The sequence below is a fragment of the Cellulomonas sp. RIT-PI-Y genome (genome assembly GCF_025642745.1).
In the GTDB taxonomy this organism is placed as follows: Bacteria; Actinomycetota; Actinomycetes; order Actinomycetales; family Cellulomonadaceae; genus Cellulomonas.
The window spans coordinates 1-54,634 of sequence record NZ_JANZKP010000022.1 but is presented as its reverse complement, the minus strand read 5'-3'; the positions used below and the strand labels follow the sequence as shown (position 1 = coordinate 54,634).

General features: G+C 72.7%; 44 protein-coding genes, 1 tRNA gene and 1 riboswitch. Of the genes, 13 read left to right on the top strand and 32 right to left on the bottom strand.

Features of this window, described 5'->3' with window-relative positions:
* Positions 1-464: 464 nt before the first annotated feature.
* The 5 genes from OGL89_RS09035 to OGL89_RS09015 all read right to left on the bottom strand — a co-directional run bounded on the left by OGL89_RS09035 (position 465) and on the right by OGL89_RS09015 (position 5,969).
* Positions 465-1,046 (bottom strand): TetR family transcriptional regulator, encoded by a 582-nt coding sequence (locus OGL89_RS09035; protein WP_263119660.1) that lies wholly within the window; start codon positions 1,044-1,046, stop codon positions 465-467.
* Between the two features lies 1 nt (position 1,047).
* Complete coding sequence (locus tag OGL89_RS09030) at positions 1,048-1,626, bottom strand: sugar O-acetyltransferase (RefSeq protein ID WP_263119659.1); 579 nt, start codon at positions 1,624-1,626, stop codon at positions 1,048-1,050.
* A gap of 28 nt (positions 1,627-1,654) precedes the next feature.
* The gene (locus OGL89_RS09025) at positions 1,655-3,928 is read right to left on the bottom strand and encodes an excinuclease ABC subunit UvrA (protein ID WP_263119658.1); all 2,274 of its coding nucleotides are present in this window, start codon (positions 3,926-3,928) and stop codon (positions 1,655-1,657) included.
* 88 nt (positions 3,929-4,016) lie between these two features.
* Positions 4,017-4,700: a TetR/AcrR family transcriptional regulator gene (locus OGL89_RS09020; RefSeq protein ID WP_263119656.1), complete on the bottom strand. Its 684-nt coding sequence runs from the start codon at positions 4,698-4,700 to the stop codon at positions 4,017-4,019.
* 255 nt (positions 4,701-4,955) lie between these two features.
* Positions 4,956-5,969, bottom strand: coding sequence for an iron-siderophore ABC transporter substrate-binding protein (locus OGL89_RS09015; protein WP_263119654.1), 1,014 nt, complete (start codon positions 5,967-5,969; stop codon positions 4,956-4,958).
* A gap of 105 nt (positions 5,970-6,074) precedes the next feature.
* Here OGL89_RS09015 and OGL89_RS09010 point away from each other — a divergent pair, with 105 nt between their 5' ends.
* From OGL89_RS09010 to OGL89_RS09000, 3 genes are read left to right on the top strand one after another with little or no spacing between them, the layout of a single operon-like run.
* Complete coding sequence (locus OGL89_RS09010) at positions 6,075-7,112, top strand: iron chelate uptake ABC transporter family permease subunit (RefSeq protein ID WP_263119651.1); 1,038 nt, start codon at positions 6,075-6,077, stop codon at positions 7,110-7,112.
* Positions 7,109-8,083 (top strand): iron chelate uptake ABC transporter family permease subunit, encoded by a 975-nt coding sequence (locus OGL89_RS09005; RefSeq protein WP_263119649.1) that lies wholly within the window; start codon positions 7,109-7,111, stop codon positions 8,081-8,083. The genes OGL89_RS09010 and OGL89_RS09005 overlap by 4 nt, the downstream gene beginning before the upstream one ends.
* On the top strand, positions 8,077-8,880 hold the full coding sequence (locus tag OGL89_RS09000) for an ABC transporter ATP-binding protein (RefSeq protein WP_263119648.1): 804 nt from the start codon (positions 8,077-8,079) through the stop codon (positions 8,878-8,880). The genes OGL89_RS09005 and OGL89_RS09000 overlap by 7 nt, the downstream gene beginning before the upstream one ends.
* On the opposite strand, the gene OGL89_RS08995 is transcribed toward OGL89_RS09000, so the two are convergent.
* The 6 genes from OGL89_RS08995 to OGL89_RS08970 all read right to left on the bottom strand — a co-directional run bounded on the left by OGL89_RS08995 (position 8,877) and on the right by OGL89_RS08970 (position 15,568).
* Positions 8,877-9,644, bottom strand: coding sequence for an SseB family protein (locus OGL89_RS08995; protein WP_263119646.1), 768 nt, complete (start codon positions 9,642-9,644; stop codon positions 8,877-8,879). The two genes, OGL89_RS09000 and OGL89_RS08995, sit on opposite strands and share 4 nt — an antisense overlap.
* A 15-nt stretch (positions 9,645-9,659) precedes the next feature.
* A complete protein-coding gene (locus OGL89_RS08990) occupies positions 9,660-10,934 on the bottom strand; it encodes an Nramp family divalent metal transporter (protein ID WP_263119644.1) in 1,275 nt (424 codons plus the stop codon).
* 101 nt (positions 10,935-11,035) lie between these two features.
* Positions 11,036-11,659 (bottom strand): YgjV family protein, encoded by a 624-nt coding sequence (locus OGL89_RS08985; protein WP_263119642.1) that lies wholly within the window; start codon positions 11,657-11,659, stop codon positions 11,036-11,038.
* Between the two features lie 57 nt (positions 11,660-11,716).
* Complete coding sequence (locus OGL89_RS08980; RefSeq protein WP_263119640.1) at positions 11,717-12,733, bottom strand: ABC transporter ATP-binding protein; 1,017 nt, start codon at positions 12,731-12,733, stop codon at positions 11,717-11,719.
* Positions 12,730-14,376, bottom strand: coding sequence for an iron ABC transporter permease (locus OGL89_RS08975; RefSeq protein WP_263119665.1), 1,647 nt, complete (start codon positions 14,374-14,376; stop codon positions 12,730-12,732). Before OGL89_RS08975 ends, OGL89_RS08980 begins: the two co-directional genes overlap by 4 nt.
* Positions 14,377-14,518: 142 nt before the next feature.
* Positions 14,519-15,568 carry a thiamine ABC transporter substrate-binding protein gene (locus OGL89_RS08970; protein ID WP_263119638.1) on the bottom strand — a complete coding sequence of 350 codons (1,050 nt, stop codon included), beginning with the start codon at positions 15,566-15,568 and terminating at the stop codon, positions 14,519-14,521.
* A 55-nt stretch (positions 15,569-15,623) separates the two neighbouring features.
* A riboswitch (TPP riboswitch) is annotated at positions 15,624-15,752 on the bottom strand.
* 91 nt (positions 15,753-15,843) lie between these two features.
* On the opposite strand from OGL89_RS08970, the gene OGL89_RS08965 reads away from it, so the two are divergent.
* Entirely contained in the window at positions 15,844-16,152 is a 309-nt protein-coding gene (locus OGL89_RS08965; protein WP_263119637.1) for a DUF4235 domain-containing protein, read from the top strand.
* A 158-nt stretch (positions 16,153-16,310) separates the two neighbouring features.
* Here OGL89_RS08965 and mnhG read toward each other — a convergent pair whose 3' ends face one another.
* The 6 genes from mnhG to OGL89_RS08935 are packed head-to-tail and all read right to left on the bottom strand — an operon-like array spanning position 16,311 to position 22,986.
* Positions 16,311-16,733 carry a monovalent cation/H(+) antiporter subunit G gene (gene mnhG / locus OGL89_RS08960; RefSeq protein ID WP_263119635.1) on the bottom strand — a complete coding sequence of 141 codons (423 nt, stop codon included), beginning with the start codon at positions 16,731-16,733 and terminating at the stop codon, positions 16,311-16,313.
* Complete coding sequence (locus OGL89_RS08955; RefSeq protein ID WP_263119633.1) at positions 16,733-17,137, bottom strand: monovalent cation/H+ antiporter complex subunit F; 405 nt, start codon at positions 17,135-17,137, stop codon at positions 16,733-16,735. The genes mnhG and OGL89_RS08955 overlap by 1 nt, the downstream gene beginning before the upstream one ends.
* On the bottom strand, positions 17,134-17,706 hold the full coding sequence (locus OGL89_RS08950; RefSeq protein ID WP_263119632.1) for a Na+/H+ antiporter subunit E: 573 nt from the start codon (positions 17,704-17,706) through the stop codon (positions 17,134-17,136). The genes OGL89_RS08955 and OGL89_RS08950 overlap by 4 nt, the downstream gene beginning before the upstream one ends.
* Complete coding sequence (locus tag OGL89_RS08945) at positions 17,703-19,352, bottom strand: Na+/H+ antiporter subunit D (RefSeq protein WP_263119629.1); 1,650 nt, start codon at positions 19,350-19,352, stop codon at positions 17,703-17,705. The genes OGL89_RS08950 and OGL89_RS08945 overlap by 4 nt, the downstream gene beginning before the upstream one ends.
* Positions 19,349-19,873 (bottom strand): Na(+)/H(+) antiporter subunit C, encoded by a 525-nt coding sequence (locus tag OGL89_RS08940; RefSeq protein ID WP_263119627.1) that lies wholly within the window; start codon positions 19,871-19,873, stop codon positions 19,349-19,351. The genes OGL89_RS08945 and OGL89_RS08940 overlap by 4 nt, the downstream gene beginning before the upstream one ends.
* Positions 19,870-22,986, bottom strand: coding sequence for a Na+/H+ antiporter subunit A (locus OGL89_RS08935; protein ID WP_263119624.1), 3,117 nt, complete (start codon positions 22,984-22,986; stop codon positions 19,870-19,872). The genes OGL89_RS08940 and OGL89_RS08935 overlap by 4 nt, the downstream gene beginning before the upstream one ends.
* A gap of 271 nt (positions 22,987-23,257) precedes the next feature.
* Here OGL89_RS08935 and OGL89_RS08930 point away from each other — a divergent pair, with 271 nt between their 5' ends.
* Together OGL89_RS08930 and OGL89_RS08925 are read left to right on the top strand one after the other, a co-directional pair.
* Positions 23,258-25,345, top strand: coding sequence for a (Fe-S)-binding protein (locus OGL89_RS08930; RefSeq protein WP_263119623.1), 2,088 nt, complete (start codon positions 23,258-23,260; stop codon positions 25,343-25,345).
* Positions 25,346-25,465: 120 nt separating this feature from the next.
* A complete protein-coding gene (locus OGL89_RS08925; RefSeq protein WP_263119622.1) occupies positions 25,466-26,179 on the top strand; it encodes a hypothetical protein in 714 nt (237 codons plus the stop codon).
* 95 nt (positions 26,180-26,274) lie between these two features.
* Here OGL89_RS08925 and OGL89_RS08920 read toward each other — a convergent pair whose 3' ends face one another.
* From OGL89_RS08920 to OGL89_RS08890, 7 genes are all read right to left on the bottom strand, one after another.
* Positions 26,275-27,750, bottom strand: coding sequence for a leucine-rich repeat domain-containing protein (locus OGL89_RS08920; protein ID WP_263119621.1), 1,476 nt, complete (start codon positions 27,748-27,750; stop codon positions 26,275-26,277).
* 164 nt (positions 27,751-27,914) lie between these two features.
* Positions 27,915-28,772: a MurR/RpiR family transcriptional regulator gene (locus tag OGL89_RS08915; RefSeq protein WP_263119620.1), complete on the bottom strand. Its 858-nt coding sequence runs from the start codon at positions 28,770-28,772 to the stop codon at positions 27,915-27,917.
* Positions 28,756-29,559: a phosphonate ABC transporter, permease protein PhnE gene (gene phnE / locus OGL89_RS08910; protein WP_263119663.1), complete on the bottom strand. Its 804-nt coding sequence runs from the start codon at positions 29,557-29,559 to the stop codon at positions 28,756-28,758. Before phnE (OGL89_RS08910) ends, OGL89_RS08915 begins: the two co-directional genes overlap by 17 nt.
* A 38-nt stretch (positions 29,560-29,597) precedes the next feature.
* Positions 29,598-30,392: a phosphonate ABC transporter, permease protein PhnE gene (gene phnE, locus OGL89_RS08905; RefSeq protein WP_263119619.1), complete on the bottom strand. Its 795-nt coding sequence runs from the start codon at positions 30,390-30,392 to the stop codon at positions 29,598-29,600.
* Positions 30,389-31,213 (bottom strand): phosphonate ABC transporter ATP-binding protein, encoded by an 825-nt coding sequence (phnC, locus tag OGL89_RS08900; protein ID WP_263119618.1) that lies wholly within the window; start codon positions 31,211-31,213, stop codon positions 30,389-30,391. Before phnC ends, phnE (OGL89_RS08905) begins: the two co-directional genes overlap by 4 nt.
* Positions 31,210-32,187 (bottom strand): phosphate/phosphite/phosphonate ABC transporter substrate-binding protein, encoded by a 978-nt coding sequence (gene phnD, locus OGL89_RS08895; protein ID WP_263119617.1) that lies wholly within the window; start codon positions 32,185-32,187, stop codon positions 31,210-31,212. Before phnD ends, phnC begins: the two co-directional genes overlap by 4 nt.
* An 8-nt stretch (positions 32,188-32,195) precedes the next feature.
* Complete coding sequence (locus OGL89_RS08890; protein WP_263119616.1) at positions 32,196-32,900, bottom strand: hydrolase; 705 nt, start codon at positions 32,898-32,900, stop codon at positions 32,196-32,198.
* Positions 32,901-33,028: 128 nt separating this feature from the next.
* Between OGL89_RS08890 and OGL89_RS08885 the strand changes: the two genes are divergently transcribed.
* A complete protein-coding gene (locus OGL89_RS08885; protein ID WP_263119615.1) occupies positions 33,029-33,652 on the top strand; it encodes an amino acid deaminase in 624 nt (207 codons plus the stop codon).
* Here OGL89_RS08885 and OGL89_RS08880 read toward each other — a convergent pair.
* The gene (locus tag OGL89_RS08880; RefSeq protein ID WP_263119662.1) at positions 33,649-35,100 is read right to left on the bottom strand and encodes an MFS transporter; all 1,452 of its coding nucleotides are present in this window, start codon (positions 35,098-35,100) and stop codon (positions 33,649-33,651) included. The two genes, OGL89_RS08885 and OGL89_RS08880, sit on opposite strands and share 4 nt — an antisense overlap.
* Before the next feature lie 185 nt (positions 35,101-35,285).
* On the opposite strand from OGL89_RS08880, the gene OGL89_RS08875 reads away from it, so the two are divergent.
* The gene (locus OGL89_RS08875; RefSeq protein WP_263119614.1) at positions 35,286-35,804 is read left to right on the top strand and encodes a TetR family transcriptional regulator; all 519 of its coding nucleotides are present in this window, start codon (positions 35,286-35,288) and stop codon (positions 35,802-35,804) included.
* 21 nt (positions 35,805-35,825) lie between these two features.
* Here the strand turns inward: OGL89_RS08875 and OGL89_RS08870 are convergent, their stop codons facing one another.
* Positions 35,826-38,381, bottom strand: a complete 2,556-nt coding sequence (locus tag OGL89_RS08870; protein WP_263119613.1) for a helix-turn-helix transcriptional regulator — start codon at positions 38,379-38,381, stop codon at positions 35,826-35,828.
* 337 nt (positions 38,382-38,718) lie between these two features.
* On the opposite strand from OGL89_RS08870, the gene OGL89_RS08865 reads away from it, so the two are divergent.
* Positions 38,719-41,415, top strand: a complete 2,697-nt coding sequence (locus OGL89_RS08865) for an HAD-IC family P-type ATPase (RefSeq protein ID WP_263119612.1) — start codon at positions 38,719-38,721, stop codon at positions 41,413-41,415.
* Here the strand turns inward: OGL89_RS08865 and OGL89_RS08860 are convergent.
* From OGL89_RS08860 to dcd, 5 genes are all read right to left on the bottom strand, one after another.
* A complete protein-coding gene (locus OGL89_RS08860; protein WP_263119611.1) occupies positions 41,409-41,930 on the bottom strand; it encodes a hypothetical protein in 522 nt (173 codons plus the stop codon). The two genes, OGL89_RS08865 and OGL89_RS08860, sit on opposite strands and share 7 nt — an antisense overlap.
* A 232-nt stretch (positions 41,931-42,162) precedes the next feature.
* Positions 42,163-42,963, bottom strand: coding sequence for an SDR family NAD(P)-dependent oxidoreductase (locus tag OGL89_RS08855; protein WP_263119610.1), 801 nt, complete (start codon positions 42,961-42,963; stop codon positions 42,163-42,165).
* 13 nt (positions 42,964-42,976) lie between these two features.
* Positions 42,977-44,821 (bottom strand): glycoside hydrolase family 15 protein, encoded by a 1,845-nt coding sequence (locus OGL89_RS08850; protein WP_263119609.1) that lies wholly within the window; start codon positions 44,819-44,821, stop codon positions 42,977-42,979.
* 75 nt (positions 44,822-44,896) lie between these two features.
* On the bottom strand, positions 44,897-45,976 hold the full coding sequence (locus tag OGL89_RS08845; protein WP_263119608.1) for a hypothetical protein: 1,080 nt from the start codon (positions 45,974-45,976) through the stop codon (positions 44,897-44,899).
* 3 nt (positions 45,977-45,979) lie between these two features.
* Positions 45,980-46,555, bottom strand: coding sequence for a dCTP deaminase (gene dcd, locus OGL89_RS08840; protein WP_263119607.1), 576 nt, complete (start codon positions 46,553-46,555; stop codon positions 45,980-45,982).
* A gap of 221 nt (positions 46,556-46,776) precedes the next feature.
* Between dcd and OGL89_RS08835 the strand changes: the two genes are divergently transcribed.
* From OGL89_RS08835 to OGL89_RS08820, 4 genes are all read left to right on the top strand, one after another.
* Complete coding sequence (locus OGL89_RS08835; RefSeq protein ID WP_263119606.1) at positions 46,777-49,302, top strand: glycosyl transferase; 2,526 nt, start codon at positions 46,777-46,779, stop codon at positions 49,300-49,302.
* 185 nt (positions 49,303-49,487) lie between these two features.
* Positions 49,488-49,558, top strand: a tRNA-Gly gene (locus OGL89_RS08830).
* Between the two features lie 191 nt (positions 49,559-49,749).
* Complete coding sequence (locus tag OGL89_RS08825; RefSeq protein ID WP_263119605.1) at positions 49,750-51,681, top strand: FAD-dependent oxidoreductase; 1,932 nt, start codon at positions 49,750-49,752, stop codon at positions 51,679-51,681.
* A gap of 68 nt (positions 51,682-51,749) precedes the next feature.
* Positions 51,750-52,655 carry a DUF4031 domain-containing protein gene (locus tag OGL89_RS08820; RefSeq protein WP_346770694.1) on the top strand — a complete coding sequence of 302 codons (906 nt, stop codon included), beginning with the start codon at positions 51,750-51,752 and terminating at the stop codon, positions 52,653-52,655.
* Positions 52,656-52,730: 75 nt separating this feature from the next.
* On the opposite strand, the gene OGL89_RS08815 is transcribed toward OGL89_RS08820, so the two are convergent.
* On the bottom strand, positions 52,731-54,634 hold a 1,904-nt coding region (locus OGL89_RS08815; RefSeq protein ID WP_263119604.1), incomplete at its 5' end, for a threonine/serine exporter family protein.

Sequence of the window (54,634 nt, the reverse complement as noted above, 5' to 3'; positions counted from 1 at the left end):
ATCGATCCAACGGGGTCGGACCGCCTGGCAACCAAAAGCTTCAACCCCCTTCACCGACCCCATCACGAGGCCAGATCCAAGAAGCCGAGCCATTTGGCATCAACTACTTAGGCACACTGTTGAGTTCTCAAAGAACAGACGCGCATCCCTCACCGCTCTTGCGAGCACCTGACCGGAGGCAACCGTTCAAACTTAGCGGACCCGCCCCAGCCGGTCAAGTCCGTACGGACCCTCCCCACCAGCGAATCCACCCCGGCAGCGCCATCCCCAGGAACCGAAGCTCCCGAGAGGTCTCATACCGAGGGGGTGACCACCCGCGGGGACCAGCCACCGATCGATTCTCGGTGTCCGTTCCTCCCTGGCGGGCGACTCGGAGAAAGTTACGCGACCGGCCGACCGTGGTCAAATCGCCCGCCGGTCACGCGTGGTGGCGCCTGTCGGTGCAGGTCAACGCGCTGCCGGCGTCACGCCCGCGGCGCAGGCCCCGCAGCCGGCGCCGGCGGCACCGGGTCCGCGACGAGGATCCGCCGGACGGCCTCCTCGACCACTCCGGGGTCCGGTTCCTCGGTGTCGAGGGCACGGTGCAGGGTGACGCCTTCGATCACCGCGTCCAGCATCCGTGCGGTCGACGGGTCGAGGTGCCGTTCGAGGGTCGCCCGGCTGCGGGCCATCCAGGCGTTGGTCAGCACCCGGAACGACGGTTCGCGGGCGGCCAGCGTGTAGAGCTCCTGGGTGAGGATCAGGTCCCGTTGGTCGGTGAGGTTGTCCCGGATCAGGGCGACCACGGCGTCCTGCACCGGGGTCCCGGCCGTCAGGTGCGCGTCGAAGCGGGCGCTCTGCTGCTCGGCGAACCGGGCGAAGGCGACCAGCAACAGGTCGTCGAGGCCGTCGAAGTGATAGGTCATCGAGCCGAGCGGGACGTCGGCGGCGGCCGCGACCCTGCGGTGGCTGGTGCCGGCCACACCGTGCGCGGCGATCACGTCGAGGCAGGCGTCGACGATCCGGGAGCGACGGTGCGGGTCGTGGCGCCGGACGGCGGGCGCCATGTCAGATCTCCCGGACCACGCGGGCCGGGTTCCCGACCGCCACGACGTTCGGCGGGATGTCCCGTGTGACGACCGCACCGGCGCCGATCACCGCGTTCTCCCCGATCGTCACCCCCGGGCAGACGATCACTCCGCCGCCGAGCCAGACGTTGTCCCCGATGGTGATCGGCCGGGCGGCCTCCAGCTTGTCCCGGCGGGGCTCCGGATCGATCGGATGGGTCGGGGTGAGCAACTGGACGTTCGGGCCGATCTGGCAGTCCTCACCGATGCGGATCGGGGCCACGTCGAGCGCGGTCAGGTTGACGTTCACGAAGGTGCGGGCGCCGACGTGCAGGTGCTTGCCGTAGTCGACCGACAGCGGGGGCTTGATGTGGGCGTCCTCGCCGAGGGTGCCGAGCACCGAGCGCAGGGTGTCCCGCGCGGCCGGGTCGTCGGCGATCACCTGGAGCCGGTACTCCTCCAGCAGTCGCACGGCGCGCTGTGCGACGGCGGCGCTCTGCGGGTCGTCGGCGATGTACAGCTCGCCCGCCAGCATGCGTTCCCGGTTCGACCGCGGGTCGTCCGCGAAGTGGTCGGTCATGTGTACGAGCGTACACACGCCCGGCGTCTCAGATCCGATGCCGTTCGGCCAGAGCCGCACCGGTGAGCGACTCGGTCGAGCGGACCAGGGCGGCGGGCGGTCCCGCGAACACGATCCGCCCGCCGTCGACGCCCGCGCCGGGGCCGAGGTCGATCACGTGGTCGGCGCGGGAGATCACGTCGAGGTTGTGCTCGATGACGAGGACGGTCGAGCCCGCGTCCACGAAGCGGTCGAGCAGGGCGATCAGGCGATCGACGTCCGCCATGTGCAGTCCGGAGGTCGGCTCGTCCAGGACGTAGAGGTCGGCGGGCGCACCCAGCTCGATGGCGAGCTTGAGGCGCTGACGTTCGCCACCGGACAGGGTGGAGAGCGGCTGGCCGAGGGTGAGGTAGCCGATCCCGACGTCGTCGAGCGAGGTCAGCATGGTGGCGACCGGTTTCTCGGTGAAGAAGGCCCGGGCCTCGACCACCGGCATCTCCAGCACGTCGGCGATGGAACGGCCACGCAGGGTCAGGTCGAGCACTTCCTGGGTGAAGCGCCGGCCCCCGCAGGTCTCGCACGGGGTCTTGACCGACTCGAAGGTGCCGAGCTCGGTGTAGATGACGCCGAGACCGCCGCAGGCGGGACAGGCCCCCTCCGAGTTCGCGCTGAACAGGGCGGGCTTGACCCCGTTGGCCTTGGCGAAGGCCTTGCGGATGTGGTCGAGCATGCCGGTGTACGTCGCGGCGTTCGACCGTCGGGACCCGCGGGTGGTGGCCTGGTCGACGATCACCGCCTCCGGGTGCTGCTGCGGCAGCACTCCCCGGATCAGGGAGCTCTTGCCCGAGCCGGCGACCCCGGTGACCGCGACCAGGACCCCGGTCGGGATGTCGACGTCGACATCGCGCAGGTTGTGCCGGGTCGCACCGGTGATCGAGAGGCTGCCGGTAGGGGTGCGCGGATCGGTCTTGAGCGGCTGATGCCGGTTCAGGTGCTCGCCCGTGAGCGTGCCCGAGGCACGCAGCCCCGCGACATCGCCCTGGTAGACGATCCGGCCGCCCGCACCGCCCGCACCGGGGCCGACGTCGACCACCTCGTCGGCGATGGCGATCACCTCGGGCTTGTGCTCGACGACCAGCACGGTGTTGCCCTTGGCGCACAGGGCGCGGAGCAGCTCGTTCATCCGATGCACGTCGTGCGGGTGCAGACCGGTGCTGGGCTCGTCGAAGACATAGGTGATGTCGGTGAGGGCGGAACCGAGGTGCCGGACCATCCGGACCCGCTGGGACTCGCCGCCGGACAGGCTGGTGCTCTCCCGCGCGAGGCTGAGGTAGCCGAGTCCGATCCGCACCAGGTCGTCCAGCCGGTCGGCGAGCCCGTCGAGCAGAGGACGCACCGAGGGCGCGTCGACCCCGCGGATCCAGCCGGCCAGTTCGCTGACCTGCAGGGCCGCGCAGTCGGCGATGGACTTCCCCGCCAGCCGGGCGCTCCGCGCGGCGGCGTTGACCCGGGCTCCCCGGCACTCCGCGCAGGTGCCCCGGGTGGAGATCCGCTCGACGGCCGCGCGCACGTGCGGCTGGAGCTGGTCGAGGTTCTTGCTCAGGGCGGACCGGCGGAGTTTGGGGACCAGGCCCTCGTAGGACATCTGCACGCCGCCGATGTCGACCTTGACCGGCTTCGACCGCGCACCCCCGGCGTGCTCGGGGCCGTACAGCAGGAGGGTGCGCTGCTCGGGGGTGAATTCCCGGGTCGGGACGTCGACCGGGAACCAGCCGGTGTCGGCGAACGCCCGCCAGTACCAGCCGCCGACCTGGTAGTTCGGGAAGTCGATCGCGCCGTCGTTCAGGCTGAGGTGCGGCCGCACCAGGGCGTCCTCGTCGATGGCGGCCACACTGCCTGCGCCCTCGCAGGCCGGGCACCAGCCGCGCGGGTCGTTGAACGAGAACGCGGTGGGGGTGCCGAGGGCGGGGTCGGCGGCACGGGCCCAGATCCGGCGCAGCATGGTGTAGGCGTCGGTGGCGGTGCCGACGGTGGACCGGATGTTGCCGCCCATCGGCTCCTGGTCCACCACGATCGACGCGGTCAGACCGGTGATCGAGTCGGCCTCCGGCTGAGCGGACGCGGGCAGGAAGTTCTGCACGAAGGCGCTGTGGGTCTCGTTCAGCAGACGCTGGGACTCCGCGGCGATCGTGTCGAAGGCGAGGGAGGACTTGCCGGAGCCGGAGACCCCGGTGAAGACGGTCAGTCTGCGCTTGGGGACGTCGAGGTCGACGTCCTGCAGATTGTTCTCTCGGGCACCGCGGATGACGATCGACTCGGACACGCGACTGCTCCTCGGCGGGATGGGTGGGGCTCGGCACGGAAGCGGCTGGGACCGAGGGTCGCACAGTGCGCCCACACAAGCGCGCGGGTCACGCCCCGAGCAGCTCCCCGATCAGGGTGCGGTGTGCCCACCGGGCCCAGGCCAGTCGGCTCCAGTCGGACCGGGCGACGAGGGACTGCCACGACTCCGGGCCGAGGACGAACTGGAGGACGTCGGTCGCCTGGTCGGCGGTCGTCAGGTGGGACAGGTCGCGACCGAGCGAGTCGACCAGGGCCCGGTGCAGCGCGCGGTGCCGGGCGTCCTCGCGGTCGACGACCTCGGTGAGCGCCGGATCGCCGGCCGCGTGCGCGCGCAGCAGCTGGGTGAGGTCCGCACCGGCGGCGAGCAGCTCGGCGCACCCCCGGACGTGCAGGAACAGCCGGCGCTGCAGGTCGGTCTCCGCCCGGGCGCCGCGCGCCCAGCTGCGATCGACCAGCGGCGTGTGGCGGGTGCGGCGGTCGACGCCGTCCACGGCATGGTCCAAGGCCCCCACCAGCAGCGCCGCCTTGGTCGGGTAGTGGTAGTAGACGGTCTGGACGCCGACCTCGGCGGAGGCGGCGACCGCCGTGATCGCGGTGCCCTCGACGCCGAGCCGGCGGAACAGCGGTGCGGCGGCACGACCGATCGCCCGCCGGGTGTAGGCCGTGCGGCGGGTACGGCCGTCGGGGAGGTTCTCGATCACGAGATCCCCGGGGCCGTCGGCACCCAGTCCCAGGTCAGCGGGTGAACTCACAGGATCATCGTAGTCCGACTACATGATCATCGACGACCAGTCGACCCGGAGACAGAATCCGCTCGACGCGAGGATCGAGATTGAGGGAGTCCCGCTACAGAAGCCCCAGGTGAGCGCAGGTGGCGAGACCGCTTGCCTTCTTGGAGTCAGACTCTCGATACCGTGAGAGAGCGCGCGACGACACCTGACCTCACGCCCGCGTGGGAACGTCGCAGCCCCCGGCCACACGGTGGCCGGGGGCTGCGAGGAGCCTCCTCAGCTGCCGAGGGCAGCCTCGATCAGCGGGACCAGATTGTCCAGGGCGTAGAGCTGGGCACCGATGGTGCCCAGCGAGTACGCGGAGGAGATGTCACCGTCGATCACCACCGAGCGACCGTCGGCCACGGCCGGGATGGCCTGCCACTGCGGGTCACCGGTGATCTCGGCGGTGTCGATGTAGATCGGGAACGCGACGATCAGGTCCGCGTCCAGCACGTCGAGCTGCTCCGACGAGATGTCCACGCTGAAGCCGGAGGACGACACCGGCAGCTCGGCGATGGCCGGGGACTGCACGAAGCCCAGGTTCTCCAGGAAGTCGACGCGGTCGCCGCCCTCGATGTACGCCCCCCAGCCCTCGGAGGTGCGAGTGGCGGCGGCGATGGTCTTGCCGTCCCAGTCCGGGTGCTCCTCGCGCACGGTCGCGAAGGCATCGTCGAGCTGAGCCTCCAGCTCGGCGCCCTTCTCCGGGACGCCCAGCGCGGCGGAGATCAGCTCCAACTGCTGCTGGCCGGTCGTCAGGTAGGAGTCGCCGCCCTCGGGGACGCCCACGGTCGGGGCGATCTCGGACAGCCGGTCGTACCGGTCCTGGTCACCCGAGGACTTCACGTCCAGGATCAGATCCGGCTCCAGCGCGGCGATCGCCTCGTAGGAGGGCTCGAGGGTGTCGATGATCTCCGGGGACTCGGTGTACTCGCCCTCGGCCCAGGGCCCGACGCCGTCACCGCCGAAGCCGAGCCAGTCGGAGGCGCCGACCGGCTGGTAGCCCAGGGACAGCGCGGTCTCCGCGTCGCCCCAGCCGAGCGCCACGATCCGCTCCGGGCGGGACTCGACCGTGATCTCACCGAACTTGGTGTCGACGGTGGCCGGGAAGGTCCCCTCGCCGGAGTCGCTGCTCGTGGTGCCGGTGGCGGTACCCTCCCCCGAGCCGGAGGAGTCGTCGGTGCTGGAGCAGGCGCTCAGCGCCAGGACGGCGACCGCGGCCAGACCGGCGGCGACACGCATGGACTTCATGAGAGGCCTTTCGTGGAGGGCGCCCGGAGTCGTCAGCGAACAGCGTCATCATCGGGCGAGTGCCTGGGAAGGTTAGCCTAGCCTCATGACGAGCGGGAACCCCGGGTGACGGCGGCCGATGCGCAGGAGCGTGCCACCACGTCCTCGCCCGGCCGGCGCGTCGCCGCGTTGATCCTGCTGGCCGCCCTGGCGGTCGTCGCGGTGGGCGCGAGCCTCGCCGTCGGCTCCCGGCCGGTGGACCCCGGAACGGTGTGGCACGCCCTGACCGGCGGGGACGTCCCCGCGGCCGACCACGCCGCGGTGGTCGGACTCCGGCTGCCGCGGACGGTGCTCGGCGTCCTGGTCGGGGCCGGGCTGGCCGTCGCGGGCGGGCTGATGCAGGCGCTGACCCGCAACCCGCTCGCCGACCCCGGCCTGCTCGGTGTGACCAGCGGTGCGGCGTTCGCGGTGGCGATGGGCGTCGTGGTGTTCGGCATCACCCGGCCGAACGGCTACGTCTGGTTCGCGTTCGCGGGAGCACTGGTGGCCACCCTGGCGGTGTACCTGATCGGGTCCGCCGGGCGGTCGAACGCCAGCCCGGTGCAGCTGACCCTGGCGGGGGTGGCGATCAGCGCGGTGCTGACCGGCATCGTCGGCGCCCTGCGACTGGCGGACCAGGAGCGGTTCGCGGTGCTGCTGACCTGGGAGTCCGGGTCTTTCCAGTCGCGCGGCTGGTCGGTGGTCGTGCCGGTGCTGCCGTTCCTGGCGCTCGGACTGGTGCTGGCCGCGGTGGTCGCGGGGGCGCTGAACACCCTCGGCCTCGGGGAGGATCTGGCGACGGCGCTGGGCGCCTCGGTGGCCCGGACCCGGGTGCTGTCGATCGTCGCGATCACCCTGCTGGCCGGCGGCGCGACCGCGATGGCCGGGCCGATCACGCTGGTCGGGCTGATGGTGCCGCACATCGTGCGCTGGCTGGTCGGACCGGACCAACGCTGGATCCTCGGCCTGTCCGCCCTGGCCGGACCGGTGCTGGTGCTGCTGGCCGACGTGGCAGCGCGGGTGCTGCTGTGGCCGGGCGAGCTGCCGGTCGGCGTCGTGACCGCGTTCGTCGGGGCGCCGGTCCTGATCGCGCTGGTCCGCCGGCGGAAGGCGAGCGGGCTGTGAGGGCGCGCGTCGCCACCCTCGCGCTCCTGGTGGCGGCCCTGCTGCTCGCCGTCGTCGCGCTCGGTCTGGGCGACTACCCGCTGAGCGTGCCGGAGGTGGTCCGGGCGCTGGTCGGCGATCAGGGGTTCGCGAGCACGATCGTGACCGAGTGGCGGCTGCCCCGGGTGCTGGTGGCGCTGGTGTTCGGCGCGGCGCTCGGCGTGTCGGGGGCGCTGTTCCAGTCGCTGACCCGGAATCCGCTCGGGTCGCCGGACGTGATCGGGTTCTCGACCGGGTCGTACACCGGGGTGCTGCTGGTGACCACGGTGTTCGGCACCGGGACGCTCGGGGTGTCGGCCGGTGCGCTGATCGCCGGGCTGGGAACCGCGCTGGTGGTCTACCTGCTGGCCTACCGGAACGGGGTGCAGGGCTTCCGGCTGATCGTGGTCGGCATCGGGGTGACCGGGATGCTGCACGGGGTCAACGTGTGGCTGCTCCTGCGCGCGAAGACCGAGGTCGCGATGGCCGCCTCCATCTGGGGGGCGGGCTCGATCTCGCTGACCGGCTGGTCGCAGGCGGTGCCGGCCTTCGTGGTGCTGGCCGTGCTGACGCCCCTGGTCTGGGCGAGCAGTGGTCCGCTGCGGCAGCTGGAGCTCGGCGACGACGCGGCGGGGGCGCACGGGCTCCGGGTGGAATCGACCCGGCTGCTGGTGGTGGTGCTGGGGGTCGCCCTGATCGCCACCGTGACGGCGACCGCCGGTCCGATCGCCTTCGTGGCGCTCTCCGCGCCGCAGATCGCGCGCCGACTGACCGGATCGCCGGGGCTCCCGCTGGGCGCCTCGGCGCTGACCGGTGGACTCGTGCTGCTGGGCGCGGACGTGATCGCGCAACATGTGCTGCCCACCGCGGTGCCGGTGGGTGTGGTGACCGTGGTGCTCGGCGGGGTGTACCTGCTGGCCCTGATCGTGCAGGAGGCGCGGCGTCGATGGTGAACGAGGACCGGCTGCGGGCCGACGGTGTGACCCTGGGCTACGAGCGGCGCACCGTGTCGACCGACCTGAGCCTGACCATCCCGGACGACTCCTTCACGGTGATCGTCGGGCCGAACGCGTGCGGGAAGTCGACCCTGCTGCGGTCGCTGGCCCGGCTGCTGCGACCGTCCGCCGGAGAGGTGGTGCTGGACGGGCAGTCGATCCACCGGATGGCCACCAAGGAGGTCGCCAGGCGGGTCGGACTCCTCCCGCAGACCGCGCTGGCGCCGGAGGGCATCACGGTGTCCGATCTGGTCGCCCGCGGCCGCTACCCGCACCAGAACCTGTTCCGCCAGCAGACCGACGCCGACCGGCGCGCGGTCGCGGACGCGATGGCGGCCACCCACGTCGCGGAGCTCGCCGCGGTGCCCGTGGACGAGCTGTCCGGCGGGCAGCGACAGCGGGTCTGGGTGGCGATGGCACTGGCCCAGGAGACCGGCATCCTGTTGCTGGACGAGCCGACGACCTTCCTGGACATCGCGCACCAGATCGAGCTGATGGATCTGTTCGCCCGGTTGCACCACGACGGCGGGACGCTGGTGGCCGTGCTGCACGACCTGAACCACGCGGCCCGTTACGCCACGCACCTGGTGGTGATGAAGGACGGGGCGGTGGTCGCTCAGGGGCGGCCGTCCGAGGTGGTGACCGCGGAACTGGTCGAGCGGGTGTTCGGACTGCCCTGCCTGGTGGTGCCGGACCCGCTGGCCGGGACGCCGATGGTCATCCCCCGCGGAGCGGCGCACACGCTCGAGGACTAGCGCACCGCGCCCCGGAGCACCTCGGCACGCACGACGGCCGCCGGCTGGGCCGGATTCACCACGATCCCGGCGTACCCCGCACGCAGCACGGCGTCGGCGATCTCGGCCAGGCTGGCGCCGCGCACGCCGCCGCCCGGTCGCCAGGCCCAGATCTCGGCCGGGGAGGTGCCCACCACCACGTGCGGTCGGCCCTCGGGATCGGTGGAGGTGGCGTCGGTCTCCGGGACGAACAGCGGGCCCTCCGCGAGCGCCTCGACGTACGCCGGGAAGGGCAGCGAACGGGTGGCGGTCGCGGTGCCGAGCGGGGCGACCGCCTCCGGGTCCGGGGTGAGGTGCTGGCGGATCTCCTCGGCATAGGCGATGACCATCCCGTCGGAGCGGCCGTCGATCGCGATGCCCTCGTGATCGCGGAGCGCCTGGGCCAGGACGGCGGCGGCGGGCTGGACCAGTGAGATGCCGGGGACACCACGCATCCGGTCGAGCTCGTCCTGGACGGTGAAGGCGGTGAGCAGCGACCGGCCGGCGTTGTCGACGATGGACGAGATCGCCAGGGTGTCGCCGGGCTGGAGTCCGCGGCCCGGGTCGGCGAGGTTCGAATCGGTGATGTCGAGCAGGAGCTCTCCGGTCACGGCCCGGCGCAGCACGTCGGCGAAGGTCCGCCCGTCCTTGTGTCCCGCCCAGGTGGCGAGCGCGTCGCGGAGCCGGTCGTTGCGGACCCCGGGCCGGGGCCCGGCGGGCGTCGGTCGACGGTTCAGCCAGGACATGCCGTCAGGGTAGGGCTAGGCGCCGGAGCCGAGCAGCACGAGGAGTACGAGGTTCAGGACCACGACCAGCGCGACGACCAGGATCAGGACGGCCTGCAGGCCACGGCCGTTGACGTGCTCGCCCATCAGTCGCCGGTCGGCGTTGAGCCGCACCAGGGGAATGGCCGCGAACGGGATGCCGAAGCTCAGCACCACCTGGCTGATCACCAGGGTCCAGGTCGGGTCGGCGCCCAGGCCGAGCAGCAGCAGGGCGGGTGCCAGCGTGATCGCGCGACGGGCGAGCAACGGGATCCGGCGGTGGATCAGCCCCTCCATCACGGCGGCGCCGGCGTAGCAGCCGACCGAGGTGGACGCCAGACCGGAGGCCAGCAGGCCGATAGCGAACACCAGCCCGACCCCGCCGCCGAGCGCCCCGGTGATCGCGGCGTGCGCGCCCTCGATGCTGTCGGTGCCGGCGACGCCCCGCAGATTGGCCGCGGCGACCAGCAGCAGGCCGATGTTCACCGCACCCGCGACCACCAGGGCCGTGACCACATCCCACCGGCTGGCGCGCAGCAGGCGGTGCCGGGTCGCGGCGTCACCGGTACGGCCGAACCGGTCCCGGGTCAGCGCGGAGTGCACGTAGATCGCGTGCGGCATGACGGTGGCGCCCAGCATGGAGGCGGCCAGCACCACCGAGTCCGTGCCGGCGAACCGCGGGACCAGCCCGGACAGCATCTCGTCCGGGTCCGGCGGGCCGACCACCAGGCCACAGAGGAAGCCGATCACGATCACCAGCAGCAGGGCGGTGACCACGGCCTCGAACCGGCGCTGGCCGTAGCGGTCCTGGGTGGCGAGCAGCAGCATCGACACCACGCCGACGATCGCGCCGCCCCAGACCAGCGGCAGGCCGAACAGCAGGTGCAGCGCGATCGCACCGCCCACCACCTCCGCCAGATCGGTGGCGGCGGCGACCACCTCGGCCTGGGCCCAGAACGCCAGGCGCGGACCACGGCGCATCCGGCTGCCGAGGACGCCGGGCAGGGAGTCGCCGGTGACGACGCCGAGTTTGGCGGACTGGTACTGGATCAGGACGGCCATCGCGTTGGCGGCGACCAGGACCCACAGCAGCAGGTAGCCGTACCGGGCACCCGCGGTGAGGTTGGCGGCGACGTTGCCCGGGTCCACGTAGGCGATCGCCGCGACGAAGGCGGGCCCGAACAGCGCGAGCAGCCGCGGCCGGGACGTGGGGGCGGCAGGGGCCGTGACGGGGTTCCCGGCCCGGACGGCCGGGGGCGTGTTGCGGGCCACCGCACCTCCTGTGTTCGGATCTCCGAACTTACAGTAACGGCTCGGCGATCGCTCGCATTCCGTGCGGGCCGACACCGAGCCGGCCACCGGGCGCAGCGGGATCAGCGCGCGACCGGGCGGCGCCAGGTGCCGTCCGGGTCACGACGGAAGCCCACCCGGCTCAGATAGGGGTCGACATCGCTGTGCCGCGGGACCACTGTCAGCTCGCGCAGGCCGGTCGCGGACAGCGCACCGCTGCGGCGGTAGACGAACTCGCCGGGCGCGAAGTCACGGAACCGGGGCGTCACGTAGTCGAGCAGCACCTCGCCCACCCCGTCCCCGGCGTCCCGGAGCACCACGACGCCGACCGTCTCGTCCCCGCGCAGCACCAGGTAGGCCCAGGTGCCGTCCGCCTCACCGGCGAAGTTCGGGTAGAACCGGGCGATGTCCTCGGCGTGCACGCCGGTCACGTGCCGCAGGTACGCCTCGGAGGGCCCGACCTCGATCACCTGGTAGGCGTCCGCGTCGTGGCGTTCGCGCAGCAGTCGCCAGATCCAGTAGAGGTCGATGATCGCGATCACGCCGTTCATGGCGGCGAAAGGCCAGATGTCGGCCCACAGGTTGTACCCGGTGGCGATCAGCGACCCGACCAGGTTGAGCACCCGGAACCGGAGCACCCGGGCCTGCATCAGCGACACGACGACGAGGACGGATCCGGTCCACCCGATGATCTCCAGCAACGGCATGGCGCCAGACGCTAGCGGTCCCGCGGCCGGCGCGACGGCCGCGGGCACTCGATCGGGCTAGGCGGCCAGCACCGCCGACGCGTGCGGGTCGATCCGCAGCCACACCCGCTCCCCCGGCCGGGGCATCCGGTCGGGCCCGGGTCGCGCCGCCACCGGGGCGAGCGGGTCACCGCCCAGGCCGGTCGCCCCGGAGCGCGGGTCCAGGTCGGCGACCACCTCGGGCCGGCCGCGACGGGTACGGCGGCCGGTGACGGTGGCGGCCACCCGGTCGCCGGAACGTGACTGGTCGGAACGCGGCGCGGGGCCGTCGTCCACCGCCCAGCCGCCCTCCGCCACCACTCGTGCACCGTCCGGACCGGGCAGTGCGGTGCGGTAGCCCAGGAACCGGGCCACCGTGGTGTCGACCGGCGCGGCCCACAGCTCCTCCGGCCTGCCGGTCTGCACCAGTCGGCCCGCGGACATCACGGCCACCCGGTCGGCGACGGTCGCGGCCTCGTCCTGGTCGTGGGTCACGAACAGCGCGGTGGTGCCGGTGGCGACCAGCGCGGACCGCAGGTCGTCGGCGAGTCGCTCGCGGAGGGCGCGGTCCAGGGCGGACAGCGGCTCGTCCAGCAGCAGGAGACGCGGACGCGGGGCCAGCGAGCGCGCCAGGGCGACCCGCTGGCGTTCGCCGCCGGACAGCGTGCCCACCGGGCGGTCCTGATAGCCGGGCAGGCCGACCAGATCGAGCAGCTCCGCCACCCGGGCCGTGCGGTCGGAGTCGCCCCGCAGGCCGTAGGCCACATTCCCCGCGACCGTGCGGTGGCCGAACAGCTGGCCGTCCTGGAACACCAGACCGAACCCGCGCCGGTGGGTCGGCACCCCGGAGAGGTCCCGGCCACGCCAGGCGATCGATCCGGCCGCGACCGGCTCCAGGCCGGCGACCGCGCGCAGCAGGGAGGACTTGCCGCAGCCCGAGGGCCCGAGCAGCGCGAGCACCCGGCCGACCTCGATCCCCAGGTCGACCCCGTCGACGGCGGTCACCCCCGGGTAGCGAACCACCAGGCCGGTGACCTGCAGACCCTCGTGCGTCACAGTTCCCCTCCGAATCCGCGCAGCCGTTCCGCCAGCGCCATCACCCCCGCGGTGAGCACCGCGAGCACCACACTGGCCGCGAGGGCCATCCCGTACCGGTCCGCGCCGGGGAGCCCGATCAACCGGAAGATCACCACCGGCAGGGTCGGACGGTCCGGCCGTGCCAGGAAGCTGGTCGCGCCGAACTCCCCCAACGACACCGCGAACGCGAAGCCCACCGCCAGCCCGAGCGACCGGGCCACCACCGGCAGGTCGATCGTCGCCAGCACCCGGCCGGAGCCGGCACCGAGGGTCGCCGCCGCCTCGCGCAGCCGGGGGTCGATGGCCCGCAGCACCGGCAGCACGGTGCGGACGACCAGGGGCACCGCGACCACGGCCTGCGCGATCGGCACCAGGATCCCGCTGGTCCGCAGGTCGGTCGCGATCCCGAACGGGTGGCCCATCACGAGCAGGAAGCCGAAGCCGACCGTCACCGCGGACACGCCGAGCGGGAGCATGAACACCCCGTCCAGCCCCGCGACCGTCCGCCGCAGCACCGGCTGCCGGGGTCGACGCGAGACCACCAGCGCGACCAGCCCGCCGACGAGCACCGCGAGCAGGGTGGCGTCCACCGCCACCCGCAGGGAGTTGGACAACGCCTGCCAGACGGTCACGGTCAGCGCCGAGTCGCCGCCGGTGGTGGCCAACGCCCGGTAGTGGTCGAGGCCCCAGCCGTCACCGACCCGGAGCGAGCCGGCGACCAGGGCGATCAACGGCAGGGCGAGCAGCACCAGGGTGATCGCGGTGATCGCGGTGGGCAGCGGGTGCGGCCGGCCGGGCGGGGTCGGGGCGTCGATCAGCGCCAGCGCGCGTTCCCGCCGGCTCCGGGCCCGGGCGGCGACCGTCAGCGCCCCGACCACGACGACCACCTGCACCACGGACAGCACCGCGGCGGCACGCAGGTCCAGGAACTGGGTGGTCTGGATCCAGATCTCGGTCTCGACGGTGCCGAACCGCAGCCCGCCCAGCACCAGCACGGTGCCGAAGGCGGTGGCGCAGAACAGGAACACCAGTGACGCCGCCGACACGATCGCCGGGGTCAGGGCGGGCAGGGTGACGGTCCGGAAGGCGCGCGCCGGGGACGCCCCGAGCGACCGGGCCGCCTGCTCGGGCCGGGGGTCGAGCCGGGACCACAGACCACCGACGGTCCGGACCACCACGGCGTAGTTGAAGAACACCAGCGCGGCGACGATCGCGGTGAAGGTGCCGTCCAGCCCGAGGAAACCGAGCGGGCCGTTCTCCCGCAGCAGGGCCCGGAACGCCACCCCCACCACCACGGTCGGCAGCACGAACGGGACCGTGACGAAGGCGCGCAGCACACCCTGGCCACGGAACCGGCACCGGTAGAGCAGGTACGCGCCCGGGACCCCGAGCAGCACCGAGACCACGGTCCCCGCAGCCCCCTGCGCCAGGGTCAGGCCGATGATCCGCCAGGTGCGCGGACGACCGAAGACCTCCGCGAACCCGGACAGGTCCGGGCCGTCGTCCCAGAAGCCGCGCCCGACCAGGGACAGGACCGGCCAGGCGAAGAACACGGCCAGGAACAGCACGGGGACCGCCGCCGCCAGGGTCCACCACAGCCACGCCCACCCCGAACCCGCCAGCGCCGAATGCCGAGTGCGAGGAACGTGTCGCTGAACGGGCGATTCGGGCGACAGGTTCTCCGCACTCGGCGACGCGGGCGCGGGGCGGTCGGAGAGCGCGGGCGCGGGGCGGTCGGAGGGTGACGGCGCGGAGGTCACGGGGTCATCCGACGACGAGATCCGTCCAGTCGCGGACCCACTCGTCGCGGTGCTCGGAGATCTCGGCCGGGTCGACCGTCCACGGGTCGTCGGAGAGCGGGGCCCACTGCGCCCAGGCGTCGGGCAGCGCCGCGGTGGAGGAGACCGGGTACATGTACATCGACCCCGGGATGTCCTCCTGGACCGCGTCGGACAACAGGAAGTCGATCAGCTGCTGGGCGCCCTCCGGGTTCGCGGCGCCCTCGATCACCCCGGCGTACTCGACCTGGCGGAAGCAGGTGCCGAGCATCGCGGCCGTGGTCGGGCCTGCGGCCTCGTCGGTCACGGTCTCCGGCGGGGAGGACGCGTAGGACAGCGCGATCGGCCGGGAGCCCCCACCGCCACCACCGGAGAAGTCGGAGTAGTACGCGTCCGACCAGCCCTCGGCGACCTTGAGGCCGTTGTCCTTCAGCGCGGTCCAGTACGCCTGCCAGCCGTCCTCGCCCTTGGCGCCGATCGTCGCGAGCAGGAAGGACAGTCCGGGCGAGCTGGTCGCGGCGTTCGTCACCACGGTCAGGTCCCGGTACTCCGGCCGGGTCAGGTCGTCCAGGGTGGTCGGCTCCGCGACGCCGTGGTCCGCGAACCAGGTGGTGTCCACGTTGAGGCACACATCGCCGAAGTCCACCGCGGTCAGCGATCCGGAGTCGTCCGGGGCGTACTGCGCGGCGTCCTCGGCTGCCGGGACCTGCGAGGTGTAGGGCGCGAGCACCCCGGCGTCGATCGCGCGGGTCGCGAAGCTGTTGTCGATCCCGAAGACCACGTCGCCGAGCGGGCTGTCCTTGGTCAGGATCAGCTGGTTCACCAGGACGCCGCCGTCGCCGGGGGCCACCTGCTTCACGGTCAGCCCGGTCTGCTGCTCGAAGTCGGCCAGCAGTCCGTCGCTCAGGTGGAACGAGTCGTGGGTGACCAGGGTGACGGTGCCGGCCGACTCGCTCGCCGACGGGGTCGAGCCGCCGGTGACCGAGCACCCGGTCAGCACCAGGGCGGCCAGGCCGAGCCCCAGGGTCTTGCGCATGCTTCCTCCTCGATGAGTACCGAGGGGGCCGTCCGGACACGGGTGTGCCAGGACGGGGAGAGAATTCTCGACTCCCTACGCCGGTGCTAACCGGATCAGGTGTGAGGGTCTGCGGTCCGTCCGCACTCTCAGCGCCGGTCGGGTCGGTCGGAACCGGTCCCGGGGCGCTCCCCTGTCGTTCGCCGCCGAGAGTACACCGTGGGCGACCTGCGCCAGGACGTCGGTCCGACTAGCGTGGGCACCCGCACATCCCAGCAACCGTGGAGGTCCGCACCGTGTCCGATGAGACAGAGTCCGCCAACGACGCGACCAGCGAGTCCACCCTGGCCAAGGTCACCGGTCTGATCGTGGCCGGAGCGGTCGCCTGGGCGGCGCAGAAGGCGCTCGGCGCGATCTGGCAGAAGGCCGCCGGGCACAAGCCGCCGCAGCCCGAGGACCCGGGCGACAGCCGCCTGGCCGAGGTGGTCGCCGCGGCCGCCATCACCGGTGCGGTCGTCTCGCTCGCCCGCGTCCTGGCCACCCGTGGCACCGCGCACTTCAGCAAGCGCGTGAACGACGGGCGGCACCTGCCCGGACGGGACTGAACCTCCGGATCGACGGCCCGCCCCGGGAACGGCAACCCGCGGCGACGTCGGCAACCCGCCCCCAGGTCGGCAGCCCGCGCCGAGGTCGGCAGCCCGCCGGACCTGTTCCGGTGCGGACTGCCGACCTCGCCGACGCGATGCCCGGTCCGCGGGACGGGCTACTTGGTGTTGGGCTTGGGGTCGGCGCCGTCGTTGGCGGTCTCGGCCTGGACGGCGGCCTCCTCAGCGGCTCGGACGGCCCGGTCCTGGGCCTCGGTGAGCTCGTCGACCACGAGCAGGTCGTCGCGGACCTTGCCGGTGCGGTAGCCCGCGCGACCGACCAGGTGGGCGGCGACCGGCGCGGTGAGCATCTGGAACAGGGCGACCAGGACCAGAGCCCACACCGCCGAGCCGTCCCGCAACCGCAACGACAGACCGACGAGGACCAGCACCAGGCCGAGCACCTGCGGCTTGGTGCCCGCGTGCATCCGGGACAGCAGGTCCGGGAACCGCAGCACACCGACCCCGGCGGCGAAGGCCAGCGCCGCACCGCCGAGCAGGCAGACCGCGGAGGCGACGTCCGCGATGGCGTCCCAGTTCATCAGTGCCCCTCCCCGGTGTCCTTGGCGGTGTGTTCGGCGTCCTTGGCGCGCCGGGCCCGACGCTCGGACTCGGCCTCCTCCTCGGCCTTGATCCGCTCGGCCTCCTCGGCGGCGATCTCCTCCCGGGTCCGGACCCGTCCCTCGCCCTCCGGCTCCACGGAGGCGAACCGGGAGATGGTGACCGAGCCGATGAACCCGACCAGGGAGAGCACCACCAGGATCGGCACCACGTCGGAACGACGGTCGACGGCGGCGTAGAGCGCGACCGCGGCGACCAGGACGCTCACCACGATGTCCAGCGCGATGGTCCGGTCCAGCATGGACGGGCCCTTCTCCGCGCGGATCAGGGCCATCGCGCCGGCCGCGGCCAGCAGCACGCCGGTGATGATCGCGACGACGGTCATGCGGCCACCTCCTCACGGCGACGACGGTGCGGCTCCAGTCCGGCCTCGCGCAGCTCGGCGTCGGAGGCGAGGGCGCGCAGCACCCGTTCCTCCTGGTCCAGGACGACCGTGCGGGCCGCCTCGATCCCCCCGACCTGCTCGACGTCCAGCACGTGCAGGAACAGCTTGCCGGTCAGCCGGTGCGCCTCGACCACCAGGGAGCCGGGCACCAGGGAGCACAGCTCGGCGGTGATGGTCAGGTACAGGTCGGAGTGCGACCGCAGCTGGACGCCGATCACCGCGCCGTGCGGGGTGTGCCGGGGGCGCAGGGCCACCCAGGACACCTCGATCGACGCCTTGAACAGGTCGTAGACGAACCGGGTCACCAGCACGACCACGCCCCAGGGGTGCACCCGGCCGTGGAAGTCGACCGGGGTCATCCGCAGCAGACCGGTGACAGCCACCGCGACGATCAGTCCGGCGATCACGTTGCCCCAGCTCAGGGAGCCCCAGAGCAGCACCCAGACCACCATCAGCCAGAGAACGGTCGGCCATTGGCGCAGCAGGCTCGGCTTCGGCTTGTGGCTCATGGCGTCACCTCCGGGGACGAGGACACGGACGCTCCGGTCGCGGGCTCGACGCTCGGGGCGCCGGTCGGCGCGCTGGTCGGGTCGGTCAGCAGTTCGGTGTCCGAGCCCTCGGCCTGCCGCGCGACCTCGGCGGAGTCGCCCTCGCCGCGCTGCCCGTCGGGCAGGACCGCCTCGACGTACTCCCGGCCGGTCAGCGCGTCGGCGGCCCGGTCGGCGTAGCCGTACAGCGGCCCGGCGAACACCGTCAGCGCCAGGCCGAAGACCACCAGCGCGCCGGCCGACCCGACCATGCCCCGGGGCAGGGTGGTGTCCGGCAGCGGCGCGGGCGGGGTCTGCCAGAACGCCTTGTTCCAGGCCTTGATCAACGCGTACAGCGTCAGGAGCGAGGTGAGCACACCCCCGACCACCAGGGTGATCGCCAGCGAGGTGCCGAGCTGGGTGCCGGCCTGCATCAGACCGACCTTGCCCAGGAACCCGGACAGCGGCGGGATCCCGGCCAGGTTCATGGCGGGGATGAAGAACAGCACGGCCAGCAACGGCGCGGCCTTGGCCAGACCGCCGAGCTCGTCCAGCGACGTGCTGCCGCCGCGACGTTCGATCAGGCCGGTGACCAGGAACAGCGTGGTCTGCACCGTGATGTGGTGCGCGACGTAGTAGATCGCCGCGGACCAGCCGGTCTGGGTGCCGAGCGCGATGCCGAAGATCATGTAGCCGATGTGGCTGACCAGCGTGAACGACAGCATGCGCTTGATGTCGTCCTGCGCCACCGCGCCCAGGATGCCGACCACCATGGTCGCCAGCGCCGCCCACATCAGGACGGTGTTCAGCCGGCCGTCCGGGAAGAGCAGGGTCTGGGTGCGGATGATCGCGTAGACGCCGACCTTCGTCAGCAGTCCGGCGAACACCGCGGTGACCGGTGCTGGGGCGGTCGGGTAGGAGTCCGGGAGCCAGGCGGACAGCGGGAAGATCGCCGCCTTGATCCCGAAGGCCAGCAGCAGCAGGATCTGCAGCAGCAGCCGCACCCCGGAGTCGATCTCCGGCAGGCGCTCGGCCAGCTGGGCCAGGTTCACCGTGCCGGTCGCGGCGTAGATCATCGCGATCGCGATCAGGAACAGCACGGAGGACAGCAGCGCGACGACCACGTACACGCTGCCGGCCCGGATCCGCTCGCCGGTGCCGCCCATGGTCAGCAGCACGTAGGACGCGAACAGCAGGATCTCGAAGCCGACGTAGATGTTGAACAGGTCGCCGGACAGGAACGCGTTGGCCACGCCCGCGGTCAGGATCAGGTACGTCGGGTGGTAGATCGACACCGGGGCGGCCTCGTCCCCGTCGGCCTCACCCTGGGCCAGCGAGTACAGCTGGACGCAGAGCGTCACCGCGGCGGAGACGGTCAGCATCAGCGCGCTCAGCCGGTCGGCGACCAGGTCGATGCCCACCGGGGCCGCCCAGTTGCCGATGTCGACCACCACGGGCCCGGAGTCCGCGGCGACCAGCAGCACCGCCGCGACCACCAGCACCACGCTGAGCGCCACCACGGAGATGATCCGCTGGAGCCGGGGACGTCGGTACAGCGCCAGCGCCAGTCCGGCGCCGAACAGCGGGACGACGACCGGCAGCGGGACCAGCCAGGAGAACTCGCTCACGCGCGGTCCTCCTCGTCGGTCGGGTGCAGGGGGTCGGGCGTCGACGGCAGGGCGTCCTCCCCGTCATCGGTCTCGTCGCGGGTCTCGGCCGCCTGTTCGTCCAGGGTGTCGATCGTGTCCTCGGTGTCCGCGTCGTCGGTGGCGCGCTGGTCGCGGGCGGCCAGCCGGGCGATACGACGGTCCTCGATGTCGTCCTGGACCTCGTCGTGGCGGTGCAGCTGCCAGGACCGGTAGGCCATCGCCAGGACGAACGCCGTGGTGGCGAGGGTGATGACGATCGCGGTCAGCACCATGGCCTGGGGCAGCGGGTCGGCCTGCTGGTCGACCGGGGCGTCCCCGACGATCGGCGGCCGTCCGGCCCGGCCCCCGGCGATCAGGAACAGCAGGTTCGCGGCGTTGCCGAGCAGGATCACGCCGATCAGCACCCGGGTGAGCGAGCGCTCCAGCAGCAGGTAGACCCCCGCGGTGACCAGGACGACGATGACGCCGATCAGCACCAGGTTCGGGCTCATGTCGATCATGCGTCACCCCTCTCCCCGATCGAGCCGGGATCGTCCGGTCCGTGCGGTCGTCCGGCACCACGCCGGGCGGCGGCCCGGATCGCGGTGAACGGGTCGGAGATCGGCTCCCCGGGCTCGGCGTCGCCGCCCACCGGCAGGTCGTAGCCCTGGCCGGCGGCCTCCGCCTGGCGGTCGAGCTCGGCGCCGAGGCTGCGCAGGATGTCCAGCACCAGCCCGACCACGACCAGGTACACCCCGATGTCGAAGAACAGCGAGGTCACCAGGTGGATGTCGCCGATCAGCGGCAGATGCAGGTCGATGATCCAGGACTGCAGCACCGATCCGCCGGCCAGCAGCGCGACCAGGCCGACACCCGCGGACAGGAACAGGCCCGAGCCGAGCAGCAGACCCGGCTGCACCGGGGCGGCCTCACCGAGCTCGTAACGGCCGCCCGCCAGGTAGCGCACGATCAGCGCGATCCCGGTGACCAGACCCGCGGCGAATCCGCCACCGGGGTTGTTGTGCCCGGAGAACAGCAGGAACAGCGAGTACACGATCATGGTGTGGAACAGCAGCCGGACCACGACCTCGAACACCACCGAGCGACGCTGGGGTGCCAGGGTCCGCGCCGAGCGCAGCCACTCGCGCGGCTGGTAGGCGGCGCGGCGGCTGTCCGAGATCGGCAACTTGCGCACCGCGCTCTGCGGGTCGGTCGATCCGGAGCCGGTCCAGACCTGACGACCCTCCGGCGCCTCGCCCGCCCGGTAGATCGCCCCGGCCCGGCGACGGAGGAAGACCAGCGACGCGACACCGGTGGCCGCGACCAACAGCACCGAGATCTCGCCCATGGTGTCCCAGGCGCGGATGTCCACCAGGGTCACGTTGACGATGTTCTTGCCGCCGCCGAACTCGTAGGCCTCCGCGGCGAAGTCGACCGACACCGGGGTGTGCACCCGGACGCCCGGCACCACCAGCGCGAGACCGCCGACGGTCAGCCCCGCGGCCAGGCCGATCGCCAGCCGCACCCAGCGCGAGCTGGTCCGCGGCCGGTCGGAGAAGTACGGCGGGAGCCGGCGCATCACCAGCACGAAGACCACCAGGGTCAGCGTCTCGGTGAGCACCTGGGTCAGCGCCAGGTCCGGCGCGCCCTGCAGCAGGAACAGCGCGGCGACGCCGTAGCCCGCGACCCCGAGCAGGATCACGGCCTTGAGGCGGCGGCGGGCCCGGGCGACCAGGATCGCGGCCACCGCGATGAACAGGCCGAACACCAGCTGCGCGGGCTCGTCCCAGCGCACGGTGTCCGTCGGCAGCGAGGTCAGCTTCAGCATCGGGATGCCGACGCCGAGCACGAAGACCACCAGGATCGAGCCGAGGTACAGCGGCAGCGAGCCGCGCTGGGTCTGCGCGGTGACGTCGGCCGCGAGGTCGTCGAGCCGTCGCATCAGCCGGCGGTACATCCGGTCCGCCTCCGGCACCCGGGGCATCGCGGCCTGGAACTGCTCGACCGGGCCGCGCGCCCAGAACAGCAGCGCGCCGACCCCGAGCACCGCGACGGTGATCGCCAACGGCAGGGTGAGGCCGCCCCACAGGGTCAGGTGACCGGCGTCGCCGACCGGGTAGCTGTCCGCGTGCGGGGCCAGCAGCTCCTCGCCGAAGTGCGGCACCAGGGCCACGGCCACCCCGAGCACGGCCAGCAGCATGGCGGGCCAGACCAGCACCCGGGACGGCCGGCCGATCGGTGCGGGCTCCTCCAGCAGATCCTTGGGGTCCTCGACCTCGGGGGTGGGCAGGTGCGCCTCGGTGGCGGTGATCATCCGGATCTTCGCGGCGGACAGCACCGGCTTGGTCGCGAAGGCGCCCCACCAGAGCCGCAGACCGTAGGCGACCGTCAGCGCGGAGCCGACCGCGACGCCGATCAGGACGACCAGCCCCATCGGGTCGCCCTCGTGCGCCAGCGCCTCCAGCGCTGCCTCCTTCGCCACGTACCCGGCGAACGGCGGCAGCCCCATCATCGACGCGGTGGCCAGTCCCCCGGCGACCGCGGTCAGCGGCAGCGCGCGGCCGACCCCGGACAGCCGGCGCAGGTCACGGGTGCCGGTGGCGGCGTCGACCACGCCGACCACCAGGAACAGCGCCGCCTTGAACATCGCGTGCGCGCCCAGCATGGCCAGACCGGCGAGCGCGGTGGCCCGGGTGCCGTAGCCGACCAGCAGGACGATCAGGCCGAGCTGGCTCACGGTGCCGAAGGCCAGCACCAGCTTGAGGTCGTGCTGGCGCAGCGCGCGGTAGCCACCGAGCAGCAGCGTGCCCAGGCCGAGCACCACGACGAACCAGCGCCAGACGGTCAGCTCCGAGTACGCCGGGGCGAACCGGGCGACCAGGTAGACCCCGGCCTTCACCATCGCCGCGGCGTGCAGGTAGGCGCTGGTCGGGGTCGGCGCGGCCATCGCCGCGGGCAGCCAGAAGTGGGTCGGGATCAGCGCGGACTTGGTCGCGGCGCCGATCAGCAGGCAGACCACCCCGGCGGTGACCAGGGCGGAGTGCGGCGGGTCCGCGAGGGTCTCGGACAGGCTGTAGGTGCCCGCGGACTCCCCGATGAAGATGAGGCCGACCAGCATGGCGAGGCCGCCGGCGGTGGTGACGACGATCGCCTGCATGGCGGCCCGGCGGGAGGCCTTGCGCTCGTGGTAGTGGCCGATCAGCAGGTAGGAGAAGACCGTGGTCAGCTCCCAGAACACGAACAGCAGCAGGGTGTTGTCCGCGGTGACCAGGCCGAACATCGCCCCGGCGAAGGCGGTCAGCACCCCGCTGAACCGGCCGAGCCCGGAGGCGTTCTCCTTGAAGTAGGCCGAGCAGTACACCAGCACGACGGCACCGACGCCGCCGACCAGCAGGCTCATCAGCCAGCTGAGGGTGTCCATCCGGAAGCTCAGGTCGAGGCCGAGTGCCGGGATCCAGGCGACGGTCTGGGTCGGGCCGTGGCCGTCCAGCACCGCGCCGGTCATGCTGAGCGCCCACACCGTCACCGCGGCGGGGGCGAGCGCCAGCACCCAGAACGCCTTGCGGCCGATCCACGCCACGAGGGCAGGGGCGGCCAGGGCGGCGACGAGGTGCAGCGTGAGGAGTTGCAGCAAACGTCCGCTCCGTCCGGTCGTGGGCGGCTGAGGTCGATGGTCGCATCGCCGGATCGGCGGCGCCCTCGCAGACGTCAGCCACGAGCACAACACAGAACGACGACTTCAGTTGTCAGACAGTGGGTACGACGACGCACGGCAACGCAGGGCGTCGTCGTGGTCAAGGGATCTCCACCACTCTATCAAGTGGGTCCTTCGGTCCGACACGTGTGTTCGCCGAGGGTGTAACAGGTCCCGGCCCGGCCCGGTCGGACCGGGCTAGCCTCGTGCGGTGACCGTCCTGCGCCTCAGCTGCCTGACCCTGGTGCTCCTCAGCACCGTCGTGGGGGTGGCGGTCTTCCTCCGCGGCGCGGTGCGGCTGACCGGCGCGATCACCATGGGCCGGCCCGCTCCGGGACGCTCCGGACCGGTGCTCCGCCGAGTCGGGCTGGTGCTGCGCGAGATGCTCGGGCACGGGCGGTTCCAGCACACCCCGGTGGTCAAGATCGCGCACTGGACCGTGATGGTGTCCTTCCCGATCCTGTTCTTCACCCTGGTCACCGGCTACGGGCAGATCGTCGATCCGGCCTGGAGCCTGCCGCTGATCGGGCACCTGCCGCCCTGGGAGTGGCTGACCGAGGCGATCGCCTGGCTGTCGCTGGCCGGGATCCTGGCGCTGATCGGGCTGCGGATCCGGCTGAGCCGTCGTCCCGCGTCCCGGTTCACCGGGTCGAACACGGCGCAGGCGGCGGTCGTCGAGGGGACCGTGCTGGCCGTGGTGCTGGCGGTGCTGCTGCTGCGCGGGCTGGAGTACCGGCTGGGCGGTGGGTCGGCGTGGCACTTCCCGACCACCGCGTGGATCGGCGACCTGTTCGCGCCGGTCCCGACCGCCACCGTCGAGGCGCTGGTCGTGCTCTGCGCGACGGTGAAGATCCTGGTATCGATGAGCTGGTTCGTGATCGTCGGCAGCCGGCCGACCATGGGGATCGCCTGGCACCGGTTCCTCGCGGTGGTGAACGTCTACGCGCAGCGCTACGACGACGGTCGCCCGGCGCTGGGTCCGCTGGAGCCGATCCGGGTGGACGGCGCCGAGCTGGACGTCGCCGCCCTGGAGTCGCTGCCGGAGGACGCGCGGCTCGGGGCGCGCGCGGTCGAGGACCTGAGCTGGAAGCAGCTGCTGGACGTGGCCACCTGCACCGAGTGCGGTCGCTGCCAGGACCAGTGCCCGGCCTGGGCCACCGGCAAGCCGCTGTCCCCCAAGCGGGTGGTGATGGCGCTGCGCGACCAGGCCGCGGCGACCGCCCCGTACCTGACCGCCACCGGATCGGGTCATGTGGACGTCGACCTGGTGGCCTCCGGCGTGATCGACGCCGACGCGCTGTGGGCCTGCACCACCTGCGGCGCGTGCGTGCAGCAGTGCCCGGTGGACATCGAGCACGTGGACACCATCGTCGACATCCGGCGCTACCAGACCCTCATGGAGTCCGCCTTCCCCGCGGAGCTCGCCGGGACGTTCACCCAGCTGGAGCGACGTGGCAACCCGTGGGGCCTGCCCGCCCGGCAGCGGCTGAACTGGGCCAAGGGCCTGGACTTCGACGTGCCGGTGGTCGGGGCGGACGTGACGTCGGCGGCGGACGTCGACTACCTGTTCTGGGTCGGCTGCGCCGGTTCCTTCGAGGAGAAGGCGATGCGGACCACCCGGGCGGTGGCCGAGCTGCTGCACGCCGCGGGGGTCTCCTTCGCGGTGCTCGGCGACGGCGAGGGCTGCACCGGCGACCCGGCCCGGCGAGCGGGCAACGAGGTGCTGTTCCAGATGCTCGCCTCGGCCAATGTGGAGACGCTGAACCAGGCCGGCGCGACGGCGGTCGTGGTGACCTGCGCGCACTGCTTCAACACCCTGTCCCGGGAGTACCCGCAGCTGGGCGGGCACTACGACGTGGTGCACCACACCGAGCTGCTGAACCGGCTGGTCGCCGAGCAGCGCCTGATCCCGGTCGAGGGGGCGGACCTGGGCAACGTGACCTACCACGACCCGTGCTATCTGGGCCGGCACAACCAGGTCTACAGCCCGCCGCGCGAGCTGCTGGCCGCCGCCGGCGCACAGGTCACCGAGATGCCGCGCCACCGCGAGCGCTCGTTCTGCTGCGGTGCGGGTGGCGCACGGATGTGGATCGAGGAGTCGATCGGCACCCGGATCGGCACCGCCCGGGCACAGGAGGCGATCGACACCGGTGCCGAGGTGATCGCGACGGCCTGCCCGTTCTGCACCGTCATGCTGCACGACGGGGTCGCGGCGGCGGAGCTGGACCGGGAGTCGATCGGCGTGCCAGAGGTCGCGGACATCGCCGTGCTGCTGGCCGGGCGGGTACGCGGGGCCTGATCCACCCGTTCGGCCCCCGGCCAGGTCGCGCGGACCGACCCCATCTGTGGCATACAGTCACTGAGCGCCCGCTGTGCCGCGGGTGCCGTCCGCCGATCAGCCGCCCCGGAAGGTTCTCCCGTGCGCCCCCTGTCCCGTGCCGTGCCCGCCGTCCTCGCCCTCGCCCTGGTGCTCACCGGGTGCAGCGCCACCAGCAGCGGCAACAAGAAGGACGACCCCCGCGACCAGTCGACCACCGCCTCGCAGGACTCCACCGCCGAGGAAGATCCCGAGGACACCACCCTGGACACCGACTACGACGTGCAGGCGGTCGACTTCGGCGCCCCCGGTGCGGTCACCGGCCCCGGCACGACCCTGCCGTTCGGTACCCCGGCGTGGCTGAATCAGACCGAGACCTTCGGCGAGCAGGAGGTCAGTGGCGGTGTCGGCGTGGCCGTGCTGGAGATCCGCGAGCTGGACAAGTCGATCTACAACCAGTTCAGCAACGCCGAGGAGTTCGAGGCGTACACCCCCTACGCGGTGATCACCCAGCACCAGTGGCTGTACGACACCCCGGAGGGTTACGACCCGACCACCGTGGACCTGTTCCCGATCGCGGCGGACGGCACGGACACCCAGTACCTGACCAGCGGGTTCTCCTTCAACTCCCCCGGCGACAACTGCGGCCTGCTGCTGCCGGAGTACGACGAGGAGACCCGGACCTCGGTCAGCTGCTTCGTCGCGCTGGCCGAGGCCCAGCCGGTGACCGCGGCCGAGTACAACGGCGAGTCCTACTCGTCGTTCATCGCGTCCTCGGACAACCCCTACTTCCCCGCCCCGATCACCTGGCAGTGAGCTGTGGCGCCCGCTGACCGGGCGCCACAGGGAACCGATCGAGCCTGCCGGGAAGACCTCCCGGCAGGCTCGATCGGTTCGTGTCCGTTCTCGCCTCAGTGCGACCGACGGCGAGCCCGGACGGCGAGCGACCCCGACGCGATCAGGACACCGGCCACCGCACCCAGGGCGAGCCCGGAGCCGGTGACGGCGAGGGTTCGGTGGGAGGGGACGTCCACCTGCGGCGGTGCGGCCACCGCGGCGGCAGGCGAACCACCGGCACCGGCCGGGTCCGGGTTCGGGTTCGGGGCAGGCTCCGGGTCCGGGGCAGGCACCGCAGCCACGGCCGACTGCCGCACCACGCCGTCGAAGGGGGAGATCTGGACGGGAAGTTCCTGGCCCTCCTCGTCATCGGACCAGAGATCGTACGACCATGCGATCGTCGCCTCGCCGGGCTCGACGAAGGTCCAGCCCTCCGGCGACGGCTCCGCCGGCCCGTCGACCACCCGGAGCCCGGCCAGCACCCCGGGCCGGGGTGACGCAGCGAACGCCGTCGGCTCGCCCACGGTGGTCTGCGGCAGTTCCACGCTCTGGGCCATCGCGGACACGTAGCGCTCCTGCGGCCCGGACAGTGCCGAGAGGTCGGTGAGGTGGTTGCCGTTCAGGTCGAGGCTCAGGCCGAACTCCGGGTCCGGCAGGTGCGGGGCCAGCGCGGTCAGGTCCGCCGTGGTCAGGCCCGTCCCGTCGAGGTAGAGCTGACCCAGGTCCGGCATCTGCGACAGCACGGTGAAATCGCGGACCCGGTTGTTCGCCGAGCGGGCCGAGGCCGCGACCTCCCGGGGATCGGGGTCCATGCCGAACTGATCGCTGTAGATCGGCCACTGCCAGTCGCGGTTGCCCAGATCCAGCCTCCTGAGGCTGGTCAGGCCGGTCAGCGAGCTGATGTCGCTGATGCCGTTCTCCGCGGCGTACACCCGCTGCAGCGCGCTCATCCCGGCCAGCGGACTCAGGTCGCTGACCGCGTTGTAGTCCATGTACAGGTACTCCAGGGCGGTGCCCCGGAGGGGGGACACATCGGAGACGTAGTTGTCATTGATGTTGAGATCGCTCAGGAGCGGGACATCCGCCATCGGAGTCAGGTCGGTGACGAGATTCGACGCCACCACCACGGAGCGCAGCACCGGAGCACCGGCGAGCGGGCCCAGGTCGCCGATCTGGTTGTTGCTGGCTGCCAGGGACTCCAGCCTCGGCAGACTCTGCAGAGGGGTCAGGTCCGAGACGCGGGGCGAATCGTCCAGGGCATAAGGCGCCGCGATCTCCAGTCGGGCGAGCGAGTCCGCGTGCTCGAGTCCGCTGAGGTCGGTCACCCCCCTGTCGTTGCAGCGGACCACCTGGACGGTGGCCACGTCCTCCGCGGTGAGACCGCCCGGGGACGGGGTCAGGCCCTGACCCGCCAACGCCTCCTCGATGCAGGCGCGGAGCGCGGGGTCCGGGACGAGGTCGTCGGCGGCGACGGCGGGTACCGCCCACAGGGCGCCACTGAGCAGAACACCGGCGCCGAGGAGGGCACCGGTACGGAGGGTTCGGGACACGGGGTCTCACCTTCGGATCGGCTGGGGAGGGTCAGGGCCTCCGGACGCTACGGACGCTAGGGGGACACTCACGCGCAGCTCCGCGCTCCTCCGTGCGACCTACCTAACGGCTACGTGCTTCCACCGACGAGTGGCCGCCACCGCGGCCGCGGAACCGATCCGGGTCAGTCCGTGAGGTTCTCGGAGAGGATGTCGAGGACGTGGGCGTGGGCGGCCGTGGAGTGCGGGCCGCGGCGGGCGGCGACGATGCCGACCAGGGACTCGACGAGCACCGCGAGCGCCGTGCGTGAGGTCCGTTCGAGCTCGCGGCGGAAGGTGGTCGCCGCGGGGGCGATCACCAGTTCGGTGTCCGCCAGCTCGCCGAGCGGGGAATCGCGGAACGACGTCACCGCGATCACCGTCGCACCGCCGGACCGGGCGGCACGGGCCACCCGCAGGCTCGCCTCGTTGGCACCGGAGCCGGAGATGACCACGCAGGCGTCGTCCGGGCCCAGGCCCCGCGCGGCGATCTGCTGCCCGATCGAGTCGGCGACGAAGTCCGCGGTCCGGCCGACCGCGGTCAGCCGCATCGCCATGTCGGTGGCCAGCGGCGCGGACAGCCCGTTCGCCAGCACCAGCAGCCGCGCGGCCCGGGCGAGGGTGTCCACCGCGCGCTCGACGGTGTCCTCGGCCAGCACCGCGGTGATCTGCGGCAGGGCGGCGGCCAGCGCGGCGATGTCCGCCCGGATCTGACCCAGCGCGGACGAGCCGTAGTCGACCTGCGCCTCCCGGTGCGCGAGCTCGGCGGCCAGTGCCACCCGCAGCTGCGGGTACCCCTTGTAGCCGATCGACTGGCAGGCCCGGACCACCGAGGCGCGGCCGACCCCGATCAGATCCGCCACCTGCTGAGCGGTGGCCTCGACCACCCGCTCCGGCTCGGCCAGCACCAGCTCCAGCACCCGGCGTTCGGTGGGCTGCAGGCTGGGCAGGGCGGTGGCGATCCGTACCGTGGGCGGGGCTGCGAGCTCAGGACTCGACGGCACGGACACGCGCTCCTTCCATGATCCGGCGGCGCAGCGCCCCGGAGACGGCGTCGATCGCGACGGTCACGACCACCACCACGATCAGCAGCACGCCCACCACCGACCACTGCCGGTACTGGGTGTAGGAGGTGAGCATGTCACCGATGCCGCCGACCCCGATCAGGCCGAGCACCGCGGAGGACCGCACGTTGATCTCGAACCGGTAGAGCCAGAACGCCAGGAACTCCGGCAGCGCCTGCGGCCAGACGCCCCAGCGGAGCACCTCGACCCCGTTGCCCCCGGCGGCGCGCACCGCCTCGACCGGGCCGCGGTCGATGCCCTCGATCGACTCGTAGCCCCACTTGCCGAGGGTGCCGACACCGTTCACCGCGAGCGCGAGCGCCCCGGTCAGCGGGGTCAGCCCGGTCACCGACAGGATGATGATCGCGATGATGATCTCCGGCACCGCCCGGATCAGCCCGAACAGGAACCGCAGCGCCCCGCGCACCGGCGCCGGCGCGTGACCACGGGCGGACCACAGGCTCAGCGGGGTGGCGATCAGCACGCCGAGCACCGTGCCCAGCCAGGCCATCGCCACCGACCGCCAGGTCTGCCAGAGCGCCTCCGGCAGCGCGGACCAGTCCGGCGCGGAGAACATCAGCCAGAGGTAGCGGACCACCTCGGACGGCAGGTCGGCGAGCCGCCCCCAGCTGATCTCCACCGACCAGAACGCCAGCACGACGACCGCGGTGACCGCGACGACCAGCAGGCGCCGCACCAGCCGGGACGGGCGGGCCGGGAGGGACACGTCGTCCGCGACCCGGGACGACGGGGAGGTCAGCACGCTCACACCAGCCTCCGGCGGACGGCGCTGCTGACCAGGTCGATGACCAGGACCACCACGAGGATCTCCAGGATGATGAGGGACAGCTGGTCGTACCGGTAGAACGAGCGGACCGCGTCGATCAGCAGGCCCATCCCGCCCGCGCCGACCAGGCCGAGCACCGACGACGCCCGGACGTTCAGCTCCAGCACGTAGAGCAGCTGGTTGAGGAAGCCGGGCGTCATCTCCGGCCACGCCACCGTGCGGTTCACCTGGAGCTGGCTGCCGCCGGCGGCCCGGCCGGCCTCCAACGCACCGGTGTCCATCGCCTCCAGCTGCTCGGAGACCAGCTTCACCACGATCCCGACGTCGAACAGCACCAGCGCCAGGATGCCCGGCAGGGCGCCGACGCCGACCATCGCCACCAGCACGGCGGCGTAGAGCAGGTCGGGCACGGCGCGGACCACGTTCAGCACGCCGCGCACGACCCGGCGGCCGACTGGGCCGGGGTTGGTGGTCCGGGCCGCCCACAGGCTGAGCGGCACCGACACCAGACCGGCGACCGCGGTCGCGATCACCGCCATCTGCAGGGTCTCCAGCAGCGGGCCGACCGTGCGCGGGAAGAACGACCAGTCCGGCCGGAGCAGCTTGACGATCTTGTCCGCACCGTTCTGCCAGTTGCGGGCCAGCGCGCCCAGGTCGACCTCGACGCCGATCCCCGGCAGCAGGGTGACCACCGTGACGGCCAGCACCACCACGGCGGCCAGCGCGCCCTTCCACCGGGCGGCGGGCCGCGGCGGCAGTACGACGCCGCTCATGAGCCCAGCACGTCGTCGGGCCGGATCGACCGGCCGTAGATGTCCTCGAACACCGCGTCCGTGGCGCCCGCGGCCGGCCCGTCGTACACCACGGTGCCGGCGCGCAGCCCGATCAGCCGGGAGCCGTACTCCCGGGCCAGGTCGAGCAGGTGCAGATTCACCACCACGGTGATGCCCAGCTCACGATTGATCCGGCGCAGGTCCGCCATCACCCCGTGCGCGGTCGGCGGGTCCAGGCTGGCCACCGGCTCGTCCGCGAGCACGGCGCGGGGCTGCTGGGCCAGTGCCCGGGCGATCGCCACCCGCTGCTGCTGACCGCCGGACAGGTGCCCCGCACGGTGCCAGGCGCGGTCCAGCATGCCGACCCGGTCCAGCGCGTCCGCGGCGATCGCCTTGTCCTCGGCGGTGTGGAGCCCGAGCAGGGTGCGCCAGGTCGGGGTGTGCGCGACCCGGCCGACCAGCACGTTGGACAGCACCGACGCACGCCCGGCCAGGTTGAAGGACTGGAAGATCATCCCGATGTCCCCGCGCAACGCGCGCAGGCCCCGGCCGCGGGCGGCGGTCAGGTCGTGCCCGCCCACCTCGACGGTGCCGGAGGTCACCGGCACCAGACCGTTCAGTGTGCGGATCATCGTGGACTTGCCGGAGCCGGACAGCCCGACGACCGCGACCATCTCACCGGCGCCGATCTCCAGGCTGACCGTGTCCAGGCCCACCACGCCGTTCGGGTAGCGGACCGTCACCTCGTGCAGTCGCAACGGCCACGGGGCGGGCGCCGCAGCACCCGCCCCGGGGACCGCCGCGGCGGTCGTCGACGTCACTGCAGGCCGAGCTTCTCGGCCGCGCGGGCGACCACGTCCAGGCTGTCCGGGTCGGCCGGGGCGAGCTTGGTGATGGAGTAGATCGACTCCAGGACCGCGGAGCCCTCCTCGGACTCGGAGTAGGACTGCAGGGCCTCGGTGATCCGGTCCTGCAGTTCCGGCGACAGGTCGTCGGTCAGGGCGACCCCGTCGTTCGGGATCTCCTCGGTCAGGGCGAAGACCACGACCTTCTGCCCGACGTCCGGCGTGTCGGAGGCGACGATGGTGCGGGCGTCCCAGAACGAGAAGCCGACCTCGGCGTCACCGTTGTAGACCGCGAGCACCGAGGCGTCGTTGGCGGTCACCGGGACCTGCTGGATGTCGGTGTCGGTGTCGAGACCCGCCTCCTGCAGCGCCAGGATCGGGTAGATGTACCCGGCCGGGGACGCCGGACCGAGCACCGCGACCTTGGCGCCCTCGACCTGGGCGATCGAGTCCAGACCGGCCGGGCCGGCCATCGCGTCGGCGCCGTTGCAGAACAGCATCCCGTCGCGCTCGACCGGCTCGTCGTCGCAGTACTTGTCCGGGTTGTTGGTCATGAACTGCGCCGGGTAGGAGATGTTCCCGTTGCGCTCGGTCTGCAGCACGACGGAGGCGTCGTACATGTCGTGGGCCTGCCACAGCTGCAGCGACGGCAGGAAGCCGATCTGGGCCTGCCCGGCGCCCATCGCCTCGACGGCCGCCTGGTAGTCCTTGGAGACCACCCCGTCGACCTCGATGCCGAGCTCCTCGGTGAGGAAGTCGGTCAGCGGCTTCGCGGTGTCGACCAGGCCGTCCTGGTCCTGCGACGGCACCAGGGCCAGGGTCAGGCTGGTCGGGTCCTCGGAGCCGGCGTCCTCCGACGAGGAGGCGTCCGCGGAGCCGGAACAGGCGGACAGGGCGAGGGCGGCGGTCGCGAACAGGGCAGCAGCCGACAGGGCGTGCGTCTTCTTCATGGTGTCCTTCATTCGGCGATCAGGGTGAGGGGGGAGGACTGCACCCAGCTGCGCAGCTGCGGGTACAGGGACGGCATGTCCGGTCCGACGTGCGTGGGCCGGGCCTCCGGTGGCGGGCACCGGGAGATGAGCGCGGTGGTGTGACCGCGGGCGGCGACGGGGGCCAGGTCGTTGGCCCACACGTCGCCGACGGAGAGCACCCGGACCGGTCCGGCCGGGGCGACCCGCAGCGAGTCGAGCAGCGCGCCCATGCCACCGGGCTTGGCGGCCTCGGGGGCGATCCGGTCGATCAGGCCGCCCAGCCCGATGATCCGCAGCGCCTCGCGCAGGCGGATGTCGGGGGCGTTGGTCGCCAGCACGATCGTCGCGTCGGTGCGCAGCTCGGCCAGCAGGTCCGCCAGTCCGGGCGGCGCGCTGATCGGGGCCTGGTCGGTGGCCAGCGCGTGCCGGGAGGCGAGGTACGCGGCGGACAGCGCATGCGGCCCGACGCCCTGCTGCTCGGCGAGCATCCGCACCAGGTCGTACCCGTCCAGCGGGAGCAGGCCGTCGTCCTCCCCGCCGTCCAGCACCGCGTCGAGTCGGTACAGCACGGACCGCTGGTCGGCGGCCGGCAGCAGGGCCACCGCCGCACGGGCGTAGGCGCGCACCGGGCCGTGACCGACCGCGACGGTGCCGTCGAAGTCGAGCAGGAGCAGGGTGTCGGAGCGGGACACGGGTCACCAATCGTGGACGGGGCGATGGACGCACCGTCCACGCTAGGCACCACTCATGGACGGCACGTCCCGCGCAGGTAACGCCCCGGTGAACTTCGCGTTCACTCGGCTGCCCTACCGTGCGGGACGTGCTGACCGACCTGGATCGCGTGGCCCACGAGCTGTCCGAGGGCCTTCCCCTGACCGCCGACGCCCTCCCCTGGCTCACCGAGCAGATCCGGCAGGACGCCGCCGAGGGGACCTTCGCGCACTGGGGCCGGTCCACCCTGCTGGACGAGAACACCGGCACCCCGATGCTGGACGCCCCGCCGCTGCACGTGCTGCAGCGCTGGGCCGCGCTGCCCGAGGAGTTCCCCGCCACCAACGCGGGGCTGGCGCACGTGTACAGCTACCTGCTGTCCACCGCAGCCACGCCCTACGGCCCCAAGCGCGACCGGTGGCTCGGCGGGGAGCTCGCGACCGGGCTCGGGCTGCCCGCCGAGCACTTCCTGCCGTGGCACCGGCCGGACCGGCGGACGCTGGCGCAGCGGGTCACGGAGGCGGTGCTGCCGCTGCTGGACCAGCCGCCCGCCGACGCCGTCCTGGTCCAGGACGGGCCGGTCGGACTGCGCACGGTGGTGACCGCCGGGGGCGCGCTGGTCTACGGGTGGCCGGGTCGGGTGGTGACGGCGTTCCCGGTCGACGTCGCCGGGGTCGAGGGACTGCGGGGGCTGCCGGTGGCGGCCCGGTTCAACGTGGTGCTGGACGACTAGTCCCCGGTCGCCTTCCGCAGCGTCACGAACGACACCACGGCCGCGCCGACCGCCACCACGATCCCGACCAGCGCCGACCGCTGCATCCCCAGGTCGAACGCGGACCGCGCCGAGTCCAGCAGCTGCGACGCCGCCGCCGGGTCGAGCGACTCGGCCACCCGTACCGCACCGGCCAGCGTCTCCGCGGCCGCGTGCCCCTGGTCGGCGGTGACCGACGACGGGACGACGACCTGCGCCCGGTAGGTGGCGTTGAGCACCGATCCGAGCACCGCGACACCGAGGGTGGTGCCCAGCTCGTAGGCGGTCTCCGACACCGCGGAGGCCGCGCCGGCCTTCTCCGCCGGGACCGAGGCGACGATCTCGTCGTTGGTCAGGGTCTCCGCGAGCCCGACGCCGAGCGCCATCACCACGAACGCGACCGCGATGGTCCCGGCGGTCGGGTCGGTGCCGACCCTGCTGGCCAACAGGTAGCCGAGCGCGGCCAGCAGGAACGACCCGCCGATCAGGGTCGCGGGCCGGAGGTGCCGGACCAGCTTGACCGCCAGCAGGCCCGCCACCACGGAGGCGACCAGGCCGGGCAGCAGCACCAGCCCCGCGTCCATCGGGGACAGCCCCAGCACCAGCTGCAGGAACTGGGACACCACGACCAGCAGGCCGCTGAAGCCCAGCACGGACAGCAGGTTGGCGGACACCGCGCCACTGAAGGTGGCCCGCGTGAAGAGCATGACGTCGAGCATCGGCGAGGCCAGCCGGCGCTGGCGACGGACGAACAGCCACCCGGAGCCGAGACCGATCGCGACCCCGAGGACGGTGCTCGCGCTGACGCCGTGCTCGCCGACCTCGATGATCGCGTGCACCAGCGGCAGCATGGTCAGCAGGGACAGCAGGATGCTCGGCACGTCGACCGGCCCGGGATGCGGATCGCGGGACTCCGGCACCAGCCAGAGCGCGAGCGGGATCAGCACCAGCAGCAGCGGGGTGTTCAGCAGGAACACCGATCCCCACCAGAAGTGGGTCAGGAGGAAGCCGCCGACGATCGGCCCCAGCGCCCCGCCGGCCGCGAAGCCCGCCGCCCAGATCGCGATCGCCAGCCGGCGCTGCGCCCGGTCGGTGAACACGTTCCGCAGCAGGGACAGCGTGGACGGCATCAGGGTCGCCCCGAACACGCCGAGCAGCGCCCGGGCCGCGATCAGCAGGGCGGGGGTGGGCGCCCAGGCGGCCAGCAGCGACACCAGCGCGAAGCCGGTCGCCCCGATCAGGAGCAGGCGCCGACGCCCGACCCGGTCCCCGAGCGCACCCATCGGCACCAGCAGACCGGCCAGCATCAGCGGGTAGGCGTCCACGATCCACAGCAGCTGCCCACCGGTGGCGCCCAGCGCGGTGGTGATCGCGGGCAGCGCGAAGCTCAGGACAGTGTTGTCCACCGAGATCAGCAGCACGGGCAACATCAGGACGGCGAGCGCCGCCCACTGGCGGGTCGCCTTCACGGGAACGAGAAGCGTGGACACAGCACGAGGCCTTTCAACCGTCGTCGGGGAAGGGGGTCGCGCTCTGCCCGGTCCGGGGCGGCTCTCGACCCGGTCCACTGTACCGTCTGGACGGTACAGTGCAAGACCCCGGTACCGTCGTCCCCATGGCCGACCCCGCGCACACCCGCGACCGCCTGCTGGACGCCTTCGAGCAGGTGCTGATCGCGCACGGCAGCCGCGCCGCCACCCTGGACGCGGTCGCCGCCGCCGCCGGGGTGTCCAAGGGCGGGCTGCTCTACCACTTCAAGAACAAGGCCGCCCTGGAGGCCGGGCAGCACGACCGGCTCCGCGCGCTGGGCGAGGCCGACATCGCCGCGATGAGGGCGGCACCCGAGGGCGCGGCGGACTACTACCTGGTCGAGTCGACGGCCTCCGGCGGCGCGCTGGACCGGGCGCTGATCGCCTCCGCGCGCCTGGCCGAGGAGTCCGGTGGGCAGGACTCGGTGCTCGACGACCTGCGCGCCGCCTGGTACGACGCCCTGCTGGCCGAGCTCGGCGACCCGGCACTGGCCCATGTGATCCAGCTGATCGGCGACGGGATGTACTACAACGCGGTCGCGGGCAGCCGGGACGAGGGCGCGCTCGAGCACGCGCGGGAGATCCTGGCCCGGCTGCGCGGCTGACCCCCGGCGCCGGGCGGAGCCTCAGAGCGACCCGGTCGCCGCCCAGGTGTCGACCGCGCGGGCCAGAGCCTCACGGTTGTCGACCCCGACCTTGCGGAACGCGTTCAGCAGGTGGTTCTCCACGGTGCGCACGCTGAGCACCAGGGCGGTGGCGATCTCCGCGGTCGGCATCCGCTCGGAGACCATCACCGCGATCTCCCGTTCCCGGGAGGTCAGCTCGACCGACGCGGCCAGCGGGGCGAACAACCCCCGCAGGTCGCCCGCGTGCACCGCCGCCTCGGCCCAGGTCCGGTCGGCCTGCCGGGCGGCCTCGTCCAGCCGGCCGTCGGCGCGCAGCGCCAGCGCCCGGGTCACCCCGGCCCGGGTCCCGTACAGGTCCAGGCCGGCGGCGTGCAGCTCCGCGGCACTGGCGGCCAGCGCGTCGACGTCGTGCGAGCCGACCGCCACGCAGTAGGTCGCCAGGCTCCGCACCAGCACCGAGTCCACCGTCGCGACCCGGTCGGCGAGCTCCCGCGCCCGCTCCAGGTCGGGCCGACGTTCCAGCGACGCCACGGCGATGGTCACCGCGGAGACCACCATCCCGGCCGCCCAGCGCTCCTCGACCATCGACCACAGGTCGTCCGCCGACTCCGCGCCCGGGCCGCGGATCAGGATCGACGCCATGTCCGGGGCCATCGCCGGGTACGGACCTCGGGGGGCCGCGAGCGCCTCGGCCTGCTGGGCCAGCCCCTGCGCGTAGCTCGTGCGCCCCTGGAAGGACGCCACCACCGCCGCCAGGGTCAGCACGCCGTTGCGGAAGTGCACCTGCAGCGTCTGGTTGTTCGGCAACGCGAGCACCGAGGCCAGCAGGGTGTCGCACTCGTCGAGCCGCCCCATCATGGTCAGCCCGAGCCCGGCGACGTAGGCGTGCGCCTGGTAGGCGCCCGGGTCGAGCGCGGCGCGGGCGTCCTGGGCGTGCGACAGCGCGAGGCTCACGCCCTCCTCGGCCCGGCCGTCGAAGATCGCGGCCAGGGTGGCGGTGAGCCGGACGCTGAGCTGGAACCGCTCGTCGGACGGGTCGAAGCCCTCCAGCTCGGCCATCGCCTCGGTCACCCGGCCGGCGGCCACCAGGGACTCCGCCCGCACCGCGCACAGCGCCTCGGCGTTGATCGGGTCGTCGCCGATCACCACCGGATGCAACAGGTCCTCCGGCGGCATGCCGGTCGTCACCAGGCGCAGATGTCCGCGGGTGGCCTGCAGCACCCCGGCGTGCTCCGGCGAGGTCGTCGTCGCCTCGGCCAACCGCCGGTCCGCCTCAGCGCCCTCGCCGCGACGCAGGCCCAGGTCCACCGCGTGCCAGACCACCAGCAGCGCCTCGTACCGGGGGGCCTCCGGGGTCGGACGGGTCCCCGCGACCACGGCGTCGATCTCCGCCGGCCCGGCCTGCGACCCGAGCAGCGCGATCAGCAGCGGGACCGCGGTCACCGCGGACGGGTCGGCGTTCCAGTCGCCGCGCCGGGTGTCGACCTCCAGCTGCCAGCGCTCCGCGAACCGGCTGCCCAGCACGGTCTCGGTGCCGTACAGCGCCGCGGTGCGAGGGAGCGTGGCGGGCACCGGCTGCCAGCCGCCCCGCTCGCCCAGCAGCTCGGACAGCTCCTCGACGGCCTGCACCCGGCGGATCGCGCTCGACTCGTTGCGCAGGTACTCGGCGACGAGCGGCGGGAAGACCCCGATGGTGGCGGGCCGGTCGTCGCCGTCCAGCACCTGGATCAGCCCGGCGTCGTCCAGCTGGGTCAGCACCGACCACGGCACCACCGTGCGCGCCAGGTCCAGGTCCAGCGTGCCGGCGTAGGACAGCATCGTCAGCGCGTCCAGGCCCGGCTCGTCCAGCTCGGCCAGCAGCGGTTCGACGGCCTGCGCGAGGGAGGCGTCCCAGAGACCGTCCCGGACCACCCACAGGTTGTCCCGCAGGACCAGCCGACCGGTGCGTCGGCCGGTGTCGACCAGGGCCACGACCAGGCCCGGCAGCCCACCGGACTTGGTGGCGATCCGCGCCAGGGCGGAGGGCTCGACCGCACCGGGCAGCAGCTCGTGCACCATCCGGTGCACCGCGTGGTAGCGCAGCGGGGGCAGCACCACCCGGGCCGCGGGGGCCAGCTCCGCGGTGATCAGGCTTGTCTCGACCTGGCGCCGGCCCGCCGGGCGACTCGCGGCCAGCACCGGGACCGGCACCCGCCGACGCACCGCGGTGACCACGCCGGCGCTCACCTGGTCCACCGCCTCGACGTCGTCGATGACCAGCACCGACGGCCGGGCGGTGACCCGTCGTTCCAGCGCGCTCACCGCCGAGGACAGCGACCCGCCCGCGACCTCCACGCCACCGACGCCCAGCGCCGCGAGCGGACGGTCCCGCAGCGCCGCCACCCCGCTGACCGTCACGGCGGAGACCCCGTCGTCGGCCAGCAGCTCCACCACCCGGCGCAGCACCCGGCTGCGACCGGAGGAGCGCATCCCGACCACGTTCACGCTGATCCCGGACCGCAGGTACTCGACCACGGTCCGGACCGTCTCCGCGTGCAGCGCTCCCTGGTCCGCCATACGCCGACGCTACTCAGCGTCGGCCGGATCAGCGACTAGATGCGCACCCGGCGCGGATTGCTCACCGACGACCAGCGCACGTCCTCATCGCGCTGGTACCCGTCCTGCTGCTCGATCGACTCGTCCATCGCACCGCACCCCCTTGCTGTCACCGAGTTGGACGACCAGTCTGGGCAGGAACGGCATCCTCCGCACCCGGTGCCGGTGAACTCCACGTAAAACCTCGGACCCGCGGGCGCCTGGGCACGGCGTCCCACACGGACCCTGTCCGGGGTTGGCAGGATCGAGACCAGCACGATCGCCCTTGTACCCGCCGGCAGCGACCCCGGAAGGTCCGATGACAGTCGAGAACACCACCCAGCCCCTGCCCTACGCCGAGCCCGCCGATCAGGTGCTGGACCGGCTCGGGGTCACCGACGAGGGGCTCGGCCCCGCCCAGGCCGAGGAGCGGCTGGCGCGTTCCGGCCCCAACCGGCTGCCCGCGCCGCCGCGCCCGGGGGTGGTCCGACGGCTGCTGGGGCACTTCGACGACATCCTGATCTACATCCTGCTGGCGTCGGCGGTGCTCAAGGCGATCCTGGGCGACTGGATCGACTTCACCGTGATCCTGGCGGTCGCGGTGGTCAACGGCCTGGTCGGCTTCGTCCAGGAGGGTCAGGCGGAGAAGGCGCTGGACGGCATCCGCACCATGCTGTCCCTGGACGCGCAGGCCCGCCGGAACGGTCAGTGGCAGGTCGTCGACGCCGAGACCCTGGTCCCCGGCGACGTGGTCCGGGTCCGCTCCGGTGACCGGGTGCCCGCCGACGTGCGCCTGCTGTCGGCGACGAACCTCCAGGTCGACGAGGCCGCGCTGACCGGCGAGTCCGTCCCGGCCGCCAAGGACCCGCGCGCCGTCGACCCGCGCGCCGGGATCGGCGACCGGTCCTCGATGCTGTTCTCCGGCACCCTGGTCGCCACCGGGACCGGGGTGGGCGTGGTGGTCAGCACCGGCGCCGACACCGAGATCGGCCGGATCCAGGCGCTGGTCGCCGGGGTCGACCACCTGGACACGCCGCTCACCCGTCAGCTGGCCGCGTTCGGCCGGGCGCTGTCGATCGGCATCCTGGTGATGGCCGCGTTCATGCTGGTCATCGGGCGGGTGTTCCACGACTTCGAGCTCCCCGAGCTGGTCTCGGCGGCGATCGGCTTCGCGGTGGCGGCGGTGCCGGAGGGCCTGCCCGCGCTGGTCACGGTCACCCTGGCGCTCGGCGTGCAGCAGATGGCCCGGCGGAACGCGATCACCCGGAAGCTGACCTCGGTGGAGGCGCTGGGCTCGGTCACCACCATCTGCTCGGACAAGACCGGTACCCTCACCACCAACGAGATGACGGTGCGCTCGGTCGTCACCTCGGCCGGCGAGTACGCGGTGCACGGCCTCGGCTACGCCCCCGAGGGCCATCTGACCCGCGAGGACGTGACCGTCGACCCCGCCGCGCTCACCGATCTGCGGCGACTGCTCCGCGCCGCGGGATCGTGCAACGACGCCCGGGTGGTGCAGGACGAGGACGGGCACTGGAAGGTGGTCGGCCAGCCCACCGAGGGTGCGGTGACCACGCTGACCCGCAAGTCCGGCGTCGACCTGACCGGGGTCCGGCGACTCGCGGTGCTGCCCTTCGAGTCGGCCACCAAGTACATGGCGACGCTGGACCTGGACAGCGCGCTCGGCGCCGACCCGCTCGTGCGCGCCGTGGGCGCCCCGGACCGGCTGCTCGACCGGTGCACGCATCAGCTCGCCGCGGACGGTGGCCTCGAACCGCTGGACCGACCGCACTGGGAGGCGGTGATCGACGGCCTGGCCGCCCAGGGCCTGCGCACCCTGTCCGCGGCCGAGCGGACCGCGCCGGACCAGGACGACCTCGAGCCCGGACAGCTGACCGACCTGGTGTTCCTGGGGGTGCTCGGCATCGTCGACCCGCCCCGGCCGGAGGCCGTCCAGGCGATCGCCGACTGCCACCGGGCCGGCATCCGGGTCAAGATGATCACCGGCGACCACGTGGGCACCGCCACCGCCATCGCGCGCGAACTGGGCATCGCCGGCGCCACCGGTGAGGTCCTGGCCCTCACCGGCGCCGAGCTGGAGGAGATGACCAACGACCAGCTGAGCGCCCGCGTCCGTGAGGTCGACGTCTACGCCCGCACCAGCCCCGAGCACAAGCTGCGGATCGTCCGGGCGCTCCAGGGCCACGGCGAGGTGGTCGCCATGACCGGCGACGGCGTGAACGACGCCCCGGCGCTGACCCGCGCGGACGTCGGCATCGCGATGGGCATCAAGGGCACCGAGGCCACCAAGGAGGCCGCGGAGATCGTCCTCGCCGACGACAACTTCGCCACTATCGAGCGCGCGGTGGAGGAGGGCCGGCGGATCTACGACAACATCCGCAAGTCGGTGGTCTTCCTGCTGCCGACCAACGGCGCGCAGTCCCTGGTGATCCTGGTCGCGGTCCTGTTCGGGCTGTCCCTGCCGCTGGCCCCGGTGCAGATCCTCTGGGTCAATCTGGTCACCGCGATCACGCTGTCCCTCGCGCTCGCCTACGAGCCGGCGGAGCCCGGCGTGATGAGTCGTCCGCCGCGCAAGCCCGGCGGGTCCGTGCTCGGCCGGGACTCGCTCACCGAGGTCGTCACCGCGTCCCTGCTGATCGGCGGCGCCACCCTGGCGGTCTACTTCGTCGAGCGGAACTCCGGGTCGTCCAACGGCGTCGCGCAGACCACGGCGGTCACCATGCTCGCGCTCGGGCAGCTCGCCTACCTGTTCTCCTGCCGGTTCCTCAACAGCTCCAGCCTCACGGTCCGGGTGCTGCGCGGGAACCCGGTGGTCTGGTGGGCGACCGGTGCCCTGATCGCGTTCCAGCTGCTGTTCACCTACGCGCCGTTCATGCACAGCTGGTTCGACTCCGCAGCGATCGGAGCCCGGCAGTGGGCCTTCACCGCCGGGCTCGCGATCGTGGTGTTCCTGCTGGTCGAGCTGATGAAGGCGGTCGACCGGCGGCGTCAGTAGGCCGAGGCGACGGACCAGAACTCGTCACCGGGCTTCTGCACCAGCCGGTAGTCGAAGAACGACCCGTCGGTGAAGGTCAGCCGTGCCACCGGCACCCCGCCCTGTGCCGTCGCACCGGTGTCGAGGATCGTGTCGACCTGCGCCCGCGGAACGGTGGCCAGCAGCTCCGCGGGGGTCTGATTCATGGTCAGGCCCAGGTCCCAGACGGTCAGCGCCAGGGTGCCCAGCACCAGCACATGCGGTCCGGCCTCCTGCGGCAGCCGCCGGGCCACCGCGTCGGTGCCGCCACCCACGTGCTGCGAGGTGGAGACCGCGTTCTCCACCGCCGACGTCGCCGCGTTCAGCACCCGGCCGGTCACGCTCAGACCACCACCGCCGCCGCGCTCATAGGCACTCGGGATCACCCCGGTGTGGGCCAGGACGTCGTCCCCGGCGGGCAGCTGTGCACCCAGCTCCGTGGTGAGGTCGATCTCCGGACCGCTGAAGAACGACTTGTACCGCTCCCACAGACCCATGACTGCACACTTCCTCTCGATTGCGGCCGGCTGCGTGCGCGGTCGGGTCGCCGCGCTGTGCGTCGCCGCAGGTCCGGCCGGCTTCCATCCTGGCCCATGCCGGCGACGGGTCGGGCGGCTCGGGCTGTGAGTCCTGCGACAGTCGGTCCGTGTCTCCCCCTGCCCTGGTGCTGACCACCGCGGCCGAGGCCCGCGGGGCGACCGCGATCCGGGTGGCCGTGCTCGCCCGCGGTCAGATCGTCGCCACCGACCCCGAGTCCACCCGGTAGTTCGACCCGTTCACGAAGCTCGCGCGCTCGGACACCAGGAACGTGATCACCGACGCGACCTCCTCCGGGCGGCCGCGCCGCTTGAGCTCCATGAACGGCCGCTCCTCGTCCAGGAAGGACTCGATCGCCTCGTCGCGGTCGGTGCCGCGCTCCTCGGCTCGCTTGTCCATCATGGCGTCGGTCATCGGGGTCTCGATGAAGGCCGGGGACACCGCGTTGACCAGCACGCCCTCGGACGCGTAGGTCTTGGACAGGCCCTTGGCCAGCGAGAGGACCCCGGCCTTGGCGGCGCAGTACGGCAGCTCGTCGACGTAGGGCTGCACGCCGTCCTCGGAGGCGAGCAGGATGATCCGGCCCCAGCCGGAGGCGCGCATGCCCGGCAGCGCGGCCCGGACCACCCGGACCGCGGAGAGCAGGTCGATCTCGATGGTCTGCGCCCAGCCGTCGTCGTCGATCTCGTGGAACAGGCCCTGGGCGCCGGTGACCCCGGCGGAGTGCACCAGGATGTCGGGCGCGCCGAAGGCCTCCCGGGCTCGGGTCAGCACGGCGTCGACCTGATCGGGGTCGGTGAGGTCGGCGGCCACCGGCAGCAGCCGGTCGGTGTCGGCGCCGAGCTGCTCGACGGCGTGCGCGAGGGCGTCGTCGGTCTGGTCGGTCAGGACCACCCGGACGCCCTCGTCGAGCAGCTGGCGGGCGGTGGCGAGGCCGATGCCGGAGTCGCCGCCGGTGATCAGGGCGACGCGGTCGGTGATGCCGAGTTCCATGGGAGTCCTCCGGTCAGTCGGTGAAGGTGAGAGCCGCCTGCACCAGGGCGAGGTGGCTGAGGGCCTGCGGCAGGTTGCCGAGGAAGTCGCCGGTCCGGGCGTCGATCATCTCCGGCCAGACGCCGACGTCGTTCGCCTGCTCCAGCAGGGCGTCCATCCAGTCCCGGGCCTCGTCCCGCCGGCCGACCAGCACCAGCGCGGCGATCCCCCAGAACGCGCAGGCGACGAAGCTGCCCTCCTCCTGCGGCATCCCGGTGTAGCGGTGCAGGAACGGGCCGGTGCCGAGCTCGGCGCGCAGGGCGTCGATGGTGCGGCTCATCCGGTCACCGGTGTCGAAGCCGCTGCGGGCGTGCAGCAGGATCGAGGCGTCCAGGGCGTCCGCACCGGGGTACATCAGGTACGCGCCGCGCTCCTCGGACCAGCAGTGCTCGCGCACCCAGTCGGCGATCCGCTCCGCCTCGGCCGCCCACCGGGCCGCGTTGCCGGGGATCTGCCCGAGCTCCGCCAGGTGCACGGCACAGCGCAGCGCCTGCCAGCAGCCGAGCTTGGAGGTGGTGTAGTGCCGGTCCTCTTGCAGCTCCCACATCCCGGCGTCGGGACGGTGCCAGGCATCGGCGGCCTGATCGGCGATCCCGGCCAGCAGGCGACCGGTGTCGGCGTCCAGCAGGTTGCCGGCATCGACGTAGCCCCGCACCACCGCGAGCAGGTCGCCGTAGATCCCGAGCTGGAGCTGGCCGTCCGCGCGGTTGCCGGTGAGCACCGGTCCGACGCCGCGCCACCCGGGGGCGAGGGCCTCCTCCTGTCCGCCGGGCGGGTCGCCGCCGAGGGTGAAGAACACCCGCATCCCGTGGGCGCGCAAGGTCCGCAGCACCCAGGCGGTGGCCGCGTGCACCTCCTCGCGCAGACCGAAGCCGATCCAGGCGTCCAGGGTGTAGGCGGCGTCCCGGACCCAGGCGAAGCGGTAGTCCCAGTTCTTCCCGCCGGACCAGGACTCGGGCAGCGAGGTGGTCCCGGCCGCCGCGATCGACCCGGTCGGGGCGTGCAGCAGCAGCTTGAGCGTCAGGGCGGAGCGCTGGACCGCCTTGCCCCAGGGCCCGTCGTAGTGGAACTCGCGGGTCCAGGCGCGCCAGTTGTCCGCGGTCCGGTCGATGCCGCGGTCCGAGTCCTCGGGGTCGGGCAGGAACACCGGTTCGCCCGCGGTGGCGGCCAGCACGAGCAGGTGACGGCTCCCGGGGGTCGCGGTGAAGGCACCGGACACCGCCTGACCCTCCGGCACGACGGTCATCTCGCCGCCGGTCCGGACCGCGACGGTGACGCCGTCGTCGTGCAGCACGAGCCCGTGCACGGTGTCCTGCACCCAGGGCGACGCGGTGCCGAGCACGGTGCCGGGCCGCACCTGCCATGCCATCGGGACGACGCCCCTCAGTCCCTCGACCCGGCGGGCCAGCTCGCTCCACGGCAGCCGCCCGGCGACCCCGGTGTTCATCGAGTCGGTGAGCCGGACCTCGCCGTCATCGGTGACGTAGGTGGTGGCCAGCACGTTGGTGCCGACCAGGTACTCGCGCCGGACCCGGTGGGGCACCGTCGGCGCCAGTTCCACCCGGCCGCCCTGATCGGCGTCCACCAGCGCGGCGAACACCGGCGGGGTGTCGAGGTCGGGCAGCGGGAGCCAGTCGATCCGGCCGTCCTCGGCGACCAGGGCGATCGTGCGGCCGTCACCGAGCGCGGCGTAGGTCCGCAGCGGTGCGTAGCCGTCGATCCGGGTGGGCGGTTCCCGCAGATCCTCCGACGCGGCGTGCCCGGAACCCTCCCGGGCGTGTTCGGCGTCGCCGTCCAGATGCCCCAGACCGTCGGTCATCGTCCTCCCACCGGGCGGACGATCCGCCGTGCCGACATCGTCGGACGACCGGACCGGGTCGGCAATCGGAGACGGTCAGAGCTCCGCGGGATCGACCAGGAACCCGGCCATGTCGGCCACCTCGCCGCCGACGTCCAGCTGGACCTCGCGGGCGATCGACCGCACCACCTGCGCGGCGCGACCGCGGGCGACCCGGTGCGCGAGGGACGGCTTCTCCGCCTCCAGCTCCTCGAGCTCCGGCGGCTCCCAGGTGACGCGATAGGCGACCACCTCGCCCTGGGTCCAGTCGAGCCCGTGCAGCACCAGCGGCAGCTCGCCCTCGGTCTCGGCGCGGACCGACACCGCGCCGTCGGCGCCCAGGTCGATCAGGACCCCGAAGCCCTCGGCTGCCGGCGGGTGGGCGACCATCCAGGCGTCGAAGGCATCGGCCTCCGCGTGCAGGCGTTGCCGCTCGTCCGCGTCCGCCACCCCGATCCCGGCGTCCGGCCGCTGCACCAGGGCCCGACCGGTGTGCGCCACGCTCGCGAGCCGGTCACCGGAGGACACCGGGGCATCGATCCGGGCCTGCGGGGCGACCCGGCGTGCGGCGGTGAGCACCACCTCGGGCTCCACCCACCGGTCGCTGACCACGGTGAGGTCCAGCGCGGCATCCATCTCCGGGACCAGCACCGCACCGGTGTCGGTGCGCACCGCACCGCCCAGCCGCCGCGCGACGTCGATCAGCCAGCGCAGCACCCGGCCCTCCTCGCGCACCGGCTGCTGCGCACCGAACGCCCGGCGCAGGCCGTCGCGGTCACCGCCGATCGCGAGGGCGGCGTGGCGTTCCCGCGGCACGTCGACCGGCCAGGCGGACACGATGTCCCCCGGGACGCCGAGTCGGGCCGCCACCGCGGGCTCGACCCCGAACGGACCGGTCACCGTCGACAGCCGGCCGAGCCGGAGCACCCCGGGGGTCGGCTGCGCGGCCGAGTCACGACGGCTCATCGGCACCCGCGGCGGACGGTCCCACCGGGCGGCGGAGAACCGGCTGATCGCCAGCACCTCGACCTCCTCGGCGACCACGCCGTCCGGGAGCAGCAGCAGGTGGCGGCCCGGAGCGGGCGCGTCCTGCGGCCACCCGGTCAGCCGCGGCATCGGGATCGCCGGGCCGCTCACGGGTCAGACCCGGGTCCGGTGGAAGTCCTGCCAGGACCGGGAAGCGGTCGGACCGCGCTGGCCCTGGTACCGCGATCCGGTCGCGCCGGAGCCGTAGGGCCGCTCGGAGGGCGAGCTCAGGCGGAAGAAGCACATCTGGCCGATCTTCATGCCGGGCCAGAGCGTGATCGGCAGGGTCGCGACGTTGGAGAGCTCCAGGGTCACGTGGCCGCTGAACCCCGGGTCGATGAAGCCCGCGGTCGAGTGGGTCAGCAGCCCGAGCCGTCCCAGCGACGACTTGCCCTCCAGCCGGGCCGCGATGTCGTCCGGCAGCGTGACCTGCTCGTACGTGGACCCGAGCACGAACTCGCCCGGGTGCAGCACGAAGGGCGCGTCCGGATCGACCTCGACCATCCGGGTCAGGTCCGGCTGCTCGGTTGCCGGGTCGATCATGGCGTAGCGGTGGTTGTCGAACAGTCGGAAGAACCGGTCCAGCCGCACGTCCACGCTGGACGGCTGCACCATCTGGTCCTCGGACGGGTCCAACACCACCCGCCCGGACTCGAGCTCGGCACGGATATCGCGATCGGAGAGCAGCACGGGTCCACGGTACCGGCCGTGCGCGCCGCCGACTGCGAAGAAGTCGTCGCCCATATCGCCCGATCCACGACAGCTTCTCCGCACTCGGCGGTGAGCGGCGGCGGGGGCCGGGCGAGCCATGGATCGTTGAAGCGCTTCGACGGTGCAGTACGCTGTCGCTCGCGGGTGCGTGGGAGCGCTCCCGCAGCACCAGCCAGCACCCCACTCCGGAAGGCGCAACGATGCGGTTCGGCCACTTCGACGACGAGGCACGCGAGTACGTCATCACGACACCGCACACCCCGTACCCCTGGATCAACTACCTGGGTTCGCAGGAGTTCTTCTCGCTGATCTCGCACACCGCGGGCGGCTACTCCTTCTACCGCGACGCGAAGATGCGCCGGCTGACCCGGTACCGGTACAACAACATCCCCGCCGACGACGGCGGCCGCTACTTCTACGTCGTCGACCAAGGGGCCCCCTCGGACGCGCGGACCGAGGGGAGCACGTCCGAGGGGAAGGGCGGCGACGTGTGGGCGCCGGGCTGGCTGCCGGTCAAGGCCGAGCTGGACCACTTCGAGGCGCGGCACGGCCTGGGCTACTCCCGGATCACCGGATCCCGCGGCGGCCTGACCGTCGACACCCTGTTCTTCGTCCCGGTCGACGAGAACGCGGAGATCCAGCAGGTCACGCTGACCAACGACTCCACCGACCCCAAGCGGATCCAGCTGTTCTCCTTCGCCGAGTTCTGCCTATGGAACGCGCAGGACGACCAGACCAACTACCAGCGGAACCTGTCGCTGGCCGAGGTCGAGGTCGAGCTGGACGGACCGTACGGCTCCGCGATCTACCACAAGACCGAGTACCGCGAGCGCCGCGACCACTACGCCGTGTACGCGGTGAACACCCGGGCGACGGGATTCGACACCGACCGGGACACCTTCGTCGGGGCGTGGAACGGGCTGGGCGAGGCCGCCGTGCCGCGCGCCGGGAAGTCCGCGAACTCGGTGGCCTCCGGCTGGTACCCGATCGGCTCGCACCAGGTCGAGGTCACGCTGGCCCCGGGCGAGTCCCGCTCGCTGACCTACGTCCTCGGCTACGTCGAGAACGACCACGACACCAAGTGGGCGCCCGGCAGCGACCAGCAGCTGATCAACCGCGACCCCGCGCACGACCTGCTCTCCCGCTACGCCACCACCGAGCAGACCGAGGCCGCGTTCGACCGGCTGCGCGCTTACTGGGCCGACCTGCTCGGCAGCTACACCGTCACCTCCGGGGACGAGAAGCTCGACCGGATGGTCAACATCTGGAACCAGTACCAGTGCATGGTCACCTTCAACATGTCCCGGTCCGCGTCCTACTTCGAGACCGGCATCGGCCGCGGCATGGGCTTCCGCGACTCCAACCAGGACCTGCTCGGCTTCGTGCACCTGGTCCCGGAGCGTGCCCGGGAGCGGATCATCGACATCGCGTCGACGCAGTTCGCGGACGGCTCGGCCTATCACCAGTACCAGCCGCTGACCAAGCGCGGGAACAACGACATCGGCTCCGGATTCAACGACGACCCGCTGTGGCTGATCCTCGGCGTGGCCGCCTACGTCAAGGAGACCGGCGACTGGGCGATCCTCGACCAGCCGGTGCCCTTCGACAACGAGCCCGGCTCCGAGGTCCCGCTGTTCGAGCACCTCACCCGGTCCTTCGACTTCACCGTCGACAACCGCGGCCCGCACGGGCTGCCGCTGATCGGCCGGGCGGACTGGAACGACTGCCTGAACCTCAACTGCTTCAGCAGCACCCCCGGTGAGTCCTTCCAGACCACGGAGAACCAGTCCGGCGGCGTCGCCGAGTCGGTGTTCATCGCCGCGATGTTCGCCGCGATCGGCCCCGAGTACGCCGAGCTCGCCGAGCGCCGTGGCCTGCCCGAGGTCGCCGCGGCCGCGCGCACCGCCGTGGAGGAGATGCGGGCCGCGGTCCTGGCGCACGGCTGGGACGGCGAGTGGTTCCTGCGCGCCTACGACTTCTTCGGCAAGCCGATCGGCACCGACGCCACCCCCGAGGGCAAGATCTGGATCGAGCCGCAGGGCTTCGCGGTGATGGGCGGCATCGGCGTCGACGCCGAGGACCCCGGCAACCCGGAGTCCGAGGCGGTCCGCGCCCTCGCGTCGGTGAACGAGCACCTGGCCACCGACCACGGCATGGTGCTGCAGCACCCGGCCTACACCAGCTACCAGATCGAGCTGGGCGAGGTCTCCACCTACCCGCCGGGGTACAAGGAGAACGGCGGCATCTTCTGCCACAACAACCCGTGGGTGATCATCGGCGAGACCGTGGTCGGCAACGGCGCTCGCGCGTTCGACTACTACAAGCGGATCACCCCGGCCTACCGCGAGGACATCTCCGAGGTGCACCGCCTGGAGCCCTACGTCTACGCGCAGATGATCGCCGGCAAGGAGGCGGTCCGGCACGGTGAGGCCAAGAACTCCTGGCTCACCGGTACCGCAGCCTGGAACTTCGTCGCGGTCTCCCAGTACCTGCTGGGGGTCCGCCCGGACTACGACGGCCTGATCGTGGATCCGCAGCTCGGCCCGGACGTGCCGTCGTTCACGGTGACCCGGACCATCCGCGGCGCCCGGTACGAGATCGCCGTGACCAACTCCGGTGCCCCCGGTGCCCGGGCGTCGCTGACCGTCGACGGCGTCCCGGTCGACGGCCGCACCGTGCCCTACGCGCCCGCGGGCAGCACCGTCCAGGTCGCCGTCACCCTCTGATCCGCACTCCGGCCCGTCCCGAGGGCCCCGGTCCGCCATGCGCCCGGGGCCCTCGGGGGCCGGGACGCCGCATCCCGTCGGTCCGCAGGGCGGGACACGCGACCGGAACCGGCTTCCCGACGACGGGTCCCCGAGGCGCGCGCGGAGCGGTTACACTGGTCGGACGCGTCCGGCAGGACGCTCGTGCGGATGTAGTTCAATGGTAGAACTTCAGCTTCCCAAGCTGATAGCGCGGGTTCGATTCCCGTCATCCGCTCCCGCACGAAGGCCCGGACCCCACGGTCCGGGCCTTCGTCGTTCTCCCGGCCGGAACGCTCGTGAATCCCGTCACGATGTCAGGACGTACGGCCCTGCTGACCGGTCGGTCGGTAATGGACGATTCAGGTGATCCGTCAGGGATTCGGCGCTTCCGCCCCCGTCGCGCCGCCGCACCACCGAGGACTCGCCATGACCACGACCTTCGACCACGTCCTGCAACCCGGCCGCATCGGCACCCTGGACCTGCCCAACCGGGTCGCCCTCGCCCCGATGGGCACCGAGATGGGCACCCACGAGGGCCTGATCACCGAGCGTGAGATCGCGTACTACACCGAGCGCGCCAAGGGCGGCACCGGTCTGGTGATGACCGGCATCTCCGCGGTGTCCCAGGACTACGAGGTGATCAACCCGGGGCTGTGCCGGGTGGACACCGACGACTGCCTGCCGGGCCTGACCGCGCTCGCCGCGTCGATCCACGCGGTCGGCGGCAGGATCAGCCTGCAGCTCACCGCCGGGCTGGGCCGGAACATCAACACCGTCGACCCGGAGCGGCTGCCGATCTCCGCGTCGGACAACCCGCACTACGCGCGCCCGGACGTGCTCTGCCGCCCGCTGGAGACCGAGGAGATCCGGGTCATCGTGCAGCGGCACGCCGAGGCCGCCGCGCGCGCACGGGCCGCCGGGATCGACGCGATCGACATCCACGGGCACACCGGGTACCTGGTCGACCAGTTCATGAGCCCGGTCTGGAACCGGCGCATCGACGAGTACGGCGGTTCCACCGAGAACCGCTGCCGGTTCGCGGTCGAGATCATCCGTGCGATCAAGGCGGCCGCCCCCGGACTGCCGGTCAGCTTCCGGCTGTCGGTGGACCACCGGTTCGAGGGCGGTCGGACGGTGGAGGAGTCGCGACGGATCGCCCGGGTCCTGGAGGGCGCCGGGCTGGACCTCCTGATCGCCGACGACGGTTCCTACGAGGCGATGGACTACGTGTTCCCGCCCTACTACCTGGGCGACGCCTGCATGGCACCGGCCGCCAAGGCGATGAAGGAGGTCCTCTCCATCCCGGTGATGGCGGTCGGCAACCTCACCCCGGAGAATGCCGAGGCCGTGATCGCCGCCGGTGAGGCCGACTTCGCCGGGATCGGCCGCGGTCTGATCGCCGACCCGGAGTGGGCGAACAAGCTGCGCGACGGTCGCCGCGGGGACGTGCGCCCCTGCATCCGGTGCAACGCGATGTGCGTCGGGCACGCGTTCTTCGCCGAAGCGCTGGGCTGCGCTGTGAACCCGCAGGTCGGCTTCGAGCGCGAGCGCGTGCTGACGATCAGCTCGCGTCCGCAGCAGGTCGTCGTGGTCGGCGGCGGACCCGGCGGGCTGGAGGCGGCCCGAGCCGCGGCGCTGCGCGGTCACACCGTCGACCTGTACGAGAAGGGCGCCACCCTGGGCGGCGTGCTCTGGCCCGCGGCCACTCCGGAGTTCAAGAAGGAGCTGCGCGGCATGGTCGGCTGGTGGGAGCGTCAGTTCGCCGCCCTCCCGGTCACCGTGCACCTGGACACCGAGATCGCCGCCGACTCCCCCGAGCTGGACGGCGCCGACGCGATCATCGTGGCCACCGGGTCGCTGCCGATCGTGCCGCGCTCGATCCCCGGCATCGACGGGGAGAACGTGGTCGAGGTGCTGGACTTCCACCTCGGCGCCCCGGTGGGCAACCGGGTCGTCGTCGCCGGCGGTGGGCTGTCCGGTGCCGACTCCGCGCTGGAGCTGGCGCAGGCCGGGCACGAGGTGACCATCGTGGAGATGGCCTCCGAGATCGCCAAGGACATGATCGTCATCAACCGGATCACGCTCCTGCGGCAGCTGGCCGAGCACCACGTGCGGATCCTCACCGGCCACACCGTCACCGCCATCGACGACAAGGGGCTGACCGCCCTGGACGCCGACGGGCAGGAGGTCCACGTGGACGCGGACACCGTGCTGTCGGCCTTCGGCGTGCGGCCGAACACCGCGTTGCCCGAGGCACTGGCCGCCCGCGCGCACGTGATCCCGGTCGGAGACTGCGTGAAGCCCGCGAAGGTCGGCGAGGCGATCAACGCCGGGTTCCTGGCGGCCTACGCCCTGTGACCCGGCCGCCCGCGTGTCCCGGCCGAGGGGCGCGCGGGCGGATCGGTCCCCGCTCGTACGATCGGGCGGTGATCCTCGTCGACCCGCCGGCCTGGCCCGCCCACGACACCCTGTGGTCGCACCTGGTCTCCGACCATTCCCTGGCCGAGCTGCACGACTTCGCCGCCGGGCTCGGGATCGGACGGCGCGCCTTCGACCTCGACCACTACGACATCCCCGCCGACCGGCACGCCGACGCGGTGGCCGCCGGCGCGGTCGCGATCGGCGGCGGTGACCTCACCCGACGGCTGATCGCCTCCGGTCTGCGGGTGCCCGGCCGGGACCGTGCGGTGCTGAAGGGGCTGCGACGTCGCTGGCTCGCCCTGCGCCCCGGGGATCACGCCACCGTCGACGACCTGCTGGTCCGTTGGCGCGAGCCGCACCGGACGTACCACGGCCCGACCCACCTGGCGGAGGCGCTGGCGGCGCTGGACGTCCTGACCGGCGCGGAGGCCGGGCCCTCGACGTCCACCGGCCGCGCCGGCACCGCCCCCGGCACGCTCGACGACGCGGACCGCCGCACCGCGGAGCTGGCGCTCTGGTTCCACGACGCCGTCCACGACGGCCGCACCCCCCAGGACGAGGACGCCTCCGCCGCACTCGCCCTGGCCGCCCTCGGCGATCCGCGGGTGGCGGAGCTGATCCGGATGACCGCGCGCCACGACCCGGATCCCGCCGACCGGGTGGCCGCCCTGGTCAGCGACGCCGACCTGGCGATCCTCGGCGCCGATCCGGCCCGGTACGACGAGTACACCCGGCAGGTCCGCGCGGAGTACGCGACCGTGCCGGATGACCGGTTCCGGAACGGCCGCCGCGCGGTCCTGGAGCAGTTGCTGGACCTGCCCGCCCTCTACGCGACCGACGAGGGCCGTCGTCGCTGGTCGGCCCGTGCGGAGTCCAACCTGCGCCGCGAGCTGGGAGTCCTCGGCCCCTGAGACCGCGTGTGCCCCGCACGGCCCGGGACGATGCGGTCGGAGTGGAGAGCCCGGGTCGCGAGTGCCGGGCGCGGGTCAGATCAGCGGCGGGACGTCCGGGGCCAGCCGGCGTTGCAGACCGGAGCCGAGCGCGAGCCCGGCGAGCACGCCCAGGCAGATCGCGACCATCGACACCCCGGTCGTCACGATGGTGGTGATCGCCTGGTCCGACACGCCGTCGAGCGCCGACGTCACGCCGACCAGGCCGAGCGCACCGGGCACCAGCACCCAGAATCCGGGCAGGAAGGTCACCAGGAACGGCGGTCCGGTCCGCCGGGTCGCCGCGACCATCGCCACCGGGGTCATCGCCAACGCGCCCACGAACGAGGACACCGAGGCCCCCAGCAGCAGACCGCCGACCACCTGACCGGCATAGGCCACCACCAGCACCAGCGTGATCCACGGCAGGGCGGCCGTCCGGGCGTCGTTGTTCAGCACCACGCCGACCGCGTAGACCAGCACGCCGATCCACGGCGCCGCCCAGCCGAGAGGGTGCCCGCCGCTGCTGCCGACCTCGGTCGACGGCACCCCCACCAGCCCGGCGGCCGCGGTGATGCCCAGGGCCAGCAGCACCAGCTGCATCACTCCGGCCGCGAGCCGCGCGGAGCCCGCGATCATCTGACGGGTGGCCAGGTCGATCACACCGGTGGTCAGCAACGCACCGGGCAGGAAGGTCACCAGCGGTCCGACCAGCGGTGCGAGCAGTCCGACCGACCACCCGGTGCGCACCAGCAGGAACACCGGCACCGCGACCAGGAACGCGCACGCCCCGGTCAAGAGGCCCTGGTAGACCACCGGCATCCGGCGGGTCAGCCGGGTCACCACCGACACCAGGCCGCCGAGCACCGCGGAGATCAGCACGTCCAGCCAGCCGCCGCCCAGCACCAGGGACAGGCCGGCCGCGACCACCACGTACCCCAGGGCACGGCGGCGACCGGTCGACGGCGGCGGCGACTCCAGGATCGCCGACAGCTGGGCGAGACCGGCCGCGGGGCGCAGGTCACCGCGCACCGCGGACTGGGCCAGGTCGAGCACGTCGGCCACCTGGTCCAGACGCAGGGACCGGGAGCCCGCCGTGGCCACCGCGGTCCGTACCGTCTGCCCGTCGGGCACCGACACCATCAGCGCGGTCGGGAAGGTCACCACCGCGGTGCCGGGCAGGCCGTTCACCGCCGCGACGCGCTCCAGGGTGCCGTTGACCTGCGCGATCGGCGAGCTGCTGTCGACCATCGCCTCGCCCAGACGGACCAGGAAGCGCACCGTGAGCTCGGGGTCCGCGGACTCGGTCGGGGTGCCGGTCGCCGGATCGGCGCCGGCGTTCGCCGCGACGGCCGGCATCGTCCCCGCCGCCTCGTCCACGGCGACGACCGCGATCATCCCGGTCACGGCCGGGTCCTCGGTGGCGGGCTCCTGATCGATACCCGCGGAACCGGCGTCCACAGGGTCGCCGCCCGCGGAACCGAGGCCCCCAGAACCGACACCCGCAGGACCCGCTCCCGCGGAGCCGGGCTCCTCCGGCACGGCCGCGAGCTCGACGGTGTCGTCGTCCGCGGTGGTCCCCGACGCCACACCGCCGCCCAGCGGCAGCGACGCCGTGGTGGCGCTCTGCGCGCGGCGGGATTCTCCGGCGGCGCTCCCGGCCCGGTGCCCGGCCCCGGACTGCCCGCCGGCACCGGCACCGGCGGCAGCCGCCGCGCCGCGCGCACCCGACCGTGGGGTCGGCGCACCGCCACGCCACCACCACACCAGTCCGGCCGCGGCGGCGACCAGCACCAGGACGGCGACCAGCACCATCCCCCACGGCAGCGACGAGTCGGCGGCGGCGGGCCGGCTCAACCAACCCGGCGCCGGCACGGTGCTGGTGGAGGTGGGCTCCGGGGAGGGGGACGCCGGAGCGGTCGACTCGGGTGTGGCGGAGGGCACGGTCGTCGGCTGCTCGG

Bases quoted from the DNA above. Each gene is read 5' to 3' on its own strand.
- OGL89_RS09030 (WP_263119659.1), bottom strand. From the start codon at position 1,626: ATGACCGACCACTTCGCGGACGACCCGCGGTCGAACCGGGAACGCATG.
- OGL89_RS09035 (WP_263119660.1), bottom strand. From the start codon at position 1,046: ATGGCGCCCGCCGTCCGGCGCCACGACCCGCACCGTCGCTCCCGGATC.
- phnE (WP_263119619.1), bottom strand. From the start codon at position 30,392: ATGAGCGGCGTCGTACTGCCGCCGCGGCCCGCCGCCCGGTGGAAGGGC.
- OGL89_RS08825 (WP_263119605.1), top strand. From the start codon at position 49,750: ATGACCACGACCTTCGACCACGTCCTGCAACCCGGCCGCATCGGCACC.
- OGL89_RS08875 (WP_263119614.1), top strand. From the start codon at position 35,286: ATGGCCGACCCCGCGCACACCCGCGACCGCCTGCTGGACGCCTTCGAG.
- mnhG (WP_263119635.1), bottom strand. From the start codon at position 16,733: ATGAACTGGGACGCCATCGCGGACGTCGCCTCCGCGGTCTGCCTGCTC.
- OGL89_RS08870 (WP_263119613.1), bottom strand. From the start codon at position 38,381: ATGGCGGACCAGGGAGCGCTGCACGCGGAGACGGTCCGGACCGTGGTC.
- OGL89_RS08995 (WP_263119646.1), bottom strand. From the start codon at position 9,644: ATGTCCTGGCTGAACCGTCGACCGACGCCCGCCGGGCCCCGGCCCGGG.
- OGL89_RS08860 (WP_263119611.1), bottom strand. From the start codon at position 41,930: ATGGGTCTGTGGGAGCGGTACAAGTCGTTCTTCAGCGGTCCGGAGATC.
- OGL89_RS09000 (WP_263119648.1), top strand. From the start codon at position 8,077: ATGGTGAACGAGGACCGGCTGCGGGCCGACGGTGTGACCCTGGGCTAC.
- OGL89_RS08850 (WP_263119609.1), bottom strand. From the start codon at position 44,821: ATGACCGACGGTCTGGGGCATCTGGACGGCGACGCCGAACACGCCCGG.
- OGL89_RS09015 (WP_263119654.1), bottom strand. From the start codon at position 5,969: ATGAAGTCCATGCGTGTCGCCGCCGGTCTGGCCGCGGTCGCCGTCCTG.
- OGL89_RS08880 (WP_263119662.1), bottom strand. From the start codon at position 35,100: ATGTTGCCCGTGCTGCTGATCTCGGTGGACAACACTGTCCTGAGCTTC.
- OGL89_RS08865 (WP_263119612.1), top strand. From the start codon at position 38,719: ATGACAGTCGAGAACACCACCCAGCCCCTGCCCTACGCCGAGCCCGCC.
- OGL89_RS08835 (WP_263119606.1), top strand. From the start codon at position 46,777: ATGCGGTTCGGCCACTTCGACGACGAGGCACGCGAGTACGTCATCACG.
- OGL89_RS08970 (WP_263119638.1), bottom strand. From the start codon at position 15,568: ATGCGCAAGACCCTGGGGCTCGGCCTGGCCGCCCTGGTGCTGACCGGG.
- OGL89_RS08955 (WP_263119633.1), bottom strand. From the start codon at position 17,137: ATGACCGTCGTCGCGATCATCACCGGCGTGCTGCTGGCCGCGGCCGGC.
- OGL89_RS08940 (WP_263119627.1), bottom strand. From the start codon at position 19,873: ATGATCGACATGAGCCCGAACCTGGTGCTGATCGGCGTCATCGTCGTC.
- phnD (WP_263119617.1), bottom strand. From the start codon at position 32,187: ATGAAGAAGACGCACGCCCTGTCGGCTGCTGCCCTGTTCGCGACCGCC.
- OGL89_RS08950 (WP_263119632.1), bottom strand. From the start codon at position 17,706: ATGAGCCACAAGCCGAAGCCGAGCCTGCTGCGCCAATGGCCGACCGTT.
- OGL89_RS08985 (WP_263119642.1), bottom strand. From the start codon at position 11,659: ATGCCGTTGCTGGAGATCATCGGGTGGACCGGATCCGTCCTCGTCGTC.
- OGL89_RS08855 (WP_263119610.1), bottom strand. From the start codon at position 42,963: ATGGAACTCGGCATCACCGACCGCGTCGCCCTGATCACCGGCGGCGAC.